The organism is Hoyosella subflava DQS3-9A1, assembly GCF_000214175.1.
In the GTDB taxonomy this organism is placed as follows: domain Bacteria; phylum Actinomycetota; class Actinomycetes; order Mycobacteriales; family Mycobacteriaceae; genus Hoyosella; species Hoyosella subflava.
The window spans coordinates 2469488-2525776 of the sequence record NC_015564.1 but is presented as its reverse complement, the minus strand read 5'-3'; the positions used below and the strand labels follow the sequence as shown (position 1 = coordinate 2525776).

59 protein-coding genes (2 of these 59 only partly in view) are annotated in these 56289 nt (G+C 61.5%); 33 read left to right on the top strand and 26 right to left on the bottom strand.

Going from position 1 to position 56289, the window contains the following annotated elements; translation table 11 throughout:
* The 3 genes from betA to AS9A_RS11880 all read left to right on the top strand — a co-directional run.
* Positions 1-437, top strand: the 3' portion of a protein-coding gene (gene betA / locus AS9A_RS11890; protein ID WP_013807265.1) for a choline dehydrogenase. It extends 1222 nt beyond the left edge of the window; the window shows 437 of its 1659 coding nt (coding positions 1223-1659); the start codon falls outside the window, past its left edge; its stop codon occupies positions 435-437.
* A gap of 5 nt (positions 438-442) precedes the next feature.
* Complete coding sequence (betT, locus tag AS9A_RS11885) at positions 443-2566, top strand: choline BCCT transporter BetT (protein ID WP_013807264.1); 2124 nt, start codon at positions 443-445, stop codon at positions 2564-2566.
* A 166-nt stretch (positions 2567-2732) separates the two neighbouring features.
* A complete protein-coding gene (locus AS9A_RS11880; RefSeq protein ID WP_013807263.1) occupies positions 2733-3179 on the top strand; it encodes a L,D-transpeptidase in 447 nt (148 codons plus the stop codon).
* A 1-nt stretch (position 3180) separates the two neighbouring features.
* Here the strand turns inward: AS9A_RS11880 and AS9A_RS11875 are convergent, their stop codons facing one another.
* Positions 3181-3840 carry a nitroreductase family protein gene (locus AS9A_RS11875; RefSeq protein WP_013807262.1) on the bottom strand — a complete coding sequence of 220 codons (660 nt, stop codon included), beginning with the start codon at positions 3838-3840 and terminating at the stop codon, positions 3181-3183.
* Between the two features lie 131 nt (positions 3841-3971).
* Here AS9A_RS11875 and AS9A_RS11870 point away from each other — a divergent pair, with 131 nt between their 5' ends.
* Positions 3972-5345 (top strand): NAD(P)/FAD-dependent oxidoreductase, encoded by a 1374-nt coding sequence (locus AS9A_RS11870; protein WP_013807261.1) that lies wholly within the window; start codon positions 3972-3974, stop codon positions 5343-5345.
* Positions 5346-5348: 3 nt separating this feature from the next.
* On the opposite strand, the gene map is transcribed toward AS9A_RS11870, so the two are convergent.
* Positions 5349-6125 (bottom strand): type I methionyl aminopeptidase, encoded by a 777-nt coding sequence (gene map / locus AS9A_RS11865; RefSeq protein WP_013807260.1) that lies wholly within the window; start codon positions 6123-6125, stop codon positions 5349-5351.
* An 81-nt stretch (positions 6126-6206) separates the two neighbouring features.
* Here map and AS9A_RS11860 point away from each other — a divergent pair, with 81 nt between their 5' ends.
* The 3 genes from AS9A_RS11860 to AS9A_RS11850 all read left to right on the top strand — a co-directional run bounded on the left by AS9A_RS11860 (position 6207) and on the right by AS9A_RS11850 (position 9023).
* The gene (locus AS9A_RS11860) at positions 6207-6473 is read left to right on the top strand and encodes a helix-turn-helix domain-containing protein (RefSeq protein WP_013807259.1); all 267 of its coding nucleotides are present in this window, start codon (positions 6207-6209) and stop codon (positions 6471-6473) included.
* Between the two features lie 3 nt (positions 6474-6476).
* Positions 6477-7208 (top strand): alpha/beta fold hydrolase, encoded by a 732-nt coding sequence (locus AS9A_RS11855; RefSeq protein ID WP_013807258.1) that lies wholly within the window; start codon positions 6477-6479, stop codon positions 7206-7208.
* 168 nt (positions 7209-7376) lie between these two features.
* Complete coding sequence (locus AS9A_RS11850; RefSeq protein ID WP_013807257.1) at positions 7377-9023, top strand: glutamate synthase-related protein; 1647 nt, start codon at positions 7377-7379, stop codon at positions 9021-9023.
* A gap of 19 nt (positions 9024-9042) precedes the next feature.
* Here the strand turns inward: AS9A_RS11850 and AS9A_RS11845 are convergent, their stop codons facing one another.
* Both AS9A_RS11845 and AS9A_RS11840 read right to left on the bottom strand, forming a co-directional pair.
* Positions 9043-10686, bottom strand: coding sequence for an alkaline phosphatase D family protein (locus AS9A_RS11845; protein ID WP_013807256.1), 1644 nt, complete (start codon positions 10684-10686; stop codon positions 9043-9045).
* A 79-nt stretch (positions 10687-10765) separates the two neighbouring features.
* Positions 10766-11665 carry an AraC family transcriptional regulator gene (locus AS9A_RS11840; protein WP_083826532.1) on the bottom strand — a complete coding sequence of 300 codons (900 nt, stop codon included), beginning with the start codon at positions 11663-11665 and terminating at the stop codon, positions 10766-10768.
* Positions 11666-11781: 116 nt separating this feature from the next.
* On the opposite strand from AS9A_RS11840, the gene AS9A_RS11835 reads away from it, so the two are divergent.
* Positions 11782-12438, top strand: a complete 657-nt coding sequence (locus tag AS9A_RS11835; protein WP_013807254.1) for a class I SAM-dependent methyltransferase — start codon at positions 11782-11784, stop codon at positions 12436-12438.
* Here AS9A_RS11835 and AS9A_RS11830 read toward each other — a convergent pair.
* Genes AS9A_RS11830 through AS9A_RS11820 form a run of 3 tightly spaced genes read right to left on the bottom strand, consistent with a single transcriptional unit; the run spans position 12433 to position 15033 of the window.
* A complete protein-coding gene (locus tag AS9A_RS11830) occupies positions 12433-13044 on the bottom strand; it encodes a cysteine hydrolase (RefSeq protein WP_013807253.1) in 612 nt (203 codons plus the stop codon). The genes AS9A_RS11835 and AS9A_RS11830 overlap by 6 nt on opposite strands.
* 35 nt (positions 13045-13079) lie before the next feature.
* Complete coding sequence (locus tag AS9A_RS11825; RefSeq protein WP_049793892.1) at positions 13080-14108, bottom strand: DUF6670 family protein; 1029 nt, start codon at positions 14106-14108, stop codon at positions 13080-13082.
* Positions 14109-14160: 52 nt separating this feature from the next.
* Entirely contained in the window at positions 14161-15033 is an 873-nt protein-coding gene (locus tag AS9A_RS11820; protein ID WP_041451047.1) for an alpha/beta fold hydrolase, read from the bottom strand.
* Between the two features lie 122 nt (positions 15034-15155).
* On the opposite strand from AS9A_RS11820, the gene AS9A_RS11815 reads away from it, so the two are divergent.
* The gene (locus AS9A_RS11815) at positions 15156-15776 is read left to right on the top strand and encodes a TetR/AcrR family transcriptional regulator (RefSeq protein WP_041451046.1); all 621 of its coding nucleotides are present in this window, start codon (positions 15156-15158) and stop codon (positions 15774-15776) included.
* Positions 15766-16911: an aminotransferase class V-fold PLP-dependent enzyme gene (locus AS9A_RS11810; protein WP_013807249.1), complete on the top strand. Its 1146-nt coding sequence runs from the start codon at positions 15766-15768 to the stop codon at positions 16909-16911. The genes AS9A_RS11815 and AS9A_RS11810 overlap by 11 nt, the downstream gene beginning before the upstream one ends.
* Positions 16912-16913: 2 nt before the next feature.
* On the opposite strand, the gene AS9A_RS11805 is transcribed toward AS9A_RS11810, so the two are convergent.
* Positions 16914-17837: a LysR family transcriptional regulator gene (locus AS9A_RS11805; protein WP_013807248.1), complete on the bottom strand. Its 924-nt coding sequence runs from the start codon at positions 17835-17837 to the stop codon at positions 16914-16916.
* An 82-nt stretch (positions 17838-17919) separates the two neighbouring features.
* Between AS9A_RS11805 and AS9A_RS11800 the strand changes: the two genes are divergently transcribed.
* Together AS9A_RS11800 and AS9A_RS11795 are read left to right on the top strand one after the other, a co-directional pair.
* Complete coding sequence (locus AS9A_RS11800; RefSeq protein WP_041451862.1) at positions 17920-18630, top strand: type 1 glutamine amidotransferase domain-containing protein; 711 nt, start codon at positions 17920-17922, stop codon at positions 18628-18630.
* 61 nt (positions 18631-18691) lie between these two features.
* Positions 18692-19111 (top strand): VOC family protein, encoded by a 420-nt coding sequence (locus tag AS9A_RS11795; RefSeq protein ID WP_013807246.1) that lies wholly within the window; start codon positions 18692-18694, stop codon positions 19109-19111.
* On the opposite strand, the gene AS9A_RS11790 is transcribed toward AS9A_RS11795, so the two are convergent.
* Positions 19098-21257, bottom strand: a complete 2160-nt coding sequence (locus tag AS9A_RS11790) for a thiamine pyrophosphate-dependent enzyme (protein WP_013807245.1) — start codon at positions 21255-21257, stop codon at positions 19098-19100. The genes AS9A_RS11795 and AS9A_RS11790 overlap by 14 nt on opposite strands.
* A gap of 194 nt (positions 21258-21451) precedes the next feature.
* On the opposite strand from AS9A_RS11790, the gene AS9A_RS11785 reads away from it, so the two are divergent.
* From AS9A_RS11785 to AS9A_RS11775, 3 genes are all read left to right on the top strand, one after another.
* Positions 21452-22258, top strand: a complete 807-nt coding sequence (locus tag AS9A_RS11785; protein ID WP_013807244.1) for a lysophospholipid acyltransferase family protein — start codon at positions 21452-21454, stop codon at positions 22256-22258.
* Between the two features lie 197 nt (positions 22259-22455).
* On the top strand, positions 22456-23661 hold the full coding sequence (gene hppD, locus AS9A_RS11780) for a 4-hydroxyphenylpyruvate dioxygenase (RefSeq protein WP_013807242.1): 1206 nt from the start codon (positions 22456-22458) through the stop codon (positions 23659-23661).
* Between the two features lie 47 nt (positions 23662-23708).
* A complete protein-coding gene (locus tag AS9A_RS11775; RefSeq protein ID WP_041451860.1) occupies positions 23709-24446 on the top strand; it encodes an HAD family hydrolase in 738 nt (245 codons plus the stop codon).
* Here AS9A_RS11775 and AS9A_RS11770 read toward each other — a convergent pair whose 3' ends face one another.
* Both AS9A_RS11770 and AS9A_RS24980 read right to left on the bottom strand, forming a co-directional pair.
* Entirely contained in the window at positions 24447-24668 is a 222-nt protein-coding gene (locus AS9A_RS11770; RefSeq protein WP_013807240.1) for a hypothetical protein, read from the bottom strand.
* Positions 24669-24943: 275 nt separating this feature from the next.
* Positions 24944-25144, bottom strand: a complete 201-nt coding sequence (locus AS9A_RS24980) for an RGCVC family protein (RefSeq protein ID WP_148262451.1) — start codon at positions 25142-25144, stop codon at positions 24944-24946.
* Between the two features lie 236 nt (positions 25145-25380).
* Between AS9A_RS24980 and AS9A_RS11765 the strand changes: the two genes are divergently transcribed.
* From AS9A_RS11765 to AS9A_RS11735, 7 genes are all read left to right on the top strand, one after another.
* A complete protein-coding gene (locus AS9A_RS11765; RefSeq protein WP_013807239.1) occupies positions 25381-25731 on the top strand; it encodes a YciI family protein in 351 nt (116 codons plus the stop codon).
* Positions 25732-25736: 5 nt separating this feature from the next.
* Positions 25737-27011 carry an RNA polymerase sigma factor gene (locus AS9A_RS11760; protein WP_013807238.1) on the top strand — a complete coding sequence of 425 codons (1275 nt, stop codon included), beginning with the start codon at positions 25737-25739 and terminating at the stop codon, positions 27009-27011.
* Between the two features lie 69 nt (positions 27012-27080).
* Positions 27081-28094 (top strand): glycoside hydrolase family 26 protein, encoded by a 1014-nt coding sequence (locus AS9A_RS11755; protein WP_237707808.1) that lies wholly within the window; start codon positions 27081-27083, stop codon positions 28092-28094.
* Between the two features lies 1 nt (position 28095).
* Positions 28096-29340 carry a PP2C family protein-serine/threonine phosphatase gene (locus AS9A_RS11750; protein WP_013807236.1) on the top strand — a complete coding sequence of 415 codons (1245 nt, stop codon included), beginning with the start codon at positions 28096-28098 and terminating at the stop codon, positions 29338-29340.
* The gene (locus tag AS9A_RS11745; RefSeq protein ID WP_013807235.1) at positions 29337-31298 is read left to right on the top strand and encodes a glycosyltransferase family 2 protein; all 1962 of its coding nucleotides are present in this window, start codon (positions 29337-29339) and stop codon (positions 31296-31298) included. The genes AS9A_RS11750 and AS9A_RS11745 overlap by 4 nt, the downstream gene beginning before the upstream one ends.
* Complete coding sequence (locus AS9A_RS11740; protein ID WP_013807234.1) at positions 31295-31633, top strand: STAS domain-containing protein; 339 nt, start codon at positions 31295-31297, stop codon at positions 31631-31633. The genes AS9A_RS11745 and AS9A_RS11740 overlap by 4 nt, the downstream gene beginning before the upstream one ends.
* Positions 31623-32033: an ATP-binding protein gene (locus tag AS9A_RS11735; protein ID WP_013807233.1), complete on the top strand. Its 411-nt coding sequence runs from the start codon at positions 31623-31625 to the stop codon at positions 32031-32033. The genes AS9A_RS11740 and AS9A_RS11735 overlap by 11 nt, the downstream gene beginning before the upstream one ends.
* Before the next feature lie 31 nt (positions 32034-32064).
* Here the strand turns inward: AS9A_RS11735 and AS9A_RS11730 are convergent, their stop codons facing one another.
* Positions 32065-34011, bottom strand: coding sequence for a serine hydrolase domain-containing protein (locus tag AS9A_RS11730; RefSeq protein WP_013807232.1), 1947 nt, complete (start codon positions 34009-34011; stop codon positions 32065-32067).
* Positions 34012-34245: 234 nt separating this feature from the next.
* On the opposite strand from AS9A_RS11730, the gene AS9A_RS11725 reads away from it, so the two are divergent.
* Positions 34246-34596 carry a DUF1330 domain-containing protein gene (locus AS9A_RS11725; RefSeq protein ID WP_013807230.1) on the top strand — a complete coding sequence of 117 codons (351 nt, stop codon included), beginning with the start codon at positions 34246-34248 and terminating at the stop codon, positions 34594-34596.
* 9 nt (positions 34597-34605) lie between these two features.
* Here the strand turns inward: AS9A_RS11725 and AS9A_RS11720 are convergent, their stop codons facing one another.
* The 10 genes from AS9A_RS11720 to AS9A_RS11675 all read right to left on the bottom strand — a co-directional run bounded on the left by AS9A_RS11720 (position 34606) and on the right by AS9A_RS11675 (position 42368).
* A complete protein-coding gene (locus AS9A_RS11720; RefSeq protein ID WP_013807229.1) occupies positions 34606-36045 on the bottom strand; it encodes a dihydrolipoyl dehydrogenase family protein in 1440 nt (479 codons plus the stop codon).
* Positions 36046-36091: 46 nt separating this feature from the next.
* Positions 36092-36529 (bottom strand): PPOX class F420-dependent oxidoreductase, encoded by a 438-nt coding sequence (locus AS9A_RS11715; protein ID WP_013807228.1) that lies wholly within the window; start codon positions 36527-36529, stop codon positions 36092-36094.
* Positions 36529-36918: an MmcQ/YjbR family DNA-binding protein gene (locus AS9A_RS11710; RefSeq protein ID WP_237707807.1), complete on the bottom strand. Its 390-nt coding sequence runs from the start codon at positions 36916-36918 to the stop codon at positions 36529-36531. The genes AS9A_RS11715 and AS9A_RS11710 overlap by 1 nt, the downstream gene beginning before the upstream one ends.
* A 49-nt stretch (positions 36919-36967) precedes the next feature.
* Positions 36968-37981 (bottom strand): LacI family DNA-binding transcriptional regulator, encoded by a 1014-nt coding sequence (locus AS9A_RS11705; protein WP_013807226.1) that lies wholly within the window; start codon positions 37979-37981, stop codon positions 36968-36970.
* Complete coding sequence (locus tag AS9A_RS11700; protein ID WP_013807225.1) at positions 37978-39027, bottom strand: Gfo/Idh/MocA family oxidoreductase; 1050 nt, start codon at positions 39025-39027, stop codon at positions 37978-37980. Before AS9A_RS11700 ends, AS9A_RS11705 begins: the two co-directional genes overlap by 4 nt.
* An 18-nt stretch (positions 39028-39045) precedes the next feature.
* Entirely contained in the window at positions 39046-39837 is a 792-nt protein-coding gene (locus tag AS9A_RS11695) for a TIM barrel protein (protein ID WP_013807224.1), read from the bottom strand.
* A 106-nt stretch (positions 39838-39943) separates the two neighbouring features.
* On the bottom strand, positions 39944-40369 hold the full coding sequence (locus tag AS9A_RS11690) for a hypothetical protein (protein ID WP_013807223.1): 426 nt from the start codon (positions 40367-40369) through the stop codon (positions 39944-39946).
* Between the two features lie 64 nt (positions 40370-40433).
* Positions 40434-41051, bottom strand: a complete 618-nt coding sequence (locus AS9A_RS11685; protein WP_013807222.1) for an energy-coupling factor transporter transmembrane component T family protein — start codon at positions 41049-41051, stop codon at positions 40434-40436.
* The gene (locus tag AS9A_RS11680) at positions 41048-41740 is read right to left on the bottom strand and encodes an energy-coupling factor ABC transporter ATP-binding protein (RefSeq protein WP_013807221.1); all 693 of its coding nucleotides are present in this window, start codon (positions 41738-41740) and stop codon (positions 41048-41050) included. Before AS9A_RS11680 ends, AS9A_RS11685 begins: the two co-directional genes overlap by 4 nt.
* Positions 41727-42368: a biotin transporter BioY gene (locus AS9A_RS11675; protein ID WP_013807220.1), complete on the bottom strand. Its 642-nt coding sequence runs from the start codon at positions 42366-42368 to the stop codon at positions 41727-41729. Before AS9A_RS11675 ends, AS9A_RS11680 begins: the two co-directional genes overlap by 14 nt.
* A 75-nt stretch (positions 42369-42443) precedes the next feature.
* Here AS9A_RS11675 and AS9A_RS11670 point away from each other — a divergent pair, with 75 nt between their 5' ends.
* The gene (locus AS9A_RS11670; RefSeq protein ID WP_013807219.1) at positions 42444-42929 is read left to right on the top strand and encodes a TetR family transcriptional regulator; all 486 of its coding nucleotides are present in this window, start codon (positions 42444-42446) and stop codon (positions 42927-42929) included.
* A gap of 54 nt (positions 42930-42983) precedes the next feature.
* Positions 42984-44522 carry an HNH endonuclease signature motif containing protein gene (locus tag AS9A_RS11665; RefSeq protein ID WP_013807218.1) on the top strand — a complete coding sequence of 513 codons (1539 nt, stop codon included), beginning with the start codon at positions 42984-42986 and terminating at the stop codon, positions 44520-44522.
* Between the two features lie 73 nt (positions 44523-44595).
* Here the strand turns inward: AS9A_RS11665 and AS9A_RS11660 are convergent, their stop codons facing one another.
* Positions 44596-45411 (bottom strand): SDR family oxidoreductase, encoded by an 816-nt coding sequence (locus tag AS9A_RS11660; RefSeq protein WP_013807217.1) that lies wholly within the window; start codon positions 45409-45411, stop codon positions 44596-44598.
* A gap of 245 nt (positions 45412-45656) precedes the next feature.
* Here AS9A_RS11660 and AS9A_RS11655 point away from each other — a divergent pair, with 245 nt between their 5' ends.
* Positions 45657-45857, top strand: coding sequence for a hypothetical protein (locus AS9A_RS11655; RefSeq protein ID WP_013807216.1), 201 nt, complete (start codon positions 45657-45659; stop codon positions 45855-45857).
* Positions 45858-45894: 37 nt separating this feature from the next.
* Here AS9A_RS11655 and AS9A_RS11650 read toward each other — a convergent pair whose 3' ends face one another.
* Positions 45895-46941, bottom strand: a complete 1047-nt coding sequence (locus tag AS9A_RS11650; RefSeq protein WP_013807215.1) for a ferredoxin--NADP reductase — start codon at positions 46939-46941, stop codon at positions 45895-45897.
* 211 nt (positions 46942-47152) lie between these two features.
* On the opposite strand from AS9A_RS11650, the gene AS9A_RS11645 reads away from it, so the two are divergent.
* Genes AS9A_RS11645 through AS9A_RS11615 form a run of 7 tightly spaced genes read left to right on the top strand, consistent with a single transcriptional unit; the run spans position 47153 to position 55150 of the window.
* Positions 47153-48037, top strand: coding sequence for an alpha/beta hydrolase (locus tag AS9A_RS11645; RefSeq protein ID WP_049793716.1), 885 nt, complete (start codon positions 47153-47155; stop codon positions 48035-48037).
* A 2-nt stretch (positions 48038-48039) separates the two neighbouring features.
* A complete protein-coding gene (locus AS9A_RS11640; protein WP_013807212.1) occupies positions 48040-48909 on the top strand; it encodes an SDR family NAD(P)-dependent oxidoreductase in 870 nt (289 codons plus the stop codon).
* Between the two features lies 1 nt (position 48910).
* Positions 48911-49831 (top strand): hypothetical protein, encoded by a 921-nt coding sequence (locus AS9A_RS11635; protein ID WP_013807211.1) that lies wholly within the window; start codon positions 48911-48913, stop codon positions 49829-49831.
* On the top strand, positions 49828-51315 hold the full coding sequence (locus AS9A_RS11630) for a flavin-containing monooxygenase (protein WP_013807210.1): 1488 nt from the start codon (positions 49828-49830) through the stop codon (positions 51313-51315). The genes AS9A_RS11635 and AS9A_RS11630 overlap by 4 nt, the downstream gene beginning before the upstream one ends.
* Positions 51316-51358: 43 nt before the next feature.
* Positions 51359-52120, top strand: a complete 762-nt coding sequence (locus AS9A_RS11625) for a MerR family transcriptional regulator (RefSeq protein WP_013807209.1) — start codon at positions 51359-51361, stop codon at positions 52118-52120.
* A 52-nt stretch (positions 52121-52172) separates the two neighbouring features.
* Positions 52173-53075 (top strand): 1-acyl-sn-glycerol-3-phosphate acyltransferase, encoded by a 903-nt coding sequence (locus tag AS9A_RS11620; RefSeq protein ID WP_013807208.1) that lies wholly within the window; start codon positions 52173-52175, stop codon positions 53073-53075.
* On the top strand, positions 53072-55150 hold the full coding sequence (locus AS9A_RS11615; protein WP_013807207.1) for an AMP-binding protein: 2079 nt from the start codon (positions 53072-53074) through the stop codon (positions 55148-55150). Before AS9A_RS11620 ends, AS9A_RS11615 begins: the two co-directional genes overlap by 4 nt.
* A 24-nt stretch (positions 55151-55174) precedes the next feature.
* Here the strand turns inward: AS9A_RS11615 and AS9A_RS11610 are convergent, their stop codons facing one another.
* Both AS9A_RS11610 and AS9A_RS11605 read right to left on the bottom strand, forming a co-directional pair.
* Positions 55175-56089, bottom strand: a complete 915-nt coding sequence (locus AS9A_RS11610) for an amino acid ABC transporter permease (protein WP_013807206.1) — start codon at positions 56087-56089, stop codon at positions 55175-55177.
* Positions 56086-56289, bottom strand: the final stretch of a protein-coding gene (locus AS9A_RS11605; protein ID WP_013807205.1) for an amino acid ABC transporter permease. The gene runs 447 nt beyond the window's last position; only the last 204 of its 651 coding nucleotides appear in the window; its start codon lies beyond the right edge, outside the window; its stop codon occupies positions 56086-56088. The genes AS9A_RS11610 and AS9A_RS11605 overlap by 4 nt, the downstream gene beginning before the upstream one ends.

Sequence of the window (56289 nt, the reverse complement as noted above, 5' to 3'; positions counted from 1 at the left end):
CATTGCGGTTCAATTACTTGTCAACCGAGAACGATCGCAAGGAATGGATCGAAGCGATCCGGGTCGCTCGCGACATCCTCAAACAGCCCGCCTTCGCGGAGTACGACGGCGGGGAACTCTCACCGGGTCTGGAGGTGCAGTCGGACGAGGAAATCCTCGACTGGGTCGCCCGCGACGCGGAAACGGCATATCACCCCTCGTGTACAGCACGTATGGGTGTCGACGAGATGTCTGTTGTGGACCCGAATTCGATGAAGGTGCACGGACTCGACGGTCTTCGCGTCGTGGACGCGTCCGCAATGCCGTATCTCACGAACGGCAATATCTACGCCCCGGTGATGATGCTGGCTGAGAAAGCTGCCGACCTGATTCTCGGAAACGCTCCGTTAGCGCCGTCAACGGCAAAGTACTACCGATACCGCGATCAGGAAGGGTGAGTCCAGTGGTGGCCGCAGAAGACAGTGCCCAGACCGATGCCGCGCAGAGCACCGATCGCAACCGTATCAATCCCGTGGTTTTCTTTGGTTCGTCCGCATTGATCATCGCCTTGTCCGTGTGGGCGATCATCACACCAGACGGCGCCGCGAACGCTATCGGCACTGTCGTGGGGTGGATCTCCACCGGCTTTGGCTGGTATTACTTCCTCGCTGCGACTCTGTTCTTGATCTTCGTCGTGTATATCGCGCTGTCGCGTTACGGAACTGTCAAGCTCGGCCCGCAACATTCGCGCCCCGCTTACAGCATCTTCGCATGGGGGGCGATGCTTTTCGCTGCGGGAATTGGCATCGACCTGATGTTCTTCTCGGTCGCCGGACCAGTAACTCACTACCTCGCCCCACCCGAGGGCGACCCGGAGACTATCGAAGCTGCACGGCAAGCGATCGCCTGGACACTCTTCCACTACGGCATCACCGGGTGGGCCATGTACGCTCTGATGGGCATGGCGCTCGGCTACTTTGCCTTCCGGTACCGCCTGCCACTTTCGATCCGGTCCGCTTTGTACCCCATCGTCGGGAAACGTATTTACGGCGGCATCGGCAACACAGTCGATCTCGCCGCCGTCATCGGCACGATCTTCGGAATTGCTGTGTCGCTCGGGATCGGCGTTATCCAGCTGAACTTCGGGCTGAACTTCATGTTCGACATTCCGATAGGCACAGCCGCTCAGATCGGGCTGATCGTTGTCGCGGTACTCATGGCGACAGCGTCCGCAGTCGCCGGAGTGGACAAAGGAATCCGGCGATTGTCGGAACTCAATGTCATCCTGGCCATCGGTCTCATGCTCTATATAGTGATTTGGGACGACCCAATCCGGCTCCTCAATTCCTGGGTGCTCAACATCGGCGACTACGTTAGCCGTTTCCCCGGAATGACACTGAACACCTTCGCATATGAACAGCCGACCGAATGGCTCGGCGATTGGACACTTTTCTTCTGGGCGTGGTGGATCGCTTGGGCACCCTTTGTCGGGCTCTTCTTAGCGCGAATTTCCCGGGGCCGCACGATCCGGCAATTCGTCGCAGCCACCCTGATCATCCCGTTCCTGTTCACGCTGACGTTTCTGTCGATTTTCGGGAACACTGCACTCGGTCTCATCCGGGGCGGGAATGCTGAGTTCGGGGAGACAGCAATGAATGCACCCGAGGAGGGCTTCTACACACTGCTCGCACAGTATCCCGGCGTGACTTTTAGCGCTGGCCTCGCGACCTTCGTTGGGTTGTTGTTCTATGTGACGTCGGCGGACTCAGGCGCGCTCGTCATGGGAAACTTCACATCGCGCCTCGCCACGCCAACGACGGATGCGTCCCGCTGGGTCCGGATATTCTGGGCAGCGGCAACAGGGCTGCTGACGATGGCCATGCTCCTGGTGGGCGGCCTAGGCGCATTGACGAGCGCGACAATCATCATGGGCCTGCCGTTCTCTTTCGTGATGTTCCTGGTCATGTGGGGGCTCTACAAAGCGCTTCGGGTGGAACGTCTGCGGGAGGACGCCGCGCGCGCCAGCATGTCTGCATCCCTGTCCGAGAGGACCGGCGGAGAACCGCTCGGGCCTGGACGCACGTGGCGTCAGCGCATTGCAAGGGCGATGACCTACCCAGGCAGGCGTGCGGTCGATCGATTCATCGAGGAATCGGCACGTCCTGCATTTGCGGATGTGGCAGAGGAAATCCGCACCCAGGGCGGGGATGCGACAGTGCTCGAAGAGCCTGTGAAGCCTTTTGATGTTCCCCATCTCGAACTGAGAGTGTCCATGGGTCAGGAGGAGGATTTCGCCTACTGCATCTGGCCGGAGGAGCACCCCACACCGTCCATCGCGCCGCTCGCCGTAGGAGCTGTGGGTGCAACCGAAACCACGTATTACCGATTCGGTGTGTACCTCAACGAAGGCAGCCAGGGGTACGACGTGATGGGATACAGCAGAGCACAGCTCATTGGTGACATTCTCGACCAGTACGAACGTCACCTTGAGTTCCTGCGCCTGCACCGTGAGTCGGCGAACGCATCAGTTCTCCCCGAGCATGGATTGCCCGCGTCTGACGCACGCCCAGACGATCAACCCATTTAGGCAAGCCCATTTAGCCAAGCCCAATTAGGCAAGCCCGGAGGAAGTACCCCAGAATTAGGGTCCCACCGCGATCTTGACCCCATGATCACCTGCGGCGGATACTGGTGGGAGCGGGTGGAGCCGCTCGCCGGCTGTCCCATCCGCTGCCGAGGCGCAGGGGTTGGTTATGAAGATGCGCAGGATCGCGGCAGCTGCCGCAGGCGTAATGATGGCGCTCGTGGTCGGGTTCGGGACGACAGCAACAGCACAGGTTCCGCAGGTCAGCTGGACACCATGCGTGTCCTATGCGAAAGCCTGCGTGCAGCTGTCTACGAACCAGGCGTGGCTGATGAACAACGGCTGGGTGACCTATGGTCCGACTCCCATCCGCCACGGCAAACCCGGTTATGAGACGCCACCGGGCATATTCAATGTCACGTTCAAGAACATCAATCACTGGAGCACGATTTACGACGCGCCGATGCCGTACTCAGTCTTCTTCAACGGCGGTATCGCGTTCCATCAAGGCTCACTTGATTCAGGGTCTGGTGGCTGCGTTCGTATGACTATGGAGGCGGCACAAACCTTCTACTACACTCTTCAGCCTGGTGACGTGGTACACGTGGTGTGGTGACCTACTCCAGGCGGGGCGATTTCCATGAGTTCCAATAGGTGATCTCCTGGACCGGGCGCCTTGTGGCGGGCCGGAAGTCGGTTCCTTTGGTGTAGGCGACCGGCAGCAGGGCCGCTTGTTTCACGTTTGCTGGAAGGCCCAGAACGTCGGCAGCTGCGTCTTCCTCGAGAAGGTGCAGCGTGGTCAGGACGGAGCCAAGTCCTCTGCTGCGCAGGGCGAGCTGGAAGGACCAGACGGCGGGGAACACGGAACCGTAGAGGCTGGCCTGAAGGAACGTGGTATCGACGCCGTCGCGCGGGCTCAGAACGCACGGGACTACGTGCACAGGAACGCGGTGCATGTTGTCGGCGAGGAACTGACCCGAAGAGACAAGGCGGCGCTGCTGCTCCTGAAATCGCTCCGGTACGGATGCGATCTGTCTGTCTGCATCGCCGTAATAGCGTTCCCATCCTCGCCGGTACATCTCGGCGAGCGCTGCTCGTTTGTCGGCATCGGTAACGACGAGGAAGCGCCATCCCTGAGCGTTCGTGCCGGTGGGTGCCTGCACAGCAAGCTGCAGGCATTCCTCGATGACCTCACCTGGAACGGGACGCTCCAGATCGAGGCGCTTGCGCACCGCGCGTGTAGTACTGAGCAATTCGTCTACGGATCGGATATCCATCGCGGCAAGCCTCCAGAGTTCACCGATAGTCGCTTCGTCATACTCGGGCGTTCGATACGGTTGGCAATGTTACGAGGAAATACGAATAATTACCGGCGACGTCAGGCCGGGAACGATATGAGGAAGTTGCAATGGGAACCCAGGCAGCGCAGCTGGAGCGGCACCACGTAGTGATCATCGGATCTGGCTTTGGGGGCATCTTCGCTGCCCAGAAGCTCAAGCATGCGAATGTGGATGTGACGCTGATTGCGCGAACCACCCACCACTTGTTTCAGCCGCTCCTTTACCAAGTGGCAACGGGAATTCTCTCGGTTGGGGAGATCGCAGTGCCCAACCGGATCATCCTTCGCAAGCAGAAGAACGCGCAGGTTCTGCTCGGAAAAGTCGTCGATATCGACGTGCGGAATCAGACTGTCACGTCAGAAGCGTCCGATCACACGACCGTCACGTCCTACGACAGCCTGATCATCGCAGCAGGTGCAGAGCAGTCGTATTTCGGCAACGACCACTTCGCACGGTTCGCACCCGGCATGAAAACCATTGACCACGCCCTCGAACTCCGCGGCAAGATCCTCACCGCGTTCGAGCGGGCAGAGCTGTCCGAAGACCCACAGGAACAGGCAAGGCTTCTCACATTTGTTGTCGTGGGGGCAGGGCCCACCGGTGTGGAGATGGCGGGGCAGATCGCCGAGCTCGCGCGCCAGACCCTCGTCGGGGCGTTCCGCAACATCGATCCTTCTATGGCTCGTGTCGTGCTTGTCGATGCCGCTCCACTCGTGCTTCCTCCCATGGGGGAGAAGCTTGGCGGGAAAGCCCAGCGGCGCCTCGAGAAAATCGGTGTGGAAGTGCTTCTCGATACGTTCGTGACCGACGTCGACGAGGGCGGTTTGGTGGTCAAGGACAAAGAGGGAAACGAACGGCGGATCCCTGCGTACGCGAAGATTTGGGCGGCTGGCGTTTCGGCAAGCTCCCTAGGCAAGATCGTGGCCGACCAGACCGGCACTGAACTCGACCGCGCGGGCCGGGTGCGGGTTAACCCGGATCTGACGATCGAGGGGCAATCGAACGTCTTCATCGTCGGTGACATGATGGCGCTTGACGATGTCCCGGGTATCGCCCCGGCCGCCATCCAGAGTGGAACTTATGTCGGCAAGCTCATCAAGTCAGAGGTCGCGGAGTCGGCTGGCTCGCCGGGCGACCGGAAGCCATTCAAATACCTCGATAAGGGCAGCATCGCTGTCATCTCGAAGTACAGCGCGGTCGGGCGTGTCATCGGCGGCAAGATCCCGGTGACGGGTGTGGTGGGCTGGTTCATGTGGCTCGCTATCCACTTGTTCTACCTGGTCGGATTCAAGAACCGGTACAGCACGCTGCTGTATTGGACGTTCGCGTTTGTGTCGAATGCGCGTACTCAGCTCAACGTGACAGAACAATGGATGCTTGGCCGCCAGGCGATCGAGGAGGTCGAGGAGCGGAAGAAAAAGTCCAAGCCTCAAGCGGGGTAGTGGCTACAGCACTTGTGCGGGAAGCGTCAGAATCAGAGGCCCCGCTTCCGTGATTGCGATGCTGTGCTCGGAGTGCGCTCCGCGCGAGCCGTCCGCGGAACGGAGGGTCCAACCGTCATCGTCGAGAATGATTCGATCGGTCGTTTTCGCGAACCAGGGTTCTATCGCCAGTGTCATTCCGCACCGCAGCTTCATGCCCCGGCCAGGGATGCCTTTATTCGGCACATGCGGCTCCTCGTGCATGGTTCTGCCCAGTCCGTGGCCACCGAAGTCGGTGTTCACGGGGTAGCTGTATTTGTTCGCTACTGCACCGATGGCTGCCGACACATCGCCTAGGCGGTTGCCTGCGCGGGCGGCTGCGATGCCCGCGGCAAGTGCGTGTTCAGTCGCTTCAAGGAGGCGCTGATCGTCACCTCGTGGTGTGCCGACGATCATGCTGCGCGCGGAATCAGCGACCCAGCCATCGATTGCGACCGCAAGGTCCAGGCAAAGGAGGTCGCCGTCACGCAAGGTGTAGCTGGATGGGAGTCCGTGCAAGACAGCGTCATTGACGGAGACACACAGCACGTTGCGGAAGGGGCCTGACCCGAAGGATGGTGAGTAGTCCCAGAAACACGATTCCGCGCCCCGCGCTCGGATCATGGTGCGCGCGTGCTGTTCGAGTTCACGCACGTTCACCCCCACGCCGGCCAGGTCAGAGAGCTCGTCGAGGACCGTCGCGACGAATGCCCCGGAAACCCGCATCCGCTCGATCTCTGCTGGTGTTTTGAGTTCAACCACTACCCCTGCCCCTCCTGTTGGTATTTAAATACCACCTTATCTGGGTGGGTATTTAAATACCACTCGCGGTACCCTCAATACATGGTCAGGAATCCGCTCACCCCAGAACAGATCGCCGCGGGGCGCCGACTAGGTGCGCTTCTCCGTGAAGCTCGCGGCGATAGCGCGCTGGCCGATGTGGCATCCCGCGCGGGGATCTCGCCCGAGACGCTTCGCAAGATCGAAACCGGCCGCATGCCAACCCCCGCCTTCGGCACAATCGTGCACCTGAGTGTGGCACTTGACGTTCCGCTGCAATCAATCGCTGATGCCTGGCGTGATGCTGACGCGTTCCAGAAGGCGTCATAAGCTGTGGACACCGCCAGCCAGCCGCCCGTCGTTTTCGTGCACGGAATCCGGCTCAGTAGCGCCGCGTGGGGAGAACACATCCGTCGCCTTCATGCCGCGAACCATCGCGCAATCGCGGTCGACTTACCTGGCCACGGCAAACGCCGCGGCCAGCCATTCACGGTAGATGGCGCGATCGAGGCTATCTACGAGGGGATCGATGAAGTGGGAGGCAGAGCCCTCGTGGTGGGTCATTCCCTCGGCGGGTACATGACCATCGCGGCAGCCGCGCGAACCCCCGAGAAGTTCGCCGGACTCCTGATCGCTGGCGCGACAGCTATTCCGAACAGGTTGTTTGGCCTGCCATTCCTTGCGGCGCATCGCCTACTTTTGCGCTTGCCGGACCGGGGCGATCGTCTCAGTCGCTCACTGCTCGAAAAGTTCGCCGAACCACCACTTGTCGAGGAAATGATGCAGGCAGGAATAGCCACGGAAGTCATCCCGGACGTGGTGCGCGAGGTGACACGATTCGATGTGCTGGCAGCGCTGCGCGCCTACGCCGGGCCAGTGTGGTTTGTCAACGGCAGATTCGACCATTTTCGCGCGCACGAACGGAACTTCGTTGCCACTTCCGCGAACGCAACCCGGCGTGTGATCCCGGGCGCCGGACACTACCTTCCAGCCTCGCACACAGACGCATTCGCCGCGATAGTCAAGGAAGCGGCAGCAACCCTTACAGGAACGTCGACGAGCTAGCTTCGCATCGCACGGGGAAGTTCACTGACCGTGCAATGAAGCACTTCTGGTGAGCATCTACGGTTCAGACGTTACCGCTGCGACGCCGTCCAAACCGCAGCCTCCGCGGACACGAGGGCACTGAGGGGGACGTGCCGGTACTGTTTCACCGAGCAGAAGGGGAAAGTGATGAGTGCCGAGATTTCTGTCAGTTCAGTGGGCGCCACGAAGATCGCGGCATGGGACGACCTCCTGCCGGAGCAACCCGCGTATGCGCTTGTCGCGAACGTGGACCTGGTGATCATCCGTCACCGCGGAAACCAGGGTGTTTCCGTGATGTACGGGCGGTGTCAGCATCGTGGTGCTCTGCTGTCCGACGGACTTGTTCGAGCCGGGCGGTTAGTGTGCGGTCTCCACGGCTCCACCTACGACGCCGGGACGGGCATCAATATTCACTACCAGGGTGCAGACCTGAAGAAGTTTTCCGCCTGGGTCGAAGACGGTGCGGTCTGGGTCGATGAGGCAGAAATCGCACGATGGGAAAACCACCATCCGCAGAAGTATGCGCGAGATGCTTACCAGGGCCTTTACGCCGATTTCAAGGGCACTCCGGAAGAACCACACAACGGCGCGATTCAGCGTCTCGCGACTGACGGTCTCACCAAGGTCGGGCATCACGGTCAGGTCGAAGCGATGGGGGTACCGCGCGCGGACCTGCCCACCTGGGACGATCTGCAGCTGGTGACGGCACAACTTGCAACTCCGCCGCTGCTCGATGACGCCGCTGTCGGTACTGCTGTCACAATCGGACCGCGAGCTGCACGTCCGCTGCGCCTCGAGATCCCGCTTCTGGTCTCCGACATGAGTTACGGAGCGCTTTCCGAGGAGGCGAAAACCGCACTCGCCCTTGGCGCCGATCTTGCAGGCACAGGTATCTGTTCAGGGGAAGGTGGGGTCCTCCCCGAAGAGCAAGCTGCGAACAGCCGGTACTTTTACGAACTCGCGTCGGCGAGATTTGGGTACACGATCGAAAAGGTCACTGCCAGCCAGGCGTTCCACTTCAAACTTGGGCAGGCGGCGAAGACCGGAACCGGCGGGCATTTGCCGGGCCACAAAGTAAAGGGCAAGATCGCGCGCGTCCGCGGGCTCGAAGAAGGTACCCCAGCGGTTTCTCCTGCCCGTTTCCCAGACCTCACAAGTGTCGATGACTACCGGCGTGTCGCGGCTGAGATCCGGGAGGCCACCGGGGGGATCCCGATCGGCGTAAAGATGTCTGCGCAGCACATCGAACGCGACCTCGACGCTGCGGTGGCCATCGGAGTCGATTACGTGATTCTCGATGGTCGCGGTGGCGGGACGGGCGCTGCGCCGCTCCTCTTCCGGGACAACATCTCAGTACCGACGATCCCTGCACTAGCGCGAGCGCGCCGCCATCTTGACTCGATTGGGGTGCATGACGTCACCTTGATCATTACGGGTGGACTGCGCACCCACGCTGACTTCATCAAGGCACTCGCATTGGGCGCCGACGCCATCGCTATCGCAAACTCGGCGATGCAGGCCATCGGATGTCTGGGCATGCGAGCGTGCCACACGAACAAATGCCCCGTCGGCATCGCGACCCAGGACCCGGTCTTGCGTAGCCGCCTTCCCGTCGACGAAGCAGCGCAACGGCTCGCTCGATATCTCGGCGCAACTGTCGAACTGATGCAGGTGATGGCGCGAGCCTGCGGACATGACCATCTTTCGAAATTTAGTTACGACGACCTTGTCACGTGGAAACGCGACGTGTCCGCGCTGTCGGGCGTCGCTTTTGGTGGGGTGACCGCGCCTTAGCGCATCGTCTAGTCCGCGGTCACGCTCGCAGCTCCACTGTCGCCGTTCGGTGCAGCCGGTGGCTGCCGTCCTCGGCGATGACGGCGTGGTCGATGAGCGCGAGTGCGCGGTCGTCCGTAAGATCGAGCGTCATCACGCCGTTGCGAAACCAAGGACCGTGCGGGATCGTCCAGTCGAGACCGGTGTCGTCGACCTTCGCTCGGTGCGCGATCCAGCGGAATGCCGTGGCCACAGTTCGTGCGCCGAGAATCTTCTTCGCTTGGCGGACTGCCTTCGGCAGCGGGTTCCGGAACGGGGACATCGTGAGCTGGGTAATCGCCATGGGGGAGTGCGGCAGTTCGTCAAGTTTACCGGCGCCGATGTACGAGCTGTGGACATCTCCCGACAACCATGTGAACGTCTGGGGCGGGTGCGGTTTGCGAGCAGCATCGCGGGCGAGCGCCACCATGTCGAGGAAGGACGCGCGGAACGCGCCCCAGTGCTCCAGGTCAAGGGCGCGGCGAATTCGTTCACCCGTGCGGGCCCATCGGGGTCCCCAGCGACCCGCACATACTGCTTCATTCCAGCCTTCGAGCTGATGAATACCGGGCAGCATCAGCACCGGGAGTGACGTGCCGATCAGGATATGCGGGGCGTCGGATTCGAGTACCTGGCCGCGTACCCATTGCCACTCTTCCCGGTCGAGAAGCCGTCGTTCCGTCTCAGTAAGGTCCCTCGAACACCTGGTGTCGACCATCACCAGGTGCGCGAGCCCAAAGTTCCTCTCGAAGCTCCACCGCGCCTGCTCTGGGTGCCGGTCGGAGTCGAGCGCGAACCTTCTCAGGAATTCGTCCCGGTCCGCTTCGTCCCGCGTACTACGCAGTGCATTGAAGACGACGTCGTTGGCGAGTTGCGCAGGCGAGAGGTTACCGAGGTGCTGGTAGACGCAATACGAGGAGAGCGCGCCTTCGACGATCCGGTTCCAGTGGGGGTTCTGCGCGGCTTCGTGCCGCCACGCAGACGAGGTATTCCAATCGTCGCGCAGATCGTGGTCATCCAGAATCATGCAGGTGGGGACGGTTGAGAGGAGCCATTGCACATCCGGCTGTGTCCACGCCTCCTCGTAGAGGATTGCGTACTGCCCGAAGTCGACAGCGTGCAGCTGCCCGTCGTCTTCGCGGGTGAGGTGCTCGGCGAGTGACTCCGGACCATTGTCGGCATACACCTGATCGCCGAGGAGACACAGGACGTCAGGCCACTCCGAGGCATCGATGCTCATCATGAAACGCGACAGCGCGACGAGTGAGTCCGCGCCCAGTTCCTTCGAAACCCCGGGGGAGAGATCGCCCGCGCGGTAGCAGGAGCCAAACGCGATTCGCGTACGGCGGCCCGGAGATGCCCCTTCGGGGAGAGTCCGGATCACACTCTGGGGCCGTATCATCTCGCTCTCCCCGAGTTCTGGGGGCCACGTCGGTTCGCCGTCCAGTTCGAGCGAGTACGGGAGCGCGCTTCCTGGAGTGAGGCCAGTGAGCACGATCAACGCGAAGTGCCGGCCATGGACTGACCACGTGGACTCGGTCACCGACTGATCGCCGCAGATCACGGTCACCTGGCATCGCTGATTCGTCTGTACCCAGACCGTTGCGGAGTCCGCGTCGACGTACCTCAAGAGTGGGCCGACCATGAGTTCTGGTGTCCTTCGCGACGCTGGATGCACGCTGTCATTCTGCGGGTTAATGCTGACGGATACCTGAGAATGCGCGCTACGCATTGCCCGACCGTCGCCAGTTGAGTGGGGTGGTCCCGTGGTTGCGGCGGAAGATTCTCGTGAAGTAGCCGGGATCGGTGAAACCGGTGTGGCGCGCGACTTCCTCAATAGGAATAACAGTATCGGCGAGCAATCGACGTGCCGCGGCCATGCGCCGCTGCACAATCCATTCCCCGACAGTACGACCAGTCTTGTTCTTCACTGTCGTCGTCACGTGCCCAGGAGTCAGGCCGACCGCTCGCGCGATATCTGTCAGAGCCAACGGTTCAGCGTAGTGGTCCTCAATGTGCGCGAAGACGGCTGCAAGGAGGGGCTCGTTCTTTGTTTGGAGATCCCGGACGACGTTCTCGCCTAAACGTGCCGTGTCAACGAGGAGCAGCGTGAGGTGCGCCAGTACTGCGTCGCGGTAACCGTCGCGGCGTTCTTTCAGTTCACGCTCCAGCGACTGGAAACGCTGCGACCATGTGTACCTGCCCTCTTCTGGGACATTGAGCCACTGTGCGGTTTCGGTGGCGCCGTTGACGAAGCGACTGAGAAGTGGATGAGAACGCCACTCACCTGCGGCGCCGGTTCGCAGTACTTCTGGCGGAAAGAACACGAGCCACCCGCCACCTGAATCACCGGAGTCATGATCATGCGCCGATACCACCTGACCCGGTGTCACGACACATACATCACCCGGCGCTATCAGGTGAGGCTGGCCCCCTGTGCGCACGCTCCCGCCACCGTCCTCGAAGAAGCAAAGCACAACGAAATCGTGTGCGTGGGAGGACTTCTCCGGCGCGCGTACGCCCGCCTCGAATCGCGTCACGCTCACCGCTGGCAGCCCCGGTCTGACCTCATAGCTTACGACGGGGGTTCCGTCGCTGAGGCGGCGCAGCATCCTCGTACTCATCAGCAGCCCCGTTCTACAAATATCGTCCTACAAAAGCCAAAGAACACCCGTTCCCTGCAACTGCCTGCCACTTTACGCTCAATAGAATCCGAATATCTTCCGAAGGGATTGATGGAATGACTCACACCGAAGCGCATCCGCACGACGAGTGGTACCTTCCCGGTTTTGGCCGTGACTGGCTTCTGCCTCTGTACGATCCGTTCAGTACGCTGAACAATCTCCGGCGCTATCACGAGCTGCTACTCCGGCAGGCCGCGCTTTCTCCCGGTGGTCGCGTTCTCGAGATCGGCTGCGGTACGGGGAATCTCCTCCTTCTCGCTAAGAAGCTGTATCCGTCTACGGAGTTCACCGGCATCGACCCCGACCCGAAGGCGCTCAGTCGTGCGGAGAAAAAAGCCGCCCGCAGGCACCTCGATGTTCAGTTCGAACGCGGGTTCGCGCAACGGCTGCCCTACGATGATGACTCGTTCGACCAGGTGCTTTCCGCCTTCATGCTGCATCACCTGCCGACCGAGGTGAAGCAGGATGCCCTAGCTGAGGTCCAGCGCGTGTTGCGGCCAGGAGGACAGCTGCACCTCGTCGATGTGACAGGAGGCGCGCACCGTTCCCATGGCTGGCTGACCCGCAGCCGGCGCGCGAAGGCACATGTCCATGATCACCTGGGCGAGGGCATCCCTGATCGTCTGCGCGCCGCGGGGTTTGCCGACGTACGAGAAGCCGACACCCGCGCTACACGGTTCGGGCGGCTGACCTACTTCGAGGCTTCTTTATGAGGCCCTGAGTGATTCGAGAAGGCTGACGGAGGTCAAAGAGCCAGCGGTGACGAGCTCGAGGTTAGCGAGCGACCCCTCGTGCACCGAATGGTCAGCTGCAGCCACGCAATCAGCGACAACGTGAACAGTGAAACCTAGATCAGTTCCGTGCCGCGCTGTCTGCTCGACAGTCAGATTCGTTGCCACCCCCGTGATGAGCAAGGTGTCGACACCCTGCTCCTTCAGCCACTGCGGGAGGGCACTGCCAGCGAGTCCGGAGAGCTTCTGGTTATCACTGATGTGCTGCTGCGCTGCCAGGTCCGCCATCTCAGGAATGACCTGGCAGCCAGCGCTGCCCGGCCGGAATGCAGATTGTGCCGCACCGACTGCGGACATGAAACCCGTGTTGCGAACGAGGAGTCCTTCATCCTCAGGAATGGTGAATCGAGTAAACACCAGGGGGATGCCTATCTCGCTGATCGCCTGATGGAAAGCGACAGCACGATCCACTACGCCGCTGCTGGCGACTGGTTCGGCCAGCATCGGACCGAAGAAACCCTCCGGCTTGATCACATTCACCTGCCAGTGCAGGCCAAGAAGCGCGGTTCGCTGAGCCTCGAACGTCATCCCGTCATCCTGCCACCGATACAGCCCAGAGGGCTCTATTCGCAGTCGACCCACTCGAGATAACCAGTGCCGGTCACCGGTTCACCGCGCCACGCGCCGCTGTAGGTGTAAGCGCCGACGTAACCTCGTCCGTGGCCGTACCGGAGCGGAGAGTCGACGTCCGCATCGAAACGCAGAAGTTCGTTACCGTTTTCCCGAACTGTCCACCGGAGTTTCGCGGGGACGCGCATCTTTCGGCCGCGCGGGTCGATTGCTGGTTCGCTCTGGTACCCCAGGACCTCCATGGTGACGTCCTCGAAGACACGCGCGTCACCATCGAGGCTGCGAAGATGGCCGAGTCTGCACGCGGACACGCCCGCTGCACGCACATCGGTGAGCAACATCTGGGTGCGTTCGTTGATGTTGACGATCTGGTAGGTGAAGAAGTCCACCGGAAGCTTCAGAGCCTCGGGCAGGGGTTTAGCGGTCAGGGATTGCGGTGACATGTAGCGCGCGTACTCGAATGTGCAGAGCCCCGAAATGTCGGTGTGACCGGTCGCGTCCTCGATCGATCCCGTGTACGTGGCGAGCAGGCTGAAATGGTCACACACTGGCGATCGCACGAACCAGGACACCGCCTGCGTCGCGGTCACCTGCAGTTCGACGGCCATGTGGTCATACCGTGCTGACAGGGCATAACGCGGATGCTCACACCTAATGGTGAGGTCATCGCCCCATTGCAACAGGGAACTGTCCTCTGCGAGTTGGCAATCAGCGCTCGTGTCGTATGCCCGGTAGTGATGCTTTGGGCCGTGTGCAGTGGAGGACAGCACCGTCGCGGTGCGGCGTGCGTCTTCGGCAACAAGATAGTCGTTGTCGAAACAGAGGGCACCTGAAGCTCCGATGAGGGTCATCGTATTGAGGTACCGGTACGGCGCGGGCAGTTCAGGGACGAACACCCCGTAGTGAGTGCATGCCCACCGAGCGGAATTGATGTGCGGTGCAATTATGTCGGGACAGTCGAAGGGTTCAGATGAGGCGCTGATGCGGCTATCCAGGCGAGGAGCGAGACCCCTGAGCAGCATCGTTGAAGCCAGCTTCTGCGGCAGCGTTGCCACGTGTTTCTCCTTTGATGATTCAGGTGCCCGGTATGGCAGGCGCGATCTGATTGGTGCTAGCGCGTTCGTGGATGATGCGGGCGAGCTCGTCCGCGTTCTGATCGGGAATCCAGTGTGTAGCGTCGGGGAGCGTGACGAATCGGTAGTCACCGGTCACGTAGCGTTCCGTGAGGCCTGCGCCCTGGTGGCTCAGGGCCGTGTCTTTGGCGCCCCATACATGCGTCGTGGGAACGGGTACCTTGCGCATCACCTCCAACGGGTTAGCCAGCATCATGGCGCGGTACCAGTTGAGAGCGCCTGTCAGCGCACCGGTCTGGACGATCTCATCGTGGACGCGCTCGATCTGGGCGCTCTGCATCCCTGTTGACGACAGGGCACGAACAAGCAGCCCTGTATATCGCCGGATGAGCATCTCGGGAAGCCATGGGACCTGAAAAGGACACATATAGAAGGAGCGCAAGGCTTGATCGCCCGTGAACATCGACTGTACGAATGCTGCCCTGTGCGGCACTGAGACTGCGGTCAGTGTCCGGACCCGTTCGGGGTGGCGGGCGGCAGTTGACCATGCGACAGCGGCGCCCCAATCGTGGCCGACGAGATGTACTTCGGGCGCACCGATCTCGTTCAGCAGCTCGATAGTGTCGCGAACCAGCGCACTCATCCGATAGGCAAATCGACCGCGTGGGGACGCGTAAGGGGTGTAGCCACGCTGGTTCATCGCGAACGTTCGGTACCCACGTTGATGCAAGTGGGCAGAGACATGCGCCCACGATGACGCCGTTTGCGGGAACCCATGCAGGAGCACCACAGGTTCACCCCCTAATGGTCCCGAATCGACCACATCGAAGACGAGGTCATCGTTGAGCACGACGTGTACGCGTGAACGCTTCATGAATAAACCCCCTTCGGCGGGCACTCCGTTGTGCCGCCTCAATTAACTTACCGATCGGTAAATTACCGTGTAGTCATATGAAGCGTCAACAGGTCCAGTCAAAGATGTTTAGATAGAAGACAATGAGCACCGCAGGAACCAAAGGCGTGCCGCGCGCCCAGCGTGAGCAGCAGATCCTCGACATAGCCACCGATGAGTTCGGCGGCAGCGGCTACACGGGCACGTCCCTCGCCGCGGTAGCCGCAAAAGCAGGAATCTCGAAACCCCTGATCGTGAGCTACTTCGGTTCTAAGGACGGCCTCTATGCGGCGTGCGCGGATCGCGCCGGAACGAACCTGTGCGACCGCATCGAAACCGCACTCGAGGCTGAGGGCCCGACCGCTGTGCGTGCAGAAGCGACCTTGCGAGCGTTCTTCGACGCGCTTCAGCGACGGCCGCACGACTGGAACATCATTTTCGACCGAACCCTTCCGGCAGGCGGGCCAGCAGCCACAACCGCGCGGCGAATCCGGACTCGCCTGGCCGACCAGGCAGCCCGCGGGGTAGCGGCGGTAGGCGCGATGGAACACGTCACCGATCCGGACGATCTCTCCGTCCTGACGGAAGTATGGATGAATATCGTCGGGGCAATTGTCAACTGGTGGCTGCGCCACCCCGACCAAACGGCAGAACAAATGATCAGGCGGTCCAGCCGTATCATCAACCTCATGACCAACCGCCCCACGCGCGGCCATGACTCCTGATCCGCTTCCGGTTCAGCGCGACCGTTTCGACCTTCCCGAAGACGTCGCGTATCTCAACTGCGCCTATATGTCGCCACAGCTGCGCACCGTGTCGGAGGCTGGCATCGAAGCGGTCAAGCGTAAGGCTCAGCCCTGGCGGCTCGCACCCTCTGATTTCTTCACATCTCTTGAGAAGTTGCGCCACCAATTCGGCGCGCTCACCGGGCTTGACAGCGAAGGCGTGGCGCTGGGTCCGTCAGTTTCATACGGAATGGCGACGGCTGCATCCAACATCACTCTGCGCGAAGGCGACCAGGTCCTCATGCTGGCCGAGGAATTCCCATCACCGTTCTATGCGTTCTCCGCCGCCGCGGCGCGCTCCGGGGCCGAGGTACTGACAATTCCGCGCCCATCATCCGCTGAATGGACGCGGCAGATCCTCGCAGCCATTGATGAACGCACAGCTGTGGTCGCTATACCTCCGTGCCACTGGACCGACGGAGCCACAGTAGATCTCGTAGCCATCGGCGCCGCAGCGCGCGAAGCCGGTGCTGTCCTGGTAGTCGATGCCAGCCAATGGCTCGGGGCCGAAACGATGGATGTAACGGCGATTCAGCCCGATGTCGTTTGCGCCGTGGGATACAAGTGGCTGTTCGGTCCGTTCAATCTCTCGTACGCATGGTTTGCGCCGCATCTGCGCACAGGCGTGCCGCTCGAAGGCAACTGGCTCTCGCGTGCGGGCAGTGACGACTTCAACCGGCTTGTCGCGTACACGGAGAACTTCCAGGCCGGCGCGCGCCGGTACGACATGGGCGAAGCGTCGAGTTTCATCCATGTGCCTATGGCGATTGCCGCGCTCACGCAGGTTGAGGCCTGGGGAATTGACCGCATCGCAGCCGCAACCCAGCAGCACATCAAGCAGATCGTCTCGGACGCTGAGGATTTGGGCCTCAGCGCGGTACCGGAAGCGCACCGGAGCGCACATCTTGTGGGTCTCACGCTTCCAGCGGATGCGCCCAGCGACATGCCGCGGCGTTTCACCGAGGCCGGGGTGTACGTGTCGTTCCGTGGCGGGGTACTGCGGGTGGCACCAAGCGTCTACAACACTAAAGAGGACCTCACACGATTTCGGGATGTCCTCGCGGGCTGCCTGTGAATTCACCACGCCCGGGCAGCTCGCCGAATTTCCTCACGCACAAGGGCGACATGGGGGTTAGTCGAGGGGCCAGACCGCCACGCCAGGTAAGCGGTGTTGATCGGTGGATCGTCTGGTGAATACAGTTCGGTTAGCGCGCCGCTCGCTAGTGCCTCGACGCACAGATATCGCGGGAGCACCGCGAACCCCGCATCGGCGATCACCGCTGCCTTGACCGAACGAAGATCTGGAACGGTAATCGACGGTGACTGCGCGAGTTTACGCCCAAACACATGCCGCCAGTAACGCCTGGTGATGGGCAGATCCTCCGCGTAGGCGATGAGCGGAACGCTATGCAGTTGGCGCGGGACCTCTTCTGCAATTCGCTGGGGTGCCCCGGACGCCCTCAGCCGACCCGCCCAGGCGGGTGAAGCGACGAGAACGAACTCTTCGTCCATCAGCGGAACGGAGTCGACTGATCTGCTGCGCGGCCGGGTGGTGGCGATAACGAGGTCATGCCGACCCACGCGCAATTCATCGAGGAGCGGATCGGTCAGGCCTGTGGCTATGCGCACTCGTACTCCCTGGACCACTAGCTGACTCAGTGCGGGCAGGACCCGCGCCGATAAAAGTTCAGCCGGCCCAGCGAGATGTACGGGCTGAGCTTCATCCCGAGGGTCGGCTGACGAGGGCAGCGCTGCAATGGCGAGCGAGTCGAGTGGCCCCGCTATTTGAGCGGCGAGCGCGTCCGCGTATGGCGCCGCGGATACCCCGCTTCCCCGTCGCGCAAAAAGTTCGCGTCCGAGTTCTCGCTCAAGCGCCGCAATGTGCGCGGTCACAGTGGGTTGCGACAACTCAAGAACGCGAGCAGCAGCAGTGAAAGACCCCGTCCGGTGAACGGCGAGGAACGTGCGTAGATGGTTCAGATCGCGTGCCGCGCCCGCCATAATCGCAGACTATCAGCATTTGAATACCAGACATCAGGAATCCTATTGGAAATGTCATGTGGTGCGTGCCTACGGTCGTTCTATGGCAAAGATACTGTTCGTAATGACAGGCGCCGACAAATGGACGCTGGACGACGGCACTCAACACCCCACCGGCTTCTGGGCCGAAGAGGCCGTCGCGCCCTATCAGGCTTTCAGTGAGGCTGGATACGACATCGTCGTCGCCACGCCCGGCGGCGTTGTACCTACTGTCGACGAGGCGAGCCTCGCGGCCGACGCAAACGGCGGCCAGGAGAAGGCTGACGAGATTTCGCAGGCCCTCGAGTCGTTCAAGGAACTGCAGCAGCCTATTGAACTCGAACACATCGACCTAAACGACTATGCAGCCGTTTTCTATCCTGGTGGGCATGGGCCTATGGAAGACCTCGCGGTGAACGCGGACTCTGCGAAGATCCTCACTGAGGCGCTCCGATCCGGCAAGCCACTGGGGGTGGTCTGCCACGCACCGGCTGCACTTCTCGCAACGACAGGCTCCGATGGGAAATCACCATTTGCGGGTTATCGAATGACGGGGTTCACTAACGCTGAAGAACAGCAGGCTGGCCTCGCCGACAAAGCAAAGTGGCTTCTGCAAGACCGGCTTGAGCGGATCGGAGCCGATTTCCAGGAAGGTGAACCGTGGTCCCCGAACGTTATCGTCGACCGCAACCTCTTCACTGGTCAGAACCCAGCCTCCTCCGCGCCGCTCGCTGAAGTCATACTTGCGTCGCTGAACAACGAGAAAGGCCGATGAATTTCGACGGCAGCACAGGTCAGTAGCTCAACCGATACGGTTGCTACGAGAGGAGTCTGTGATGGCTGAAAATGAGTATGCGATGCCACCTGTTACGCCCCACCTGGTCGTGGACGGCGCAGCGAAGGCGATTGAGTTCTACAAGGCCGCGTTTGGAGCCGAAGAAGTGCAGAGAGTGGCCGCTGAAGACGGCGAACGTCTCATGCATGCGGCAGTGACAATAAACGGCGGGCTCGTGATGTTGATGGACGACTTCCCAGAGTACGGAAACGGCCAGGGCAGCACGCCGCAGGCTCTGGGTGGCTCTCCAGTCGTCATCCATCTCGAAGTACCGGACGTCGACACAGCATGGAAGCGTGCCCTCGACGCGGGTGCGACCGTCCTCATGGAACTGGCCGATCAGTTCTGGGGTGACCGCTACGGACAGGTGAAGGACCCCTTCGGGCATACATGGTCACTGGCATCGCCTAAGAACGAGTAGACCGCGCCAAACCGATGGCCGCGTTTTTGATCTCGGCTTCGGACAACAAGACGTGAGCTGCCGCGTCGCCGAGCGGGATGAAGCTATCTTTGCTCGTCACGCGGCGCAGCGGCCCGGTGAATCCGTCGTCGACAAGCAGCGCGAAGATGGCTTCACTCAGTCCGCCAGAGCGCCGGGTCTCGTCGACCACGAGGACCCGGCCGGTCGCGCGCGCCTCGCGACGAATGTCATCTGCGGGAAGCGGCAACAGCCATCGCAAATCGATTGTGCGGGATTGGATTCCGAGACCATCGAGTTGCTGCGCGACACGCAGGCTCATTCTGAGTCCATTGCCGAAGGTCATTATTGTGAGGTCGGTCCCGCCACCGTATGTGCGGGCCCGTCCGAGCGGCACCTGATTTTCTGGCGAACTCCGCGCAAGCCATCCTTCGTCACCGTCCTGGTGCAGATCTCTGGTGTGATACAGCGCTATGGGTTCCAGAAAAACACAAACTGCACCCGCGGTCTTGGCCGCTGCTACGCACGACCGCAGCATGCCCGCAGCGTCATCAGGACGGGATGGTGACGCGATGATCAGCCCAGGAATGTCGCGCAGCGCGCCGATCGCATTGTCGTTGTGGAAATGCCCGCCGAATCCCTTTTGGTACCCGTAGCTCGCGACGCGAACCACCATTGGGTTGCGGTACTGGCGGTTCGAGAAGAACTGCAGGCTGGCACCCTCACCGCGGATCTGATCGGCCGCATTGTGGAGGTACGCGAGATACTGGATTTCCGGGATCGGTAAGAGGCCAGCAAGTCCCGTTCCCAGTGCGAGACCGAGAATCGTCTGCTCATCGAGTACGGTGTCGAAAACCCGGGGAGAACCGAAACGCTTCAGCAGTCCGCGCGTTACCCCATAGACTCCGCCTTTCAGCGCGACATCCTCACCGAAGACGATAGCTTCCGGGTTCTGGCTGAGTATGTCGGCAAGGGCCTGGTTGATGGCTTGCGCGACCGTCCGCAATTCGTCGCGCGTGCCGATCGGCTCCGCCAGGCACGATTCAGCGGCGATGCTCTCTTCCGCGACAGCGAACAGTGGCCGCATCACCTCTTCCGCGGTCGCTAGCTGCGGTGCGGTACTGACTTCTCGCGCGATATCGAGGACCTGCGTTCTTTTGTCCTCGTACAGCTCGAGGATTGCATCGGGGGAGACACCCGCGCACCCCACGAGATATCGTGCCGTCTTGATCAGCGGATCCTCGGCCAGGTCCGCCGCAATCTCACGCGAAGTGCGATATGCCGGTTCATAATCCGACCCGGCGTGCCCCATAAGCCGAACCGTGCGCAAGTGCAGGAAGGCGGGCCGCTGTCGCGCACGCACCCATTCCACGGCGGCGACTGCTGCGCGGTACGTCTCGGTGACGTCAGTGCCGTCTGACCTGAAGTACTGCAGCCCGTGCCGGGCTCTGAAGCTCGATTCGATCCAGCCGGGCGGTGTGCGAGTACTGATGCCGATTCCATTGTCCTCGCACACCAACAGCAGCGGTATGGGGAGACGTTGATAGGACGCGTGCAATGCGGCGTTGATCGCACCGAGCGCTGTTGAGTGGCTGGCAGACGCGTCACCGAAACTGCAGATGACCACCGCATCGGTTGGCCACAAAATCGGAGTTCCGAGTTTGGCTGCGCGGCCGATCGCGAACGCTGCGCCGACAGCGCGCGGGAGATGAGAGGCGATAGTTGACGTTTGCGGAATGACGTTGAGATCGCGGCGTCCGAAGACCTTGTGGCGCCCGCCGGCGATTGGCTCCTCCGCAGCCGCAACGATTCCCAGCAGTACGTCCCGCAGCGGCTCGCTGCCGCTCACGTGCCTGGCACGCTCGAGGAAGAACGCACCGGACCGGTAGTGCAGAAATGCGGGATCTGTGACACGTGTCGCCCGGGCGACCGCGGCGTTTGCCTCATGCCCGGACGACCCGATGGTGTAAAAGCCTCTCCCTTGCGCGCGAAGCCACCGCGCCGCTAGATCGAGGTGACGGCTTCCGATCTGCGAGTTGAAGAGTTCCAGAATGTCGCGGGCAGAAAGTGACGTGCTTTCCTGGAGGTGCGGCGGCACTGCCATGGCTGCTACCGCTTGGATGAAGTGGTCATCAACCGGTTCAGTCATTGCCCGGCCTCCTCGGCGCTCCCTCCTGTTGATCGTACGGGCGAGATCAGGCCGCGTTGGTGCCACTCGACGGAAAATCCGCCTGCGGAGGTCAACGAAACCGGCACGAAAACGTCGTTAGTGGTGACTTGCGCAGATGGATTCAGACGAGGGTAAAGACGTTTCGACTTCGACTCCTGCGGTAGATTCCATCCATGCCCGATGAGCGCGCTGATCCAGGCCACGTGCAATTCCAGCCCGGAGCTCCAGAGCTCGCGCTCCTGCGTTCTGCGCTCGCCCCGTTGCGGCAGTTGACCAGACCGGTCATACACGGCATTGAGAACATCCCCGCCAGCGGTGCGGTACTGGTGGTGGGCAACCACGGACTCCTAGCGCTGGACATGCCATTCATGATTGATGAGATACATCGCGGTACAGGACGTTTTGTACGCGGGGCAGCGGACAACGCGCACTATGCGATTCCGGGCTGGCGTGACATTCTGACCCGGTACGGCGCGGTGCACGGCACGCGTGACAACTGCCGCGCTCTCCTCGCGGCAGGTGAGGCCGTGCTGCTGTACCCAGGAGGCGGGCGTGAGGTAGCTAAGCGCAAGAATGAGCATTACAAACTGATCTGGAAAGAACGGCTCGGGTTCGTCAGGCTCGCGATCGAGGCGGGATGCCCTATCGTCCCGTTTGGCGCAGTTGGCGCGGACGACTTTTACGACATCGTCGTGGATGCGGACCATCCGGCGCTCAGTCCGCTCCGATTACTGGTGGAACGGTTCGGAGGCCGATGGGACATCGTCTTTCCGCTCGTCCGAGGGATTGGGCCAACGCCAGTGCCACGGCCGCAGCGGTTGTACTTCTCCTTCGGAGAACCGATCACCACCAGCCAGTGGGCTGGCCGTCAGGACGACACTGACTTGCTGCGAACAGTTCGTGATCAGGTCAAGAGCGCCGTACAACGGCAAATCGACTTGATGCTCTACGAGCGTGAGCACGCTCAGCGGAAACGGTAATGACCGCTCTAGCCGAGGCCGCGGGACTATCTGAACCTGATGTGATCCCTGGGCGGCACTTCTTTCCCGAAGACAGTGCGGGAATGATAGTGGACCGCATTGCCCGGATCGTGTCGGCCTCATTCAGTTGAGGCGACTACATTGACGCACCGCTGTTAATGGGGCCAACCTGGAATGACCAGGGAAGAAGGTGCGTCATGACGATCGACCATATTCTGACCAACGACGAGATGCTCGCAGGACTCACGGCTCAGCAGTTAAGAGAACTAGTCGGCCTCGTCGAGTACGACCCCTCGCACGACCGTTTTCCAGTCAATGGATGGGACGCTGTGGTGTGGGCAGTAGGAAATGCCACCCAGAGCGCGCACTACTTCCAGTCCGCGATGGGGATGGGACTGATCGCTTATTCAGGCCCGCGAACCGGTAACCGCGACCACCAAGCCTATGTACTCCGCAGCGGTGCAGTGATCTTTGTGCTTAAGGGCGCGGTTGCCCCCAGCAGTCCGATCGCCGAACACCACCGCACGCATGGCGACGGTGTGATCGATATCGGGCTCGAGGTGCCCGACGTCGACCGCTGCGCTGAACAGGCACGTGAGGCTGGTGCCCGGGTACTCAGTGAGCCTCACGACGAGGCAGACGAGAACGGCGCAATCCGTTGCGCTGCCATCGGTACGTACGGCGATACGAGGCACACGCTTGTGGATCGCAGTCGCTACCACGGCGCGTATTGGCCCGGATATGTATCGTGCGCATCGGGATACCGGAAGCGCACGGGTTCTCCGGATCGGCTGTTTGACGCGCTCGACCACGTCGTCGGCAATGTCGAGTACGGGCGGATGAATGAATGGGTGGACTTTTACCGCCGCGTCATGGGTTTCACTAACCTCGCGGAGTTCATCGGTGACGACATCGCCACCGAGTACTCAGCGTTGATGAGCAAAGTCGTGACCAACGGCAATCATTGGGTGAAATTCCCGCTCAATGAGCCGGCCGTCGGCAAGCGCCGTTCACAGATCGACGAATATCTCGATTATTACTGCGGACCGGGAGTGCAGCACCTCGCGCTGGCCACACCAGACATCCTCACAACCGTCGATCACATGCGACTCGAGGGGGTGGAGTTCCTGTCTATCCCGGATGCGTACTATCTCGACGCGAGGCTTAAGGCACGAATCGGGAAGGTTCGCGCGCCCGTTGAAGAGCTGCGGAAACGTGGCGTGCTGGTCGACCGCGACGAAAACGGCTACTTATTGCAGATATTCACCAAGCCCATCGGGGACCGCCCGACAGTCTTCTTCGAGTTGATCGAACGGCATGGATCGACGGGGTTCGGTAAAGGCAACTTCAAGGCGCTGTTCGAAGCGATCGAACGTGAACAGGATGCTCGCGGCAACCTCTGAGCAGCAGCGGAATGTACACGTCACCGGGCACGACTACGATGATCTGGATGAGTGATACTGCTGTTTCAGAAGAGCCGTTCGACGCTGTGATGTTTGATTTCTCAGGCACATTGTTCAGGTTCGAAGAGGACGACAGTTGGCTCAGTGGACTGACAGATGAACATGGACGACCCTTCGACGTGCACCAACTGACTGAAATTATGCGTCGAATGACTGCGCCAGTCGGACAGATGGTCGAACTGGATGACGAACACCTTTACGCGTGGACCAATCGTGATCTCGACCCTGTGCTACATCGCCGCGCGTACATGGAGGTGCTGCGCAAGTCCGGTGTGACCCGTGAAGAGCAGGCAGCGGACCTCTATGGGCGCGTGATCGATCCGGCATGCTGGACCCCGTACCCTGATGCCGCCGAATCCCTCGTGGGGCTGAATAAGCGCGGGGTGAAGATTGCCGTCCTCAGCAACATCGCGTTCGATATTCGGCCCGCGTTCGCGAGGCTGGGTGTGGACGGTCTCGTTGACGAGTTCGTGTTGTCGTTTGAGGTAGGCGCGGTCAAACCGCAGCCCAAGATCTTTGAACATGCGCTGTCAGCGCTCGAAGCTGAGCCACACCGCACATTGATGGTCGGCGACAGTGAAGAGGCGGACGGCGCTGCGCGCGAACTCGGATGTGTTTTCGCGCTCGTCGATCCTCACCCGACGAAGGAGCGCACTGACGGTCTCGTCGCCGCTCTGACGGCCTTCGGGCTGGGGCCAGTTAGCGGGAGACTGAGGTCACCATAGTCAATGGGCAGTTGGGCCCATGCTCACACCGAGATCGGGGCCAACACCACTGCCAGCCGGACTGTTAGCGAGGACGCCAATCCCGACGGCAATAAACAGCAGCGTTATCGCAGCAACGATAACGCTGCGCTGCGTCCGGACTGGGGGCGGCTGACGAACTTCTATCGGGATCAGGAACGACTCGGGATCGGGATACGGATCTCCACCCGATGCTCCGGTCACTGCCATAACCTCCCGCAAGTCGCACTCGTGCCCTGCACGATTTGTGGATCCCCATCCGGCGGCTACGCTACCTCCGCTGCACTGTGCCCGTGCCCGGGCAGCGCGCATGCCCGCAGATCGTTACCAGACAGTTGTCGACGTGACGCTCATCGATGCGCGCCAACGCCGATACTCTGCATCACTGCCGGGTACTCGAACCCCGCGTTCTGGAAGCGCTCGCTTCACCCCTCGTGGAGCAACCGTCGGGTTGGGTGCGGATATCGGGTTCTTGGGAATTAACCCGCTGGGCACACACAGCCTCTGGACATTGCACCGTTCTGTGTGGCCAAGCAATAGCGGAGCGAGATAGCGTCATGATCGCGGGTGGGGTGGCCGCACATATCGCAGTCGCCTGAGTTCTTAGGCCTAGCCGCAGCAGGGGGCTTCGTTGTCGGTTCGGAGGAGGTGACGTATCCGGTGAGGTTCACTGTGGCCATTCCTGACTGCCCAGCCGGAATGCGGCGAGGCGTTACGTGCGCGGTCCCGCAGCGGCTGCCGCCCCTGGTTGATATGGGTGCGCAACCCCAAGCCTACGCTCATACCGGCGGACTGCGGACGCCCGTCGCGACAAGTTTTTCTGGGCCGCTGTCGATCTGGCCGCATTCCGTTCGTCGTCATCATGTACGGCGCCCAAGCCGTACGGTCAGAAACGAACTATGACGGGAGTCGAACGATGAAATACATGTTGCTGATCAACGCCGGTGCGGTCGACGAGAACGGTGGCGCAGAGGGATGCGCTCCGGAGGACTGGATGGTCTATGACAAAGAGGTACGAGAAGCCGGGATCTTGGTCTCGGGTGAATCACTAGCAAACCTTGTCACTGCGACGACTGTGCGAGTCAGCCCAGAGGGTGAGCGAACGGTAACTGATGGGCCGTTCGCAGAATCACGTGAAGTTCTTGGTGGCTTCTACGTGCTCGATGTGCCCAACCTTGATGTTGCACTCGACTGGGCAGCCCGCTGTCCCGGCGCACGTGGCAGCGGTTCAGTAGTCGTGCGTCCGATCGCGGATTTCGGTGCATAAAAGCGGTGAACGCTGAGTTCCCCGCAACGGAGGCATCTTCGCTAGTCGACACCGTGTTCCGAGAGGAGCACGGTCGTCTGCTGGCGTCACTCGTCAGCCGCTTCGGCGACCTCGATCTGGCTGAAGAAGTCACATCAGAGGCAGTGGAAGCGGCATTGACCCACTGGCCGAGACAAGGCGTGCCGGATCGGCCAGGTGCTTGGTTGCTGACAACGGCCCGGCGCAAAGCAGTCGACCGGCTGCGGCGGGATAGAACGCTCGCACTCAGGGTCGCTGTACTGCAGGCTGAACTGGAACGCACGGAACTGGTTGCGCCGTCATCTGAGGTGAGCGATTTTCCGGATGAGCGTCTGCAGCTGTTCTTTACCTGTGCGCACCCCGCGCTGCCCGCTGAGGCGCGCGGTGCGCTCACGCTGCGCTGCCTGGCTGGGTTGACCACACTGGAGGTGGCGCGTGCGTACTTGGTACCCCCAGCTGCGATGGCTCAGCGAATTGTGCGGGCCAAGAAAAAGATACGTGAGGCACGAATCCCATTCCGGGTGCCCGCATCTGACGAACTGCCTGCACGGTTACCTGGCGTTCTGCAGGTGATTTACTCGATCTTCACCGAGGGGTACGCGGCCAGTTCAGGCGCGACACTGCAGCGGCTCGACCTGGCGGACGAGGCCATCCGGCTGGCATGGATTCTGCATCGGTTGATGCCGGCTGAGCGGGAGGTCACCGGACTCCTGGCTCTCATGCTGCTCATCCACGCTCGGCGCGACGCACGGACAGGCCCCAGCGAAGAACTGATACTGCTGCAAGACCAGGACCGCAACCTGTGGGATCGCGAGCTCATCGATGATGGCCAGCGACTGGTGGTGCAGTCGCTGAGTGGTGGTCCAGCAGGTCCCTACGGCGTACAAGCCGCGATTGCGGCGCTGCACGACAATGCTGATGACTTCACGACGACCGACTGGCCGCAGATTGTCGCACTCTACGGCGTGCTGCTCGCGCTGGACCCATCACCAGTCGTCGCGATGAACCGTGCGATTGCAATCGCGATGCGGGACGGTGCACAGGCGGGTCTCGAGTTGCTCGACGAACTTGCCGCCGAGCCACGCCTTCGCGAATACCATCCCTACGCCGTCGCTCGTGCCGACTTGCTGGCGCGGCTCGGCCGCCGAGATGAGGCTGAGACCGCGTATCTCCGCGCGCTCAGACTGGCTGGCACGGATCCCGAACGGAACCACATCAGGCGGCGCCTAACAGCCATCAGCACTGACGTGGATGAGCAATGACAAGGCGGCGCGTGTCAGCCGGGTCCGGTATCGTTACAGGCTGTCACTTCGTTTCTGAGGGAGGAATCGATGAGGCCGCCTTACTCAACGCTGAGGCGGGGGTCCGGTATCGGAACACGCGTGCTTTTCGCCGCCACAATCGTCATGCTGATGCCAGTGTCCGCGTGTGCGGCACCGGCGCGAAGCACTGAGTGTTCGGATACGCGCCTTCATTCCCTGGATCACGACTGTTTGCGCTTCGGGATCAGCACGCCTGGGGGGCCGGCGGCGCTAGCCGAGTTCGAACGGGTGGCGGAGGCCGCCAGGCAGACACCTACGCTCATTCTCTCGTTCTCTGATTTCACGGCGCCACCTCCGATCGAGGGGCTTAACGCGATCATGTCGTTCGGCGCTGAACCTGTCGTCACATGGGAGCCCTGGCGCTGGCTCGGCGAAGACGAGTATGACGAGGCCGCCTTCTCCATGCAGTCCATTGCCGACGGACTGCATGACGACTATCTGTACAGCTGGGCTGATCAACTCGCTGCCTGGGGCAGGACCGTGTATCTGCGATTCGCGCACGAGGCGAACGGGACGTGGTATCCCTGGAGCGTCGCCCGGGGGACCAGCGCGGAAACTTACCTGGAAGCGTGGCGTCACGTGCACGACCTCTTTGCCTCTAAAGGTGCAGATAATGTCAAATGGATCTGGGCGCCGAACGTATCTTTCCACGGAAGTTCACCGATTGCGGAACTATATCCGGGCGACTCGTACGTCGATGTCGTTGGAGTTGATGGGTACAACTGGGGCACCACACACTCATGGAGTCACTGGATTGATCCCGCTAGCCTATTCGGCCCAACCCTGGACGAATTGCGTGCATTAGCGCCTGGCAAGCCCATTGTGATAACTGAGGTCGGCAGCGCCGACATGGGCGGATCAAAACCAGACTGGATACGCGAACTCGTCACTTTGCTCGACGAGGACACATCCGTCGCGGCCTTCATCTGGTTCGATTACGACAAGGAAGCAGACTGGCGGTTCTCCAGCACGCCGGAATCCGCGGCAGCATTTGCCAGCGCACTCAAGGAAAGACTCCGCTGACATGACCTCCTACATTGCCGACATACCCCAGGACGTTGAGCGACAGCGACTGCGAGCGGTCGAGCAGATTCATCTGATCGACACGCCACGTGAAGACCGCTTCGACCAAATCACGAGAATCGCGCGGCGCGTTTTCGATGTGCCTATGTCGACGGTGTCGTTGATCGACTCCGACCGTCAGTGGTTTAAGTCAGCGCAGGGACTCGATCTCGTTGAGGTGCCCCGTGACATGACTATCTGCCAGACGACCATCGCTCGCAGTTACATCGAGCCCGCTGATCCTATGCTCGTGTTGACCGACGCAAGCGATGTCGCTGAGTTCGCATCACTGCCCGGGGTGGGCGGCGAGGACGGTATCCGCTTCTACGCCGGGTACCCGCTTTACGGGCCGGGAGGTCACCCGGTCGGTGTGTTCTGCATCTACGACACCGAGCCACGCACCCTTGATGCTGACCAGCTGAACGCCTTCGAAGACATCGCGGCCTGGGCCCAGCGCGAACTCGAGCGCTCCGCGGACTTAGAGCGAGCAGCCGAGGTGCAGCGTGGATTACTGCCAGCTGGCAACCTAGCCGTTGACGGATACGACATCGTCGCCACGTGCGTGCCCGCATTCGCTGTCGGCGGTGACTTCTACGATCACTACCGGACCCGGCGCGGTGTGCTCGTGTCGGTCTGCGACTTGATGGGGAAGGGGATGGGTGCGGCGATTCTGGCCGCGTCAGTGCGCTCAGCCCTGCGCGGCGTTTCACGCGCACTCGACGCGGCGACGCCTGAGACAGATCTCGCATGGGCAGTAGGCGCAGCCGCAGCCCAGCTGGCTGATGACTTCGACCGGACAGCCCGTTTTGCCACCCTGTTCCACGCCTTGCTAGACCCCGCAACCGGCGTTGTGGAGTACGTCGACGCCGGGCATGGGCTTGCGGCAGTGCGGAAGGCCGATGGCACAGTACGGAAGTTAGCTTCTTCCGGACTCCCACTGGGAGTGGCGGGGGACGGGGGCTGGCAGTCACACAAGATTGCTCTCGAACCGGGGGACATGCTCGTCTTATGCTCAGACGGGCTCCTCGATCTCATCGACGCGTCGGGCACCAACGCGAGCGCTCTACTGCCACCCCTGGCGAGGGAGGCTGGCGGGCCGTGGAGGCTTGTCGCGTCAGTCCATGGCCTGGCCTGCTCTGCCGCGCTACTGGATGATGTGACCGTTCTGGCGGTCGGTCGCGCCGCCAACGGCGGAGGAGCCGCGTGAAACCAGACCTCACTCGCCGCATTATCGCGCTCCGCGTCCTCATCCTGATCGCAGCGCTGCTCGGACTGAACTACATCATCTGGAGATGGATGTTCTCAGTTGCGTGGCCGGCGTGGTACATCGCAGTTCCGCTCGTCATTGCCGAAACGTATAGCCTGATCGACTCGCTCCTTTTCGGGCTTACCATGTGGAGGTTGCGAAGAAGAGGTGAGCCGCCCCCACCGCCACCCGATGCCACTGTCGATGTCTTCATCACGACGTACAACGAGCCTCTAGAGCTAGTTCTGCGGACCGCCGAAGCCGCCCAGCGCATCCGCTATCCCCACACGACGTGGATTCTCGACGACGGTGCCAGACCGGACCTTGCCGCCGCCGCGGAGGCGCGCGGTATCCGATACCTTGTGCGGGCCAGTGGCTGGACGAACAAACCGCGGCATGCCAAGGCTGGCAATCTGAGTAACGCACTGATGCAGACCGATGGTGAATTCATTCTCATTCTCGACGCTGACCAGGTGCCGAAGCCAGAGATCCTCGACCGTACACTCGGCTACTTCGAGGACGAGCGTATGGCACTGGTGCAAACACCGCAGTATTTCGTCAATGTTCCGGAAGGCGACCCGCTGGGTAGTCAGGCCCCGCTTTTCTACGGTCCGATCCAGGAGGGCAAAGACGGATGGAACGCGGCCTACTTCTGTGGTTCCAACGCTGTCCTGCGCCGCGAAGCGCTCATGCAACTCGGCGTCACCGGCTACGTCAAGGCGGTGGAAACAGATATTCGTCGTGCGCTGCGTGCCGCTGCCAAGGTCATCGACAAAGCGCGCGCTGACCTCGACGGCGCCTCGCCGCAATCACGTGCAGCGCTCGACACCGTGCGCTCTGCAGTTCGTACTGCCCAGAACGACCTCCGCGACGGTCGCGCCTTTGCAGAAGTAACGTACGACTTTCAGCAGCAAGTCGACGCTGCCGCACGGGAAGTCGTCGATGCGGACGTGCTCAGCATGCGGGCCGACCTCGAAGCTATCGCTGAATTATCTGACCTAGCGGACGACCGTGAAGCCGGTGCGGAGTTCGTCCTGGACGAGACTGCCCACGGCTTGCTCACGCAGCGCGAATGGTCGCCACTCGGCGCGATCGAATCGGTGCGCGCGATCATTCGGGCAGTCGACGTAGGTCGTGAAGCGGAAGCACAGCCGATGCTTCCCATCTCGACGATCTCCGTCACCGAAGACATGGCGACCTGTATGCGAATGCACGCCCAGGGCTGGCGCTCCGCATTCCACAACGAGATCCTTGCTCACGGCCTCGCGCCGGAGGACCTGAAAACCATGCTGACCCAGCGCCTCCGCTGGGCGCAGGGCACTGTCCAGGTCATGTTGCGGGAGAACCCTCTCGTCCAGCGCGGCCTATCTGCAGCCCAGCGGTTAATGTACTGGGCCACGATGTGGAGTTACCTTGCAGGCTTCGCCGCGGTCATCTATATCGCCGCTCCGGTGCTCTACCTGACCTTCGGCATCATGCCGGTGCAGGCCTGGAGCGTCGACTTCTTCATCCGGCTCATCCCGTTTCTGCTGGTCAACCAGCTGATGTTCTTCGTCGTCAGTCGTGGCACGCCGACGTGGCGGGGGCAGCAATACAACCTTGCTCTCTTCCCCGTGTGGATCAAAGCGTGCTACACCGCCTTCCGCAACGTCTACTTCAACAAGCCGCTCGACTTCGCGGTCACACCGAAGACCCGACAGGATTCTCAGGGCAGGCAATGGTATCTGGTGCGGTACCAGCTGCTAGCGATGGTGATCCTCGTCCTCGCGGCGCTAGTCGGTATCGTGAATCTCGCTACCGGACTCATCTCGCCCCTCGGTTTTTGGGTCAATATTGTTTGGATTGTCTTCGATCTCGCCATCCTTAGTGTGGTTATTCAGGCGCTTCGAATGAACAGGCAGCAAGAAGGAGCAGCATGATCGAGTTCAGCACCCGCACAGCTGAAAGCGGCGTCGCCATCATTGAGCCGAAGGGCCGACTCAATATGGTCGCGGCTCCGCGCCTGCGGGAACTCATTGAATCCACTGTTGAGGCTGGTGCCACCCGAATCGTCATCGACCTCAGTGCCACCGATTTCATCGACTCATCAGGCCTGGGCGCGCTCATCTCGGGTCTCAAGTGCACTCGTCAAGCTGGCGGCGACCTTCGCATTGCGCAACCCAACGCCCAGATCGAGACGGTTCTCTCACTGACGAACCTGAACCGCGTTCTCAAGGCGTATGCCTCGGCTGAGGGTGCGTTCAGTGCACAGTGACGACGGGGCCCTCACTTTGACGGCGACGGCGCACCCTGAAGCAATCGATGCAGTGCACGAGCTGCTCGCACAGTTGTGGGAGGGCACTCTGAGCGCAGACGACATTCATCGGATGCGATTCGAGACCGCCGTAGCCGAAGTCGCCGGGAATATCGTCACCCATGGACGCGAGAGCGGCACGCGAACCTTCACCCTCACGGTCGGAATCACTGACGGCCTGCTTGAAGCGCGTTTCAAGGATGATGGCACGCCGCAACACCTCGACCTCACATCAGTTTCGCTTCCTGAGGATCTCGCTGAGTCGGGTCGCGGCCTCGCAATTGCGAGTGCCTTACTCGATGAGCTGCACTATCGCCGCGCGCCCGGCGAGAACACCTGGTATTTGGCGCTCCGCGTGTGAACTGCGGGCCAATGACTTTGCGGCCGCTGCATCACCCGAACGGTGTCCACATGAGGTTGTAGGTCCATCCCAGGCTGACGAAAAGAAGTGCCGCGAGCGCGACAAGTGAATAGTGCACACGTCCGAACGTGCTCCACCACCCGCGCTTCCACGAAACTACTGCCGCGACGACACTGCCCGCCGCCGCCAGCGCGCCCACCGTCACGGGAAGTAGCAGCCAGGCAGGACTGGTGAAAAGCCATTGTTCGAGAACGGCGTTGTTCGCGAGTCCGTAGGCAAGAAGCGCGATCAGCGACGCGCCCGAGGCGGCTGCAAGGCCAGCAGTCAGGCGGGCGAGGGAAGCGCCCCGCGGGCTGCCTCGGTGTGTGCGCCGCCGGATCCACCGGATTGCCGCGGCGACAGGCCAGGCGAGTACCGTCAGCAACACCAATGTCGCTGCGGCCCAGCTGATGAGGTGTGCGCGGGGCTGTTCGTACCAGGCAACCTTTTCGTACGCTTGGGTGGGGTTGATGTTGAGCGCAAGTGCGATTACATGGCCGTCCTCTTCAACGAACGCGGCCATGTCCTCCCCATTCTCGGCGACGAAGAGCCCTTCACCCGCCGGGAACCACGTTTGGTCGAGAGCAGAGAAGCCGTCGATCGACAGAGTGCCGTTGTCGTTTGCGCTGACACTGAGGTTGTCCATAAAGACTCGAAGCTTGCTGAAGTCAGTGACGCTGTTCCGGGTAGTGACGAACGTGCCCTCGTAGCGCGAGAGATCAACGCTGGGGTCCGGTGCCGCGTCCGGCCATGCGGATTCGGCTGCGAAGGTGTCGAGGAATTCCTTGACCACGGAGAACCTTAGGTCCTCCAGAGGATTGTCGGCCGTACTGTTCTCTCCATCGTCTCCGTTGACCGCCACATAGATGCCCATATCGAGCTCCGGCACCACTACGTACATCGTGTGAATACCGGGCAGATCCCCACCGTGACCGAGGCCTGACGGCGGACCGAGCTGAAACTGCCAGGTACCGTAACCAGCACCGGTTACTCGCGGATCCATGCCCGACTGCCGGGTCAGCATTTGCCGTGTTGATTCAGGGGAGAGAACGCGCTGACCGTCGAGTTCACCCCCACCCAGCAGCGTCCGCATGAACTTGGACATGTCTTCCGCAGTGGAAACCGCCGTACCCGCTGGGGCCCCCGCGAGATGAATCTCCTCCGTAGGTGAACCATCCGCGTAGTAGGTGGTCGCGACATCGTACTTATCTCGCGCTTCGCTCGCGGGAAGGAACTCGGTCGACGCCATTCCCAACGGACCAAATATGTTCGCCGAGGTGTAATCCTCGAAAGACATCCCTGCGACCTCTTGCACGACATAACCCGCAAGACTCATTCCGTAATTCGAGTAGGCGACGAACCGTCCTGGCGGCTGGACGCGTTTCATTTGTGTCCGCGTCACGTACTCCTCAAGCGTCGGCAGCTCGTCAGCACTGCGTGCACCGTCTCCGCTAAGCGCATCCTCAAAGCCAGCAGTATGCGTCAGAAGATGGTGCATTGTGACTGGCTGACCTGGATAGGTGTCCGCTACTTCCACGCCCTGCCCTAGGTATGTGTTGATGTCCGTGTGCAGATCGAGGAGTCCGCGGTCTACGAGCTGCAACACCGCCATTGTGGTGAAGGACTTCGCTACGGATGCGGTTTCGAACGCTGTGGATGAGGGCGAGATTGGCTGCTGCTGTTCGACATTGGCATAACCGTAACCCTCGGCCGCGGCCTGCTCGCCGTCAGCGACGATCACCGCCACGATGCCAGGCGCGCCGTGCTCGTCAAGCAGTGCGGGCAGCCGCTCATCGAGGAAGTTCTGAGCGGTCTCTCGGGTTAACTCGACCGCTGCAGAACCGGAATCCTGGGCGGCCGCGGCAGCGCTAGAACTGATGATTGCTAGGGCAGTAGCGACTGATACGAACACGCCGCGGTGACGTCGGAGGGCAACCATCACGAGTCCTTCGTTCGTTCGAAAGGTACCTACACGACATTAGGCGTGAAGGGCGATCTTGACAGTGCCGTGGGCACCCTAGTTTCGGTAGGGCTAGCACTACCGCGCTCCAGCATCCGAGGACCAGGACTCCGCCCGCTTACCTTCGAGGTAATCGACCCAATGACGTCCGGTCCGCACAATTCTCGGTAAGACACCGGCCGCAACCGCGGCCACCGGACGGAGGAGAGAACGATGCCCACGATGGACTCCAAGCGCTGCAGTGCCTATGCGATCGCTTACCTACGTGACGTCGAGGTAGGTCGCGAGATCGTCGAATACATCAGCCGGATCGACGGCACCCTCGAAAAATATGGTGGGCGATTCCTCGTCCATGGCGGAGCGCTCACCGCAATGGAAGGGGAGTGGCCGGGAGACGTCATCATTATCGAATTTCCCAGCCGTGACGACGCGCTCGCGTGGTACAACTCGTCCGCGTACCAGGAAATCTTGCCCTTGCGCACAGAGCATTCGAACGGCATCGCCGCGATCATCGAGGGTGTGCCGTGTGCGTATCGCGCAACAGAGAAACTTACCCAGCTGTGACGCCTGCGTTCACTGGCCACGCAGAGATTCCAATAGCCACAGCCATACCTCGCTGACCGTCGGAAAAGACGGCACAGCGTGCCAGAGCGTCTCGAGTGGCACCGCGCCAACAACTGCGATCGTCGCGGCATGAATTAGTTCGCCTACGTCCGGGCCAACAAAGGTTGCGCCGACCAGGCAGCGAGTTCCCTTGTCAACTACTAACTTTGCGTGGCCCTCGAAGTCGTCCCGCGAGAGCGCGGATCCAGCCACCGCGATGTTGAGCTCCGCTATTGTCACGTCGTAACCCTCGCTGGCGGCCACCCTTTCCGTGAGACCGACGGATGCGACTTCCGGTGCGGTGAAGACGACCTGGGGCACGTGGTGCAGGTCCGCGGTTGCTCGGTACCTAGATTCCTCCAACGGGTGCCCATCGGCGCGAGCGGCTATCACGTCACCACAGACCCGCGCCTGGTATTTACCCATATGTGTGAGAGGCGAGCGGCCATTGACATCGCCCACTGCGTAGAGCCAGTTGCCTTCGGCATCTCGAGCTGTCATATGGTCATCAACGTCTACGTGACGGCCCTCTTCGATCCCGATCGTGGCAAGGCCTAGTCCGTTCGTTGACGGCGCTCTGCCCGCGGCGACGACGATCTCATCTGCCTCGAGAGCCGCATTGCCGAGATCAACAGTAACGGGACCACCGTGGATCATTCCTTCGCCGGTGTCGCGGACCGTTGGACGGTCCACGCTTTGGGGGCTAGTGCCGAACAGAATCTCCACACCATGCCTGCGCAGACCATCGGCAACCCGTTCACCAACGAAAGGTTCCGCCTTTGGCAGCAGAGATTGTCCGCGTACCAACAGTGTGACCTTCTCTGCACCCAACGCAGCGAACCACGTGGCACATTCGCATGCCACCACACCGCCGCCCACGATCACCACCCGCTTCGGCAGTTCGTGCAAATTAGTCGCGTCGCGGGATGTCCACGGAAGTGCGGCGCGAAGCCCGGGCACATCCGGGACGCTCGCTGCGGTCCCTGTTGCCAGTACCACCGCGTGACGGGCCTGTAGTGTCCGATCGCCGACCCGGACGAGCCGCTCACCAGCTAGCTGCGCAGAACCGCGAATTACGTCGATGCCGTTATTGTTCGCCCACTGCACCTGTGACGCGTCGTCATGGTTGCTGACGAACGCGTCACGCCTGGCATACACCGCGTCCCGCTTCAACCCCCCGGGTGCGAGTCCCTCACTCACACCGGGCATCGCCTGCGCTGCGGATAGGAGGTGCGCGGGCCGCAGTAATGCCTTACTCGGCATGCACGCCCAGTAAGAACATTCCCCGCCGACCAGTTCGCGTTCAACGAGCGCGGCCGTCCGGTTGCTACCCGCGATCGCGTAGGCAGCTGCGTTCTCACCGGCAGGGCCGCCACCGATCACAATAACGTCGTACGTGTCCTGGGTCATAACCTACGGTAACCGCCGCGCACCGGGTCACGGACAGGTATGACGACTATTCCAGGGCTGTCTCACACGGCGGCTCGTGAACCGTACGGCGCGCGTCGTACCAGCTGTCGCCCGCCGGTTTGCCGTCCAGGTTCCAGCTCCACGAGACGGTAGGTGTGACGCGTATGAAAGTGCCGGGGCCAACGATTCCGACGCGTTCAAACGGTTGTTCGGCACGGCCATAGACCCTGATTGAACGCGCGATGAATGGATCGAGCGAGACAAGATCGTCTATCACAAGCGCGACCTTGTGGTGGCTGCCAGCGACGTTGCGGAACTTGCGTGTTCCCAGAACGTCTGCACCGATTCCGCCTATCCAGAAATACGTTGCATCGAATTCGAAGGCTACCGGGACAACGTCGGGCTGTCCGTCGCCGGAAACGGTCGCGAAACGGGCTACCGGCTGCGAGCGCATATATTCGACTTCTTGATCAGTGAATGTCATCAGATGGGGTTTCCCTTGGACTCGGTGCGACCACTGAGATAACGCGGTTGCGGATGCTGTTCCTGCAGGGCATCCGGCGCGGAGAGGCGCCACGCTTCGTATAGGAGCTCACAGAGTTCGTCCGCTTCGATCCGTTCCAGATAGACGACCACCCAGCCGAATCCACCAGCCGTGAACTGGACTTCGAACACGTCGGGTCGCTCCGCGACTAGCGCCGCCTGCTCGATCAAAGTCTGTTTGAGGCCAACAGTCTGCGTGCGAGGCCAGTAGTATCCGAAGCGTTTGCCGTGCACGCTGAACGACGTATAGTCGCGGCCCTGAGATTGCTCGACACCCGCAAGGGTGTCGAGCATCCGGAAGAACAGATCACTGTCAACCACAGTTCTCACGCCTTAGTTCCACACGACAAGTCTGACCGATTCCGAAGTGTCATGGCCGTCATATTCGGACATGGGCCGGGCCTGTCGTGCCCCGTACGACAAGGTGGGGTTCGAAGACGATCTCCCGATCATTGATGTCAGCAGCACCCTCAATACGGCCAATCGCACGCTCAACGGCAATTCGGGCGAGTTCGCTAGCATCCTGTCCGACAGTCGTTAGGTCCACGTGCGACATACTAGCGAGGCGACTGTCGTCATAGCCGACCACGGAAATGTCGCCTGGCACCGAAATCCCTTCGCGCAGGAACACATCAAGCACACCAACGGCGCACCGATCGTTGAAGGCAATAACTGCGGTTGGCCGCGGACTCAGCGCAAGAATCTCCCGCGCCACCCGCGCGCCTTGCTCCTCATCGGCGCCTCCTGACAGGACGATGGCACCCTGCGCTAACCCACTGCGTCGCATCGCTGTCATGAACCCGCGGCGTCTGTCCGCAGCTCCTGGAGCTTTGCCGCCATCTATTTGCGCGATGTGCTGATGTCCCAACGCGGTGAGGTGGGTGACAGCTTGGTGGACACCAATGTCGTCGGCAGAACGAACGACGTCAACGGTCTCCGCGGCTTTGCCCCGTAGGCGACGAGCAACTGAAACGATCGGGAGTTGCTGGCCGAGCTCATTCAGACGATCGGGTGATTGCTGGGGTCCGAGGAGTATCAGTCCGTCGCAGCGGTGTGCAAGGAGGGATTGCACCGCGCGGTCCTCGCCGCGGGCAGGAGTGACGGCACTTAGTGCTACGTCGTACCCTGCTTGTTCAGCAGCGGCATAGATACCTTCGACCAGGTCGCCGTGAAACGCTTGCTGCAGGTCAAACTGCACCCCAATAAGCCTGGTGTGCCGCTGCCGAAGCATCCGTGCTCGGGCGTCTGGCTGGTAGCCAACTTCTCTCGCCGCCTCCAGGACTCGCACCCGGGTCTGTTCGCTCGCGCCTTTGGCTCCACGCATGACGATCGAAGCGAGCGCCGTTGACACACCTGCCCGCTGTGCCACCGTGACTAGCGTGGGTCGCTTCACGACAACAGGGTAGAACCAGGGTTCTCAGCGGATGTCAGTGGGCGTACGGGTGCACCCGTTTCTACTGATTTGATCGCGGCGAGTGCAATGGCAAGCGCTGCCCGTGCGTCCGATCCTGTGACGTCCGGTGCACGGCGTTCACGCACGCATCGCGCGAAGTGCACAAGCTCATCGATATATGCGTCTCGAAACAGATGCTGGTCATACCGTACGGTTTCAGCCGATGCGCCGTCTGAGGTGTACGTGGTGGAATGAGCGTTCAGGAGATCGCCCATCGTTACGAGGCCGCCTGAGGCAAAGACTTCAGCGCGGACGTCATAACCATAGACTGCCTGGAAACTCGCGTCTGCGGTGGCGACGGCCCCGTTGTCGTAGCGGATCAGGACGACAGCGGTATCAAGCAGGCCTTGTGCCTTGAAGTCAGGCCGTATCACCGCGTCCGCAGTCGCGTACACCTCTATCGCTTGTGCTCCAGGGTTGAGCCAGTTGAGCGTGTCGAAATCGTGGATGAGTGTCTCCATGAAGATCGTCCACTGCGGGATGCGGGATGGATCAGCGAGCTTAGGGTCGCGCGTGTTCGACCGCAGGAGCTGCGGTGTGCCCAACTGACCGCTGGCGATCTTTTCCTGTCCCGCGCGGAAGCCGCGATCAAATCGGCGATTGAAGCCAACCTGGAGCGGCACGCTCGCCGTTTCTGCCGCCGCGATTGCCTCATCGGCTTCCTCGAGCGTCATTGCCATGGGCTTTTCGCAGTAGATCGCCTTGTTGGCCTTCGACGCTGCGACGACGAGGGCTGCATGGGTACGCGCGGGCGTCGCGATGACTACCGCCTCGATGTCCGAATCGGCCAGCAACTCGTCGATACTCGTGTACGCCTTGGGGCAGTCTAATTCCTGGGCGAGGCGGTGGGCGAGGCCGGGAGCGGGATCGGCGATCGCCGCGAGACGTGCTTCCGGGATACGACGTGCGAGGGCTTCAGCGTGAAATGCGCCCATTCTCCCGGCGCCGATGAGGCCTACGGATACTGGCAAGGATGAGGTGATCATGAGTGTCCTTATCTGGGTTCACAAGTTAGGGGATGCGGCAAACGCGTGACGGAATCGTTCGACAGCCAGGTGGTCGTCGCCGCTCGCCCATGCCTCCATCGCTATCGAGCCGTCGTAGCCGACATCGGCAAGGACTTGCGCGATAGCTGGATAGTTGATTTCACCCGTTCCGGGCTCACAGCGGTCGGGTACATCAGCCACCTGGACCTCGGCAACTAGGCCAGCGCCGACAGCGCGGCGCGTCAGTTCGATGAGGTTTCCTTCACCGATTTGTGCGTGGTACAGGTCCAGGTTCATCCGCAGGCCTGGGCTGTTTACGGCCTCCACGAGCGCGAGGGTGTCTGCAGCTCTGCCGAAGGGTACACCTGGGTGATCTACCGCTGCGTTGAGGTTTTCCAGCATGAATGTGACACCCGCCCGTTCGCCGAGCTCAGCAATTCTAGACAGGGTCTGGAACGCGGTCAGCCACATTGCGCCAGTAGTTACGTGCGCAGGATGCACCGGGAGTCCCTGTGCATCAAGACCAGTGCCGTGGAGATTCAGCCGGGGGCAGTTCAGCTTCTCAGCAGTCTTGATGGCCTGCTGCGCTGTGCGCAGTAACTCGTCGGCGCCCTCTGCATCGGTGAGAGTGCCGCGCAGATAGCCAGTCATTGAAGAGAATCGCGCGCCACTGCGCGCGAGGGCGTCGACGTCGTGTTTGCTCCAGTCCCAAATAACAGCAGCGAACCCCGCGTCGTCAAGCGCGCGAACACGCTCTATCAGTGGACGGTCGAGGTATACCATCTCTGCGCACACTGCCAGTTGTGTCATGGGACGATGCCTTCCAAGATGTAGAACGTTCTAGTTGACCAAATACTAGAACGTTCTAGTGGGAAGGGCAATAGGCCAACGGCGGCCCGGCACCTCACGTGGCTTGTTACATCCCGTAGGACTTCCGCAGACGCCTGATAGCGCGCGCGTTGCCTGCCAGTAGCAGGAGCAGGGGAAGCGCGAACAGTGCGGCGCTCGCCAGCGACAACTTCGGCGTCCAGCGCGTATCGTCCGCGAGGGTCGGCTCAGTGAGTGCATCGGCGTAGCCAACGTAGATCAGCAACGCAGCGAACCCGCACGAAACAAGAAGGACAAGGATCGCCGCTGCGGACGCGCCGCGACTGAAACGCGGCAGCAGCGAAGCAGTGACGAGACCGCCGATCATGATGGGCACGGTGACGACAGCACCAAAGAAGAGCAGAAAGAACCAGTTGAAGACGGCGTCAGCCAGCCATGACGTTCTTCCCACCTCATTGAACAGGAACGTGAACGGAATGAGCGCCACAGTGAAAGCTAAAGGTGCCGCGGTCATTCCAATCGTCCACCGACGCGCCGACTCCATACCCATCGGTCGATTTTCGCAGACGGGTGGCGGGTCAGGAATCTCCGAGACCGCGCGCCGCCAGTGCTTCTCCTGTCGCCCGAGCGTGCGCGACCGAGCGGACAGCCATAGGGACGAGGAGGGCGCGGGGACTTCGCTCTAGGCCCCGTGCGCGGGCCGCCTCACGCGCCTCATACGCGACCGAAAGCAGAGCCGGTATTGCGCGCAGCATGAGTCCGATTGCCAGGCCGACTGTGTCCGGGTTGACCCCGACATGGCGCAGTGGGCGCAGTGCACGCGTCACGGCGTCGAGTATCGCATCCGAGGAGGTCGTCGCCGTGACAACCGTCGCGAGGACCACGATTGCAAGCATGCGGGACGTCACCTGCACCCCGTGGGCGAGGTCTGCCTGCCACGAGTGGAAGCCAAGAAGGATGGCCGCGATAACCAGTAGCGGCCGCAACGCGCGCATGAAGGTGAAGACGTTGGTGCGTGACCAGATGACACATCCACCCGCTGCCACTAGCGCCGCCACCGCAAGTTCTGGGGTTCGAATAGCGAGTGCTGTCGCACCGAAGCCGCACAGTGCAACGAGCTTGACCCCGGCAGGCAAGCGATGAAGCACTGTCGTGCCAGGCTGGTAGAGGCCGAGCAGATTGGGCTGGCCGGTCATGCCACAACTGCCTGGTAGTAATCAGTGGCAGCCTGCGCTGGTCCGTCAAAAACGATAGCCCCGTTCTCGATCACCAGGGCTCGGTCACAGCGGGACGCGAGTTCTAGGTCGTGGGTGACGATCACGAGCTGCTGGGGAAGTGAAAAAAGATAGTCGCCTATGCGGCGCGTGTTTCGCAAGTCAAGCAGCGTTGTCGGTTCATCGGCGACGAGAACGTTGGGCTCAGCGGCAAGTGCTCCCGTAAGTGCCAATAGCTGTCGCTGGCCGCCCGATAGTGAATGCACGCTGACGTCTGCGAGGTGATCCAGGCCGAAACGCGCGAGCCAGGCGTGCGCCTCCATGCGCCGCTCGCTCTTGCTGAGTTTCCTCCGCCGCAACGAGAGCGCCACGTCCTCTGCTGCTGTTGGCATCACAAGCTGCGCGGCAGGATCACTGAAGAGAAAACCGACGCGTCGCCGAACCGCGGCACCGTGCTTGCGAGTGTTGAGGCCATCGATAAGCACGGATCCCGATGACGGCTGAGTGAGGCCATTCAGTAAACGGGCGAACGTGGACTTTCCCGAACCGTTCGGACCAATCAGCGCGATGCGCTGTTCGGTTAGTGAGGCTGTGACTGGACCGAGGATTGCTTTCGCGCGATGGGGTTCGGGAAGCGTAACCGTCGCATCATTTAGTTCAATGCGTGCCATTGGGCTGCCGCGAAGTGTCAGGGCTTACCACGTGGTTTGCTGCAAAGCGCCGGGGGAGCAGGTCGGGAAAGGCCCGGTGCACGGCGGTGGCGACTATCGCCATGGCAATGTTTTTAATGACGTCGCCTGGCCAGAAGGCCACATCGAGTGCGAGTGCCTGGGCGAGGGAAACATCCAGCTGGATCGACAGTCCGATAATCCCGAAGGTGTGGATAAACGCGAAACTGCTGGTAATCCCTGCTAGAAAGACGAGCGGGGTCTGCCATCTCACGCGTGTCCGCAGCAGCTGTTCCACGAGGAATCCGCACAGCGCCGCAGCAAAGGGGAAGGCCAGCAGGTACCCGGCTGTTGGGCCCGCGAGGACACCTAGCCCGCCCGCTCCTCCTGAGAAGATCGGGAGGCCAGCGAACCCCACGAGCAAGTACAAGCACACCGCCAGGGAGCCGCGACGTGCGCCAAGTACAGCTCCTGCGAGCAGGACCCCAAACGTTTGCAGCGTAATTGGCACGCCACTTGCGGTCAGTTTGATCGCCGGAAGAATCGCGCAGACGGCGATCAGCGCGGCGAAAAGGGCCACGAGCGCCAGGTCAGCGGTTGTGTCGCGAGACCTTGTCAGTTGTTTTTCCATCGAAGAATTCCGTTTCTGCCATACCTGAACAGTGTTCACCTGAATGGTGTTCAGGTTAGCCGATATGCTGGGCGTGTGGCTAACTCACTCGACGACGTCATCGATGGCGCGCTTCGTGTACTCGACGCACGGGGGATGGAGTTCTTCTCCATGAGACGCGTCGCAGCCGAACTCGACGTCCAGCCGAGCGCGCTCTATCACCATGTAGAGAACAAGCAGACACTGCTGACTCTCATGGCAGCGAGAATCGTCGGACCAGTAACTATCGACGAGGACCTCGGTGCGGCATCGCATCGGCTAAGGGACGCCATGCTGGGCATCCGTGATGGCGCCGAAGTGGTCGCGACGGCGACAGCATTCCGGCTTGGAACGTCCGATCTGGAAGCCGAGCTAGCTAAGTACTCCTCGCCCGACGTCGCTCGCACGCTCTTGATTTATGTCATCGGGCACACCCAGGCCACCCAGTTGCACAGTCAGGCAAGCGCACTTGGACTGATACCCCACGATCCCGACCTCGACGAGTCGTTTGCCCGCGGCCTCGCGATCATCTTGGACAGTTGACACCTCCGTCTGGTGTGTCTGTTTTTGTCAGGGGTGGTGGGTAGGTTCGTTCGTATGTTCGATTTGCTGGTGGGGGCGCTGGATGGTGTCGGGGTGCAGGATTTCGGGGAGCTTGATGATGCGGGGGTGATCGCGGCGGCGGGGGTGTGGCATCGGCTGGAGTCGGTGGTCGCGGAGCGGAAGTACGCGGCTGCCGCGGAGTTGTTCCGCCGGTACCGGGCGCGGGAGGACGAGCAGGGCGGGTGGGTGCTGGATGCGTATGAGCAGGCGGAAGCGGAGATCGGTGCCGCGCTGGGGCTCAGCCGCCGCGCGGCCGGGGATGTGGTGAATTTCGGGGACGCGCTCGCCGCGCGGCTGCCGCGGTTCCGGGAAGCGGTCGCGGCGGGGCTGGTGTCGGTGTATCAGGCCCGTCAGGTCGAGGTCGCGACCCGGAATGTGACCGGGACCGCGATCGGGGCGGTTGAGGAGCAGATCCTGGCGCGGGTGCTGGCCAGGGGTGGTACCGCGTCGGGGCGGCGGTTACGGGATCTCGCGGACCGGGTGATCACCGCGGTGGATCCGGACGGGATCCGGGTGCGGCGCCAGCGCGCGCAGGACGAACGGTATGTGGAGGTCTCCGCCGCGGAGGACGGGATGGTGCATGTGCTGGCCAGTCTGCGCGCGGACGAGGGACGGTTCCTTGATGCGCGGGTCACGGAAATGGCGAAAGAGGTCTGCGCGCAGGACCCGCGCCCGTTCCCGGTGCGCCGCGCGGACGCGCTGACCGCGCTGGTCCATGGTGAGCCCCGCCTGGCGTGCCGGTGCGGCAGCACCGGCTGCACCCAGCGCGGTGCGCTGCCTGCCCGCCGGAAACCGGTCGTGCACGTCATCCTCACCGACACCGCACTGACCGGGCAGGACCAGAACACCCCGGCGTATCTCGACGGGTACGGCATCATCGACAGCGCCCTCGCCCGCGAGATCGCCGCCCACGCGATCATCCGCCCCCTCACCCCCAGCCAGACACACCCCGCAGGTCCGGCTGATCCGCCTGTGCCAGGCGATCCGGTCCCGTCTGCCCCGGCCTGCCAGGACGACGCGGCGCTGACGTACCGGCCCCGCCTGCAGGTCGCGGACCGGTCCCGCGCCGAGCACGGCACCTGTCAATGGCCGCACTGTGACCGGGCGGCATGGGACTGCGACCTCGACCATAACGATCCGTTCAACCACACCGACCCGGAAGCCGGGGGCCGCACGGTCGCGGCGAACCTGGGCCCGCTGTGCCGCGGCCATCACCGGATCAAAACCTTCTGCGGCTGGACCTTCACCCCCAGCGGCGACCGCACCATGGTGCTGCACGCACCCAGCGGACTCACCTACACCCTCTACCAATCCGGGCCCGTCGAACTGCTCACCGGCGCCCCACCCGCGTTCCCCAGCCCGAACACAGAACCCGCGGGACTACCGAAAAAAACCCGCACCCGCACCCAACACCGCGCCGCCCGCACCCGCACCCAACACCGCGCCGCCCGCGTCCGCACCGAACGCGGCATCAACCACGCCACCCGCTGCCACAACAACACCACCACCACCAGCACCGAACCACCCTTCTAACACCAACACACCCCACAACCCGGCCGGAAACACCCCACCCGCCGGGCACACACCCACACCCAAAAACTGGTCTTCATTTTGAGCGTCGGAATCCGCCCTCAGAATTGATCACCTGGCCGACGACCCAACGTCCTTCGTCAGTTGCCAGCCAAGCGATTAACCGTGCCGGGTCATCGGGTGTTCCCACTTTGCCCCGAGGGAACGCGGCGTGTACTTCCGCTACCAGCGATACGTCCCGATCGGTTGTCGCTGCTGTGAGGTAACCGGTGTCGACCGGGCCGGGATTGACGGTGTTGAGAATGATGCCGCGCTCAATCAGTTCTGATGCGACCGTCTGAGTCATTCCCGCCAGCACCGATTTCGCGGATCCGTACGCAACTTCGTCACGCATGGGCCCGAGATGCTGACCCGAGGTCATCCAGATGACGCGCCCTCTGTCAGTTATTTCGCTTCGGCCGGGACAGAACTGCCGTGCGAACGCTTGAGTCAGTAGAAGGACTGAGCGTGCGTCCACGGCCCAGTGTCCGTCGAGCATGTCGGCATCTATGTCGAAGAGGCTCCCGTCGTTGCCGCTTCGTGCATGGTTGGCCACCAGGATATCGACGTGCCCGAAATTGCGGACAGCCTCATCCATCACCTGTTGCGGCGCATCGGGATTAGCGAAGTCGACGCTGCGGTCCACTACCTGCGGAGCACCGGGTAGGCCGCCTAGCAGGGCGTCAATGTCATCAGCGCCCCACGGCTGTGCTGCGTCATGTGGAACCCAATGAGTGAGGTATAGCCCGGCACCGAGCGCAGCGAGACGTCGCGCAACGGCATAGCCGATTCCCTGACGCCGGCTGACACCCGTGATCAGCGCGACGCGCCCGGACAAGCTACGACTGTTCATCACGCTTTCATTCCACTGCGCGCGGCGGAGCGCCGCAACCGAATAAAGCCATCTCGCTCGAAATCTAAACTATTAGCTCGTATCAGCGCCGTCTTTGATATTTCAATATTCAGGGCTGTTTGTTGAAATTGAAACTGTTGGACTGAGTCTAGCTGTAAATTCGCAAATCTAGTATTTCAAAGCTGACTAATTGGCGCTAAAATAGCATAGTTATCCAGATCTTTAACCCAGCCTCGGAGGCCACGATGGCTCTCAAACAACGAATTGGTCAATTCATGATAGTCGGCGCCCTCGCGGCGGGCGTCACGATTGGGGCGCCCGCGGTTGCAAGCGCTGCTCCGGAAATGTGGCCGCATCCGCATTTCTGCGTCTATCCAGGCGGCTTCGGGACTCAGTGGGAAGTATCGTTCTTCCGCGTCACGTTGTTCACGACACCCTGCATCTGAGGCCCGACTTGCCCGGGCCCTGCGACACCGCGGGTAACTAGTTGAATTCGATTTCAACGTCGTCGGTCAGGGGAACTGATTGACAGGCGAGGCGTACCCCTTGCTCCAACTCGTAACTGTCGAGCGTGTCGTTGCTAAGAAGCTTCACCTCACCGCTAATGAGGGTGAATGCACAGGCGCCGCAGGAACCTTCACGGCATGCGTAGGGAGCGTCAATCTCTTGGTCCAATAGCAGATCAAGTAATCGGGACTCACGGGGCCATTCGAGTTCGTGCCTGTCACCGGCGATGTCAACAGTGGCGCGGACTGTGCACAGATCCTTTTCTTCAGGTCGTGGTTCGGATGCCCTGTCGGCATAACTAAATGGGTTCGAAGTCAGGGACTGAAATTTCTCGCGGTGGATGCGGCTGGTGGCCATGTTGCTTACTTGGAGTGCTGCTGCAGCAGCGTCCATGAACGGTTCAGGCCCGCACAGGTAGGCGTCGTGCCGATCGTTGACAGGGATGCTTGTGAGCCTCGCTGCGAGGGCGTCGGGATTGGGCAGTCCAGACTCACACTCCCGCATGTAGTACACCGTGAATCGGGAGGGGTGTCTGTGTTCGAGTTCTGCAAGCTGCGAAGCGAAGATCGTCGACTCGTGATCTCGGTTTGCATAGACGAGAGTGAGCGAGTTGCCGTGGTCGTGTAGTGCCGTTTTGAGGATGGACATGATCGGGGTGATGCCGCTTCCCGCCGCAAACAGAAGGAAATTCCGATCCCAGTCCTGCGGCGTGAATGTTCCGCGGGGTGCTAGGCAATCGAGCACCAATCCAGGAATAGCGTTGTCACACAACCAATTAGACGCAGTCCCGCCTGACACGCGCTTCACTGTTATAGCTGGCCGCGCGTCTGTAGCGGGTGAACTGCACAGCGAGTAGCAGCGACCGACCGATCCGGCGCCGCTGTCTGGAACGCGAACTGTAAGGAACTGTCCGGGTTGGTAAACGAGCGGTGCACCAGACGGCGGTGGTTCGAACACGAGGGTGGCTGCATCGGGCGTTTCGCGCACCACTTCGGTGATGGTGAGCTGATATCGGGGCGGCATCCTCGTGGCTCCTTCTAGAACTTGCCGAGACGACTTCTTACCTTGTTCCATTGTGCCATTGACAACTGGCACAATAGTGAATGATGCTATGTGCATGGTAGATCAGTCAACGTCGACGAGATCCCCGCTTCGCGCTGTGCCCCGGCGGGCATCATGGCGTTCGCGGGCAGCGGCAACTGGAACACGTTGTGTGCTGCGTAATTTGACAAATGTGGTTCCGCTCAACAACCCCGGTGTGTGGTTCGCACGACAGCTAGTGTCCGTCTCGATGGGGGTGCTCGGACCGCCCCTGCGTGGTACGCGCGTCGAACAGGTCAGGTCCGGCGCAGTCCGGGGGGAGTGGGTACGAGGGCCAGGTGTCACACAGTCCGATCGGGCGATCTTCTACATCCACGGCAGTGGTTATGTGGTGTGCTCAGCCCGTACGCACCGCGGAATCGCATCGAGGCTTTCGCAGGCATCTGGTGCGCCTGTTTTCACTGTCGACTACCGGCTGGCGCCAGAACATCCGTTCCCTGCCGCCGCACAGGACATCGAGACGGCCTATCGGTGGCTCCTCGGGCAGGGCTACGTGAGCGACCAGATAGTGGTCGCGGGGGACTCGGCCGGCGGTCACTTGGCGGTTGACTTGTTCATAGAAAACGCGCGCACCCAAACACCGCAGCCTTCCGCGGCGGTGCTGTTCTCGCCACTAATGGATCTCTCGCTTTCTCTTGCTGAAGCCAAGGAACGAACTCGCAGAGATCCGATGATCAGCGCCGAAAATGCACGAAAGCTGGTATCCCTCTACACGGGCAGGCACCCCGCGGATCATCCACGACTAAAGCTCGGTCTCGCTGCCGGAACCGCGCTGCCGCCACTGCTGGTGCAAGCAGGTGGGGAAGAGATGCTCAGCGCCGATGCCGAATACCTCCGTGCCCTCGTCACCCAGGCCGGGGGCAGTTGCGAACTGGAGATCTGGCCCGGTCAGATGCACGTTTTCCAGGCGCTGCCGCGCCTCGTTCCGGAGGCACGGCCAGCTCTGCGCCGCGCGGGGCAGTTCATCACCAGAGCTTGGTCCTCCCGCGACCTGTCCCTAACTGAGCAGGCAGGCTAATTATGAACCAGCACAGGACAAAGCCTTCGTACGGCGCACGCGCCGTGGTCACAGGTGCGGGCAGCGGCATCGGGCGGAGCATCGCCATTGAACTCGCCCGTAGAGGCGGCGACGTGATTTGCGCGGACGTCGACCGTGACCGGGCAGATAAGGCTGCACAGGAAATCAACGCGAAATACCCCGGCGCAGCCCACTCGTACTTCTGTGACGTCTCGGTTCGCGGAGACGTTGAGAACCTCGCCGCACACGCCGAAACCGTTTTCCGCGGTCCAGCCACGCTGGTCGTCAACAATGCGGGTGTCGGAATCGGTGGCAGACCGGTCGGCGAGATCGGCTTCACCGACTGGGAGTGGGCCTTAGGCATAAACCTTTGGGGAGTCGTCTACGGCTGCGAACTGTTCATGCCGCAGCTGCGGCGGACACAACCGGCCGGAATCATCAACGTGGCGTCCGCTGCGGGATTCGCAGCCGCGCCACTGATGGCTCCCTACAACGTCTCCAAAGCAGCGGTGGTATCGCTCTCGGAGACGATTGCCGCCGAACTCAACGGAACGGGAATCACCGTTTCGGTGCTATGCCCGACCTTCGTCAAAACCAACGTCGCCCGCGACGGGCGGATCACCGCTCAGTCCTTCAGGCTCGCTGACTTCCTCATGAAATGGACAGGACACTCACCCGCACGAGTCGCGCGCATGACACTCGACGCCCACGACAAAGGGCGTTTATACGTCCTGCCCCAACTCGATGCACATGCCCTCTGGCATCTCAAGCGCCACCTGCCCCGGCAGTACACCTGGGCGCTCGGGCTGATGAACAGAACCCTTCCGCGCGAGCAGGCGCAACCACCCGTACGTGAAACGACAGGAGCCTGACATGTCCTTCGACTTCGATCAGATGCTTACCAAGATCAAGGCACGCCAATGGTCACTCGCTGACATCGACTGGGATGCTCCCGGCGTGGAGACCGTAAGTCCCGACCTGCATGCACGGCTCAAACCATTCATGGCTGACCTTGTGTGGATCGAAAATGTTGGCGCACGAGGGTTCGCCGCAATGGCGAAAAAAGCACCAACTGACACTCTGAAAGAGATCTACCGGTACTTCCACGCCGAGGAGCAGCGCCACGCTAACGCCGAGCTCGCACTGATGCGCCGCTGGGGCATGCTGGACGGCGACGAAGTTCCCGAACCCAACATCAATGTCAAGCTGGTCATCGACTGGCTCGACAAGTACTCCGACGGCATGTCCCTCTCGTTCCTCGGCACCGTAATCCCGATGCTAGAAGTCGCGCTCGATGGTGCGCTGGTGAAGTTCATCGTTGACGAGATCAAAGATCCCGTTTGTCAGGACGTATTCCGGAAGATCAATGCTGACGAATCTCGGCATCTCGCTGTGGATTTTGCCGTGATGGACCTTCTCGGACACGCGACAACACGAAAAATGGCCATTGACCTCGTCGGTGGCTGGCTGAAACCGTCGCTCATCGTCGGTGCGCTCAGTTACGTGCCTCTGCTGAACAAAATGCGTGACAACATCGTCGCGATGGGGGTGGACGAAGACCGGCTTTACGCCGCGCTCAAGAGATTCAAGGCGGCCGGGGACCGCAGCGCGTACTCGCGACGGCTACCGATGTATCAGATCATCAAGGTGCATGCGGCGATGGTGATCGACCGTAACCACCCGTACCACCTGTTTGCGGACACGATGGTGAAGCTCACTGCCCGTTATCCGAGGCGACTCCTCCGGCCCCAGCCTGCGTGGTCGAAGGAACTCACGTACGAGGCCGCCGCGTGAGCGCCCCACCGCCACTCGACGTGGCGATAGTAGGCGCTGGTTTTGCCGGACTCGGTGCAGCGATTCGGCTGCGGCATAAAGGTATCCACAACTTCGTGATTCTCGAGCGGGGCACTGCGGTGGGAGGCACGTGGCGCGACAACACGTACCCTGGCGCCGCCTGCGATATCCCGTCACGGCTCTACTCCTACAGCTTCGCGCCAAACCCGGACTGGTCGCACACCTACTCAGGAAGCGAAGAGATCCTCACCTACATCGAACACATGGTGCGTGAGTATGACCTGGAACCTTCAATCCGATTCCGCCACAACGTCACTTCGCTCGACTTCGATGAGACAGCCGGCCTGTGGACCGTCGCTGTAGAAGGCCAGCCAGCCCTGCACGCCCGCGCCGTAGTGGTTGCTTCGGGTCCGTTGTCCAACTGCAGCTTCCCCAACATTCCCGGCATTGAAACCTATGAAGGCCACAAGGTTCATAGTGCGCGCTGGGATCATGGCTACGATTTCGCAGACAAGAAAGTTGCTGTCGTCGGCACCGGGGCCAGCGCCGTTCAGATCGTTCCTGAACTGGTGAAAAACGCGGAATCGGTGAAGGTTTTCCAGCGAACGCCTGGCTGGGTTCTCCCACGTGTGAACCGCCGGACCAGCGGTGCAACGAAGGCGCTGTACCGCCAGCTGCCCGCCGTACAGTCAGCCGCACGGCAAGCCTGGTTCTGGGGGCACGAGACCGTTGCGCTTGGTGTTGTCTGGAAGACGCCACTTACCCGCGCGGTTGAGCTTGTCGGTCAGGCACAGTTGCGAGCACAGGTGAAAGATCCCTGGCTCAGACGTCAATTGACGCCGGATTTTCGCGCGGGATGCAAGCGGCTGCTGATGACCAGCGACTACTATCCAGCGTTGCAGCGCACCAACTGCAAGCTGGTGACCTGGCCTATCGTGCGGATCTCACCGAAGGGAATTCGCACAGCAGAAGGCATCGAGCACCAATTCGACTGCATCGTTTTCGCGACCGGATTCGATGTGTCGAAAACGGGGACACCCATTCCCATCAGAGGCCGCGGCGGGAAAGTGCTTGCCGACGAGTGGAGCCGCGGCGCGTATGCCCACAAGAGCGTCGCTGTGTCTGGATATCCCAACCTGTTCTTCACATTCGGCCCCAATTCGGGGCCAGGCCACAACTCAGCGCTGGTCTACATGGAGGCACAGATCGACTACATCACCGAAGCGGTCAGAATCATCGTGGAGCGTGATCTCACGATGCTCGATGTTCGCAGAGATCGGCAAGACACATACAACGCCCGGCTGCAGCGGCGCCTCCGCCGAACCACATGGAATTCTGGCTGCTCCAGTTGGTATCTCACGGAAGACAAATTCAACGCCACTATGTTCCCGGGATTCGCCACTGAGTTCGCCCACCAGCTCCGCGCCGTAGATATGGCTGACTTCGACGCAGTTGCTCAGCCACGCCTGGTAGAAAGAAGGTAAATCACCACTTTCATGCGACCGTGCGCGGGAGGACCAGCTTCGGATGGCGGAGTACAGGATCGATGACCTTGCACAGGCCGCCAACACCACCACCCGCAATATTCGTGCCTATCGGGAACGCGGCCTGTTGCACGAACCGCAGCGTCGTGGCCGCACAAACTTCTACGATGAGTCACACCTGGAGCGGCTGAAGCTCATTGACACGCTGCTCCAGCGAGGTTTCACCAGCGCGCACATAGTGGACTTCATCGCGGGGTGGGAGAGCGGCAAGAGTCTCGCTGAGATCCTCGGGCTGCCCAGCGCCACCACCGCGACGTGGTCCCGCGATCAGACACTCGAGGTGCCTCTGCACGGAATCGAAGCATTCCTCGGAGCGCGCGATCGAGAACTCTTAGACAAACTCATCGAGATGGGCATGGTCTCGATCAACAACGACAATGCCGTGTTCGCCGAAACACAACTGGTCGAAGCGTTCCTCGAACTGCGCGACTTCGGGTTTGAACTGCGCCCGCTGATCGACGTCATGGGTGCCGTGACCGAGCACGTCGACCAGATCGCCCAGATCATGATCAGGGCGGGACTGGATCTGATCGAAAATCAGCAGCGCAGAACTGACACACCAGAACGCACAGAGGATGTGGGCCGCACGATCGACGCCATCACGCGGCTTGAGAATGTGGCGGTGCAGTCGGTTCACATCCTGCTGGCTCGAGCCGTCGATCACAACCTCAAGCAGGGATTGGACCAGTACTTCGACGGTGCTGCTTCGTCGAACTCTCGCCCTCCCGCCCAGCCCCCGCCCTAGACTTGGGCGCACCGGCACCCCGGGACGTGCACTAATCGAATCGAGGAGCGCGATGGCTTTCGGCGAGAGCGTAGCTGGGCAGATGCTCAGTACCGTGCGGGCTCTGACGCAGGGGGCTACCGGAACGTTTACCCGGCCTCTCTCGGGGCTGATGCCGCGGTTCCGGCCAGGGGACTTAGAGGCACGCGATCCGGATTCGATCCGCGAACTTCTCCCCGGACTGTGGTTGCTGATGAGCCTGTGGTTCCGTCCCGACGTGCGGGGTTTACACCATCTACCGGGGAAGGGCCCAGCGCTGATCGTCGGCAACCATACCGGCGGTCTGCAGTCACCCGAAGTGTTCATCTCCCAGCTCGCTATTTCGTCGTACCTCGGTACGCAACGGCCGTTCTATCAACTCGCCCACAGATTGGTGCTGAACTCACCGTTCGCGTGGATTCTTCGCCGGTTCGGCACAGTTGAGGCGGATCCCGCCAATGCTGACCTGGCCCTCTCCGAAGGAGCTGTGCTGCAAGTCTTCCCGGGCGGTGACTACGAGGTGTTCAGACCGAGCTGGGAATCAGCGAAAGTGGACTTCGGCGGCCGGAAAGGCTTCCTGCGTCTCGCGTACAAACACAACGTTCCTATTGTTCCGCAGGTGACGATTGGTGGCCAAGAGACCGCGCTGTTTCTTTCCCGGGGGGAGTGGCTCGCTCGATTGCTGCGCGTTGACCGGATCTTCCGGCTCAAAACCATCCCCATCATGGTGTCGGTTCCCTACGGGCTCACGCCGCCTTTCGCGCCATTTGTGCCACTGCCGTCAAAAATCGTCATCCAGTATCTGGAACCTATTGATCTTCGCGCCGAGTATGGCGAGGCCCCAGACTGGGACGAGGTCTATGAAGATGTTCTGGCGCGCATGCAGGACGTGCTGACCGCCCTGCAGATCGAGCGGAAGTTACCGGTGATCGGATGAAGTTCGAACAAAGAATCGAAGTCGATGCGCCACCCGAAGCGGTGTGGGAAGCCTGCGCGGACCCTGCGCAGCTCGCAGGCTTCGTCGGCTCCGCCATGACCGTGACGCCCGCAGAAGAAGGACAGAAGCCAGCACTTGATGGGCGTTACCGGATTCATCTGAAGCTGGGCGCCGCACTGGTAGGCGGCGACATCATTATCGTCGACTTCACGCCCGCCCGCGAATTCGCCTGGAACGCGTTCACCGGCGTCGATCATCGCCTGCGCCTGCGATTCCGGCCTCTCAGCAATGGCCGCACAGCGCTGACACTGCGTTTCTCCTATGATGCCCCCGGTGTGCTGGGGACTGTCGCGGATCTCGCTGCATACCCCAAGGTGCACTCGATGTTCACCAATGCGCTCGAGGCTGCGAAGCTCGAGGTCGAACATAGGACGGCGCCACAACCAGCGCCACCCTCGCTGCCCCGCCGCGCCATTCGGGAACTTACCTATGCCGGTGTGCTGGCGCGCAGGGGGATTGTGCGGCCGATGAGACCAGATACGCTATTCCGGCTCGCGTGGGCAGCGCGGACGTGGGGGCTGAGCCTAGGGACAGCGGTCGCGGCGGGGGCGATCCGCAGCGGCGGCGCGCCACTAATTGTCGACGAATTCGGCACCCAAACCTACGCTGAGGTGGACGAGCGCAGCAACGCAATCGCGAGCGGTCTTGCGCTGCACGGTGTCACTGAGAGCGACACGGTCGGCGTGCTTGCGCGCAATCACCGAGGTTTCCTTGAGGCCGCGACGGCCGTGGCCAAGGTCGGCGCTGATGTTCTGCTGCTGAACACTGAGTTTTCGGGGCCCCAATTGCGGGAGGTGACAACGCGGGAGGCCGTGTCCGCGGTTATCTACGACACGGAATTCCACGCGCTGATGGGGGATAGTCCCATGCATATGCTGCGGGTCTTCAGCGACGCGGATCCTGATGGTGATGCGCCCAGCCTGGCATCGTTCGCCGTCGAATACCATGGCCGTCGTCCGCCGGTCCCCAATCGGTCGGGGAAGCTCACCATCCTGACTTCCGGGACAACCGGGACTCCGAAAGGCGCCACCCGTGGTGCCGTCGCAGCTGGCGGCACTCTCACCCTGGAGGCGCCGGCGGCGCTTCTCGGCCGTATCCCGCTTCGCGCGGGGATGCGAATCGGTCTGGCTGCGCCGGCCTTCCACGCGTGGGGTCTCGCGAACCTGGTGATGGCGCTGGGGCTGGGCGCATCGGTGGTGATGCTGCGCAGGTTCAGTGCCGAGGAGTGGCTCGCGGAGATCGACCGCTCGAAATGTGAAGCGTTCATAGCGATCCCGGTGATGCTGCAGCGCATCCTCGATCTTCCGAAGGACGTTCGCGACAAATATGACACGTCGTCCCTCGAAGTGGTGGCGGTCTCGGGCTCCGCGCTGGCGGGTGACCTCGCTACTCGGTGGATGGATTCCTTCGGCGACAACCTGTACAACCTTTACGGCTCTACCGAGGTTGCCAACGCCACGATCGCCACCCCGCAGGATCTGCGCACGGCGCCGGGCACCGCTGGACGACCGACCCGCGGCACGACTGTGCGGCTCTTCGACCAGTCCGGCAAGGAAGTGCGGCAAGGCGAGACCGGTCGCATCTACGTCGGCAACGCACACCTTTTCGAGGGCTACACGGGTGGCGGTGACAAGGAACGTATCGGTGGCCTCATGGCGACAGGTGATCTCGGACGATTCGACGAGGCGGGCCGTCTGTTCGTAGTAGGCCGTGACGACGAAATGATCGTTTCCGGCGGCGAGAACGTGTATCCGCGAGAAGTCGAAGACGTTATCGCCCGTCACGCGTCCGTCGCCGAAGCCGCGTGTGTTGGTGTCGACGACGACAAATTCGGTCAGCGCTTGCGTGCGTTCGTCGTCCTGCGGGATGGCGAAACACTCTCTGCCGACGAAGTGAAAGATTTGGTGCGCGCACAACTTGCGCGCTACAAGGTGCCGCGCGACATCGAGTTTCTCGACGCTCTACCGCGCAACGCTGCCGGGAAGATCGTCAAGCGCCAACTCCTCGATACCTGAGCCTGGCAGCGTCGGTACCCTCGCCTAGCCACTCGTCCGCGCGGCGAGCGTCCGCTCGACATATTCCGCGAACTTCGTGAGCGCGTAGTTGACCGCGATGAATATAGCGGCGACCACCACATACACCTGAATTGGATTTGCGAGATTCTCGATGACCAGGCGGCTCATCTTCAGCAATTCGATGTAACCACCAAGCACAGCGATCAGCGAGGTGTCTTTCAGAACGACGACGAGCTGGCTGATCAGTGCCGGCAGCATCACACGGAAAGCCTGAGGCAGCAGGATCATCCGAAGACTCTGCCACCGCGTCAAGCCAAGCGCGAGTGCGGCTTCGTTCTGGCCCTTGGGCAGCGACACGACACCGCTTCGCACGATCTCCGCGATGATGACCGAGTTGTAGGCGGTGAGGCCGATAACCAGCACCCACAAGAGGTCTCCGCCTGGCAGTACGGAGAGGTCGAAACGCAGCACGTTGTCACCCGGGAGCGGTACCCCGACCCGGAATTCGTCCGCCAATCGCGAAACCAGATAGATAGCGAGAATGACCGGCAATCCGCGGAACAACTCGATAAACGCAACAATCGGTGTCCGCGTGATCCGGCCCGCGGATATGCGTGCCACACCGATCGCTACACCGATGATCAGGGAGAGCGCGATCGCGAGTACCGCGGCAATCAGCGTTCGCAAAAAGCCATCACCGAGCCGTGCCCACACGTGAGCGAAGTACTCGTTTGTGGGGTCGATCAACGGTCCCCACTTCGCATACGAAAACTGTCCTGACCGCACCAGCTGGAGGATCGCGACACCTATGACTGCGAGCACCGCGACGGCAGCGATGACACTGAACATCAAAGTGCGCCGGCGCGCGCGGGGCCCGGGTGCGTCGAACAGCACGGTGGCGCCGTGTTCGGGAGGCTTCAGGGTCGTGAGGGCTTTCATCGCGCGATCGCCACCTTCCGCTCAATTACCTGCAGAGCCAGTCCGGAAGGAATGGTGATGCAGAGGTATCCGACTGCGACACCGATGAAAACGGGCAACGGTGCGTAGCCTTGTGCGCTCGACAGGTCCATCCCGGTGCTCCAGAGGTCGCCACCGACACCGAATGCGCCGAGCACCGCGGAATTCTTGAACATCGCGAT

Excerpts from the sequence above, each read along its gene's own strand:
- AS9A_RS11880 (WP_013807263.1), top strand. The coding sequence starts at position 2,733 with ATGAAGATGCGCAGGATCGCGGCAGCTGCCGCAGGCGTAATGATGGCG.
- AS9A_RS11875 (WP_013807262.1), bottom strand. The coding sequence starts at position 3,840 with ATGGATATCCGATCCGTAGACGAATTGCTCAGTACTACACGCGCGGTG.
- AS9A_RS11870 (WP_013807261.1), top strand. The coding sequence starts at position 3,972 with ATGGGAACCCAGGCAGCGCAGCTGGAGCGGCACCACGTAGTGATCATC.
- AS9A_RS11860 (WP_013807259.1), top strand. The coding sequence starts at position 6,207 with ATGGTCAGGAATCCGCTCACCCCAGAACAGATCGCCGCGGGGCGCCGA.
- AS9A_RS11850 (WP_013807257.1), top strand. The coding sequence starts at position 7,377 with ATGAGTGCCGAGATTTCTGTCAGTTCAGTGGGCGCCACGAAGATCGCG.
- AS9A_RS11845 (WP_013807256.1), bottom strand. The coding sequence starts at position 10,686 with ATGGTCGGCCCACTCTTGAGGTACGTCGACGCGGACTCCGCAACGGTC.
- AS9A_RS11840 (WP_083826532.1), bottom strand. The coding sequence starts at position 11,665 with ATGAGTACGAGGATGCTGCGCCGCCTCAGCGACGGAACCCCCGTCGTA.
- AS9A_RS11835 (WP_013807254.1), top strand. The coding sequence starts at position 11,782 with ATGACTCACACCGAAGCGCATCCGCACGACGAGTGGTACCTTCCCGGT.
- AS9A_RS11830 (WP_013807253.1), bottom strand. The coding sequence starts at position 13,044 with ATGACGTTCGAGGCTCAGCGAACCGCGCTTCTTGGCCTGCACTGGCAG.
- AS9A_RS11825 (WP_049793892.1), bottom strand. The coding sequence starts at position 14,108 with ATGCTGCTCAGGGGTCTCGCTCCTCGCCTGGATAGCCGCATCAGCGCC.
- AS9A_RS11820 (WP_041451047.1), bottom strand. The coding sequence starts at position 15,033 with ATGAAGCGTTCACGCGTACACGTCGTGCTCAACGATGACCTCGTCTTC.
- AS9A_RS11815 (WP_041451046.1), top strand. The coding sequence starts at position 15,156 with ATGAGCACCGCAGGAACCAAAGGCGTGCCGCGCGCCCAGCGTGAGCAG.
- AS9A_RS11810 (WP_013807249.1), top strand. The coding sequence starts at position 15,766 with ATGACTCCTGATCCGCTTCCGGTTCAGCGCGACCGTTTCGACCTTCCC.
- AS9A_RS11805 (WP_013807248.1), bottom strand. The coding sequence starts at position 17,837 with ATGGCGGGCGCGGCACGCGATCTGAACCATCTACGCACGTTCCTCGCC.
- AS9A_RS11800 (WP_041451862.1), top strand. The coding sequence starts at position 17,920 with ATGGCAAAGATACTGTTCGTAATGACAGGCGCCGACAAATGGACGCTG.
- AS9A_RS11795 (WP_013807246.1), top strand. The coding sequence starts at position 18,692 with ATGGCTGAAAATGAGTATGCGATGCCACCTGTTACGCCCCACCTGGTC.
- AS9A_RS11790 (WP_013807245.1), bottom strand. The coding sequence starts at position 21,257 with ATGACTGAACCGGTTGATGACCACTTCATCCAAGCGGTAGCAGCCATG.
- AS9A_RS11785 (WP_013807244.1), top strand. The coding sequence starts at position 21,452 with ATGCCCGATGAGCGCGCTGATCCAGGCCACGTGCAATTCCAGCCCGGA.
- hppD (WP_013807242.1), top strand. The coding sequence starts at position 22,456 with ATGACGATCGACCATATTCTGACCAACGACGAGATGCTCGCAGGACTC.
- AS9A_RS11775 (WP_041451860.1), top strand. The coding sequence starts at position 23,709 with ATGAGTGATACTGCTGTTTCAGAAGAGCCGTTCGACGCTGTGATGTTT.
- AS9A_RS24980 (WP_148262451.1), bottom strand. The coding sequence starts at position 25,144 with ATGGCCACAGTGAACCTCACCGGATACGTCACCTCCTCCGAACCGACA.
- AS9A_RS11765 (WP_013807239.1), top strand. The coding sequence starts at position 25,381 with ATGAAATACATGTTGCTGATCAACGCCGGTGCGGTCGACGAGAACGGT.
- AS9A_RS11755 (WP_237707808.1), top strand. The coding sequence starts at position 27,081 with ATGAGGCCGCCTTACTCAACGCTGAGGCGGGGGTCCGGTATCGGAACA.
- AS9A_RS11750 (WP_013807236.1), top strand. The coding sequence starts at position 28,096 with ATGACCTCCTACATTGCCGACATACCCCAGGACGTTGAGCGACAGCGA.
- AS9A_RS11740 (WP_013807234.1), top strand. The coding sequence starts at position 31,295 with ATGATCGAGTTCAGCACCCGCACAGCTGAAAGCGGCGTCGCCATCATT.
- AS9A_RS11730 (WP_013807232.1), bottom strand. The coding sequence starts at position 34,011 with ATGGTTGCCCTCCGACGTCACCGCGGCGTGTTCGTATCAGTCGCTACT.
- AS9A_RS11725 (WP_013807230.1), top strand. The coding sequence starts at position 34,246 with ATGCCCACGATGGACTCCAAGCGCTGCAGTGCCTATGCGATCGCTTAC.
- AS9A_RS11720 (WP_013807229.1), bottom strand. The coding sequence starts at position 36,045 with ATGACCCAGGACACGTACGACGTTATTGTGATCGGTGGCGGCCCTGCC.
- AS9A_RS11715 (WP_013807228.1), bottom strand. The coding sequence starts at position 36,529 with ATGACATTCACTGATCAAGAAGTCGAATATATGCGCTCGCAGCCGGTA.
- AS9A_RS11700 (WP_013807225.1), bottom strand. The coding sequence starts at position 39,027 with ATGATCACCTCATCCTTGCCAGTATCCGTAGGCCTCATCGGCGCCGGG.
- AS9A_RS11695 (WP_013807224.1), bottom strand. The coding sequence starts at position 39,837 with ATGACACAACTGGCAGTGTGCGCAGAGATGGTATACCTCGACCGTCCA.
- AS9A_RS11690 (WP_013807223.1), bottom strand. The coding sequence starts at position 40,369 with ATGACCGCGGCACCTTTAGCTTTCACTGTGGCGCTCATTCCGTTCACG.
- AS9A_RS11685 (WP_013807222.1), bottom strand. The coding sequence starts at position 41,051 with ATGACCGGCCAGCCCAATCTGCTCGGCCTCTACCAGCCTGGCACGACA.
- AS9A_RS11680 (WP_013807221.1), bottom strand. The coding sequence starts at position 41,740 with ATGGCACGCATTGAACTAAATGATGCGACGGTTACGCTTCCCGAACCC.
- AS9A_RS11675 (WP_013807220.1), bottom strand. The coding sequence starts at position 42,368 with ATGGAAAAACAACTGACAAGGTCTCGCGACACAACCGCTGACCTGGCG.
- AS9A_RS11665 (WP_013807218.1), top strand. The coding sequence starts at position 42,984 with ATGTTCGATTTGCTGGTGGGGGCGCTGGATGGTGTCGGGGTGCAGGAT.
- AS9A_RS11660 (WP_013807217.1), bottom strand. The coding sequence starts at position 45,411 with ATGAACAGTCGTAGCTTGTCCGGGCGCGTCGCGCTGATCACGGGTGTC.
- AS9A_RS11655 (WP_013807216.1), top strand. The coding sequence starts at position 45,657 with ATGGCTCTCAAACAACGAATTGGTCAATTCATGATAGTCGGCGCCCTC.
- AS9A_RS11650 (WP_013807215.1), bottom strand. The coding sequence starts at position 46,941 with ATGCCGCCCCGATATCAGCTCACCATCACCGAAGTGGTGCGCGAAACG.
- AS9A_RS11640 (WP_013807212.1), top strand. The coding sequence starts at position 48,040 with ATGAACCAGCACAGGACAAAGCCTTCGTACGGCGCACGCGCCGTGGTC.
- AS9A_RS11635 (WP_013807211.1), top strand. The coding sequence starts at position 48,911 with ATGTCCTTCGACTTCGATCAGATGCTTACCAAGATCAAGGCACGCCAA.
- AS9A_RS11625 (WP_013807209.1), top strand. The coding sequence starts at position 51,359 with ATGGCGGAGTACAGGATCGATGACCTTGCACAGGCCGCCAACACCACC.
- AS9A_RS11620 (WP_013807208.1), top strand. The coding sequence starts at position 52,173 with ATGGCTTTCGGCGAGAGCGTAGCTGGGCAGATGCTCAGTACCGTGCGG.
- AS9A_RS11615 (WP_013807207.1), top strand. The coding sequence starts at position 53,072 with ATGAAGTTCGAACAAAGAATCGAAGTCGATGCGCCACCCGAAGCGGTG.
- AS9A_RS11610 (WP_013807206.1), bottom strand. The coding sequence starts at position 56,089 with ATGAAAGCCCTCACGACCCTGAAGCCTCCCGAACACGGCGCCACCGTG.